The organism is Actinoallomurus sp. NPDC050550 (assembly GCF_040655075.1).
Taxonomy (GTDB): Bacteria; Actinomycetota; Actinomycetes; order Streptosporangiales; family Streptosporangiaceae; genus Actinoallomurus.
This window is the reverse complement of record NZ_JBFAJC010000055.1, coordinates 1-57,671: the sequence shown is the minus strand read 5'-3', so window position 1 is coordinate 57,671 and position 57,671 is coordinate 1. Positions and strand designations below refer to the sequence as shown.

Here is a 57,671-nt window from a genome sequence, read left to right as displayed (position 1 = left end):
CGTGCTTTGTAGACGATGAAGTCTGCGAGCTGGGCGAAGGCCCAGGAGTGCAGTGCGACCCGTTGGGGCTTGCGGAGCCGTACCCGTTCACGGATCCCCGTCAACTCTTCGAGGGAGATGCCGCGGCCGGTGCGTTCAGCCTCGGTCACGATCGTCTTGGAAACACAATGGTTGATGTCCTTGGCCCGCCGCGATTCCTTCCGGCGCTGTTTTCTCAACAGGCGTTTGGCGGACTTGGTGCCCTTCTTCTGCAGCTTGGCCCGCAGGGCGAGTTGCCGCTTGCGGTAGCGGTTGAGGTTGCGTCCGGCGGCCCGGTGGCCGGTGGAGGTGGTGGCGATGTTGACGATGCCCAGATCTACCCCGATGAAGGCGTCCGGCTCACCGGTCTCGGCCTCGGGCACCTCACACGTGGCGACCAGGTAGAACACGCCATCGCGTTCGACCAGATCACTCTCACCCTTGCGGTAGGCGATCAGCTGTTTCAGCGCGTTCGGTGAACAAGCGAACCGCACGCCCTTCAACCGGCCCGTCATCGTCCAGATCGAAACGGTCTGTGCGTCGTACTGCCAGCTGAGACAGCGATCATCGTACGGGTGTGCGGCCTGGGGCCGGAAGGCGATCGGCTTGGACTCGGCCTTGACCCGCCGTTTGGAACCCTTCTTGCCCAGGTTCCCGGCCCGCAGGTTGGCGTGCAGGCTGGTGTAGGCGTCCCGAACCTTCTTGATCACATGCTGCGCAACCTGCGCACCCAGACCACGCTCCCTCAGCTCGGCATAGGTGTGCCTGCGCAGTTCGTACTCACGCGGAACGCCACGCTCGAACGCCACATCAGAGACCCAGCACGCGGCTTCGTTGACCGTGCGCAGGGTGTGTTTCAGCGCCGCCGCCTGCACCGGCGTCGGCACGAGTTTCACCTGCGTCACGACCTTCACGGGTCGTGACCATATCATCGCTTTACGTAATCATGCTGGGAGTTGAAGGAGCCGAACCCCGACATCGCAGGGGAAGCAAGAACTGCCCGGCCACATTCGCACGTACCTGTGGCCGACCGCTACTGGTCGTCCTCCTACTTCGCCGACCCATCGGCGTGGCAGGCGGAGGCAGGTGCCGGTCATCGGTTCCATTCTTCCGGGGCGGAGGGCGGAGGGGTCAGGCCGCCGCGCGGACGGCAGCAGGCCGCCGTCGGGACGGCACCGGGGCGCGGAACTCCCCGCGCCGGAGGCGTCGGCGGACCCGCGCGATGCCGCGCAGGTCGTCCAGTGCCGTCTGGACGATGTCGACGCGGCTGTCGGGGTCGTCCGCCCAGTCGACCGGGACCTCGTGGACGCGCAGGTCGCTGCGCTCGGCGAGCACGAGCAGCTCGGTGTCGAAGAACCACGCCTGGTCCTCGACGAGCGGCAGCAGCGCCTGGACGATCTCGGTACGGCCCGCCTTGAACCCGCACTGCGCGTCGGAGAATTTCGCGCGCAGCGTCGTACGCAGCAGGAGGTTGTAGCAGCGCGAGATGATCTCGCGCTTCGGCCCACGCTCGACGCGGGCGCCACGGGCCAGGCGCGAGCCGATCGACAGGTCGCTGTGCCCCGACACCAGCGGCATGACCAGGGGCAGGAACCCGTCGAGGTCGGTGGACAGGTCGACGTCCATGTACGCGACGACGTCGGCGTCGCTCATGCCCCACACGTGCCGCAAGGCGCGGCCCCGGCCCTTCTGGTCCGGGTGGACGGCGCGGACGTGCGGCAGATCCTGAGTGAGCCGCATGGCGACGTCCCAGGTCCGGTCGGTGCTGGCGTTGTCGGCGATCGTGATGCGGAAGGCGTACGGGAACGTGCCGGTCAGGTAGGTGTGCAGCCGGCCGACGCTCCGGGCGAGGACGCGCTCCTCGTTGTAGACCGGGATGACGACCTCCACCAGGACGTGGGACGACCTGCGGAGGGGATGGACGGGCATGTCCTGCGCGGTGAGGTTGAGGTGGTCGCTCATGGCATCCACGGTCACGAATCGGACTGTGAACGGACTGACACGTCCATGAGGTCTGCGTGAGAGCTCGGCCGTGGTGATGCGGCCGAGCTCTCACACGGCCTTCATCAAGCCCCCGGAAAAATGAAGGCGCTACCGGGTGAAGGCCAGGGTGCCGAAGCCGAGCTGGTCGAAGCCGCCGCTGTTCGGGCCGTAGTTCCCGCCGCCGCCCTCGGGACGCGCCTTGGCGGCCATTGCCTTGGTCCACGGAGCGTGCAGGCCACGACGGCGGACGTAGTGGTTGTAGACCAGCTCCCAGACGGGGCGGATGTTACCCCGGCCGCCAGGTGATATCTGGGTCTGCTTCTGGATTGGCCCAGGCTTGTCCGGCGTGCCGGAATACCAGGTGTACGTCGTGAACGGCACGTCGTGTCCGAGGTTGTACTTGGCGACGTACTCGCAGCCCTTGAGGAACCGCTTGTCGTCGTACCCGTACAGGTCGTAGCCCTGGTTCCACGCCATCTCGCAGAACGTGCCCATGAGCCCGATGCCGAGCGTGGTGTGCCCCTGGTCGCGGCCCGACTCCTGCCACTGGCCGAGCCCGCCAGGGTGAAGGAAGGGGATCACGTGCCGGATGGAGCCGTTGCCCGCCCCGTGCTTGAAGTACGTGACGGCCTGCTCCACCTTGGCGGGGTCGTCGCAGAGGATGCCGATGGCGAGCACCGAGCACATCTGTGCCAGGTCCCAGTTGGCCCAGTAGTGCGTGACGTAGAGGCCGTTGTGGTTCTTCAGGAAGTCGTCGTTCGACGGGTAGAAGACCTCGCGCATCATCGTCTGGAACCGCGCGAGGTCGAATCCGGGGTAACCGCGCATCAGCTCGGCCGCGTTGGCGAACTCGTAGCCGTAGATCCCGACCGCAAGGAACCGGTCGGACGTGCCCGTCACCTTCTTCAGGGTCGCGGACCAGGCGTTCAGGATGTCGCGGGCCGTGTCTCCGTGCGCGCGGTCGCCGGTGATCCTCCAGCGCAGGGCGTTCTGGTACGCCGCGTGGATGTCGTTGTAGAGGATGCCGTAATTCTGGGGCGATCCGTTGCCGCGGTACACCGTCGTCAGGGGGCGCGGCTTCCAGCCGCTGCGGGAGTGGGAGTTCGCCTCGAGGACCTTCCAGCCCGCCTGCCACGGCGCGGCCCCCGCGCGGACCTTGGTCTGCATCCGCTTGAGATCGGCGCTCGTGTGCAGCAGCCCCGGGTGGGCGAACCGCTTCGCCGGCGCCTTGGCCAGCTTCGCGCCCACTTTGCCGACTGTCGTCTGTCCGCCGTCGAGCAGCCCGGCTCCCGTGGCACCGGCCATGCCGACGACTGCCAGCCCACCCGTCAGCCCCAGCACGCTCCGCCGACTCATCCGGCTCTGCCCCATGATGTCTCCTATCGTGTCGGTGCTCCCGCTTAGGAGACGATACGGGCGCCCGCCGATAACCGTTTTTGACGACCTGGCGCGTACGGCTCCGCCGGATCGCCCGGCGGACCAGAACGACGCCCCGGGCCCTGGCGAACAGTGCCTGGGGTGTGCGCCGCTGGTGCGGGCGGCATCCTCGTTATCCGAGCCGGCCGGGCTGGTAGTCGCCGACGGGTTGCTGGACCATGACGTTCCCGCGGTTGAAGGCGTTGATGAGGGCGATGACGCACACCAGGGCCGCGAGCTCGTCCTCGTCGTAGTACTTGGCGGCATTGGCCCAGGCCTCGTCGGTGACGCCGCCGGCGGCGTCGGCGAGGCGGGTGCCCTGTTCGGCCAGTTCCAGAGCGGCGCGCTCGGCGTCGGTGAACACCGTGGCCTCCCGCCAGGCCGCGACCAGGTTGAGGCGCGTCGAGGTCTCCCCGGCGTGCGCGGCGTCCTTGGTGTGCATGTCGACGCAGAAACCGCAGCCGTTGATCTGACTGGCGCGGAGCTTCACCAACTCTTGCGTCGCGGCCGGCAGCGTCGAGTCGGCGAGCACCCTGTCCGCCGCGACGAGGTGCCTACCGAACTTGGCTGCGATCCGGTTGTGGAAGACGTCCAAGCGAGCACTCATGGCGCACTCCTATGTCGTTGGTTGCCGGTTACACCTCTTTCGACGTAATAGCTCGGCGATCTGTGACGTGGGGTGAACGAGAGGACCATGCTCCGACGACCTCGACGGCCTTGGTGCCTATGGCTGGGGACTGTCCGCACTGATGCTGGCCAATGTCATCGGTACGGTGCTCTCCGGGCGGGCCGCCGACCGTCACGGCCCCTGGCGCCCGATGGCATGGGGCATGCTGACCCTGGCGGCCGGTTGCGTTCCCCTCCCTCGTCGGCCCGGCCATCACCGGCACGCTGGCCGACCTCGCCACATGGCGTACGGTGTTCCTGAGCATTTTGCCGATCACCGCCGCCGCGGCCGCGCTCACCCTGCCCCCGCTGCGGGCACTGCACCGGCCGAACGGCATCGTCGCCCCGTCACCGCGCTTCCGTGGTGGAAGCGTCCGCTGGGCGCCGCTGTCCTGCTCACCGTGGGTACCGGCCTCCTTCTCCAGGCATTGCTGCTGACGAACCCGGCCGTGTTGCTCGTCCTGGCCGTCATCGGCATCGCCATCACGGTGCCCGCGTTGCGCTGGGTGACGCCTGAGCGACCGATGGGCCGTCGGCCTGACCACCCGACCGCGGCACGTCGCCCGCCTCTTTGCGGTGACGACCACGCCGTACGGACTTGGCCGCCGAATACCGGTCCTGACCTAGGCGGAAGTCTGGATGACGCCCCCGTATGCCCATGTACTACAACGTGTAGTACTTTGGCGGTGCCAGCGGGCATCGTAGCTATTCAGCCTGAGTTGCTGACTGGTGTGGTTTGCCCCGGATCGACCGAGTTGATCTTGGTTGGGGGTGCCGGGATCATGGGTGTTGTGTCCGGGTCGCCGCAGTCCGCCGAGGTGCAGCGGTTGCGTGCGGCGAACGCGGCGTTGCGTGAGGTTGTGGAGGCCAAGGACGCGCAGCTTGAGGTGCTCGCAGCGCAGCTTGAGGTGGTGTCGGCCCGGCTGGATCAGCTGGAACGGCAGCGGGACAAGGACTCCTCCAACTCCTCCAAGCCGCCGTCGTCCGACAGCCCGTATAGCAAGCCGAAGACGCGCTCATCACGGGCCTCCTCGGGCCGCAAGCGCGGCAAGCAGCCCGGCGAGCAGGGTAAGACCCTGTCCCAGGCCCGGGTACCGGACGAGGCGATGTCGTGCATCCCGCCCTGGTGCGGGGGCTGCGGGGACCCGCTGGCCGGGTCGCCGATCTTCGGGGTCCAGCGGCGGCAGGTCGTTGAAGCCGAGCCGCCCCCACCGCCGAAAGTGATCGAGTACCAGGTCGTGTCGCGTGTCTGTACCTCGTGCGGCACGGTGACACCAGGGCAGGCGCCGGGGTTCGCCGGCGGCCGGATCTCCTACGGGCCGGGCGTGCATGCGCACGCCGCGAACCTGCTGTGCGGTCACTATCTGCCGGTCGGCCGGGCCACGCAGGTGATGCGTGAGCTGGTCGGGGTGGCGGTGTCGACCGGGTTCATGGCCGCGATCCGCGCCAAGGCCGCCGCCCGGATCGAGCACGAGTTCATGCCGCATGTGCGTGGTCTGCTGCGCTCGGCCGGTGTGCTGCACGCTGATGAGACCACCGGCCGCGCCGACGGTTCCCTGGCCTATGTGCATGTCGCCTGCACCCCGCACCTGACCCACCTGCATGTGGCCGGCCGCAGCAAGGACGACATCGACGCCGGCGGTGTCCTGGACGGCTTCGATGGCGTGCTGGTCCGTGATGGATACGCCGGTTACCAGCATCTCAAGGACGCCGATCACGCGTGGTGCGGGAGCTCATCTGTTGCGTGACCTTCGCGCGTTCTACGACGCCGCCCCCGATCTGCAACTGTGGGCGCAGGCGATGGCCACCACGCTCGCCGACGCCAACACCACCGCGACCCAGGCAAGAGCCGAAGGCCACACCGAACTGGACCCCGAGACCCTGCGGTCGATCCGGTGCGCCTACCGTGGTGCCGTCGCCCAGGGCCTGGCCGACAACACCGGCTGCACCACCAGCCTGGCCAAAGACGCGCTGACCCTGGTACGCCGGTTCCGCGACCACGAGGACATGATCCTGCGGTTCTGCACCAACCTGGCCGTTCCCTGGACCAACAACCAGGCAGAACGCGACCTGAGACCCGTCAAGATCCAGATGCGGACCTCCGGCGGAGCCTGGCGAACCCTCACCGGACTGGCCGACTTCGCCATCGTCCAGTCCTACCTGTCCACCGCATCCAAATGGGGCATCAGCAAACTCGACGCGCTCCGACAGCTCTTCACCACCGGCGCCTGGCTGCCCCCAGCCGCCGCACCCCTCGCAGCCTAACCGTCGCCGCCCGGGCAGGGCGGGGCCGTTCGGGTGGCGGGGTTCGTGTCCAGGACGCGTGGCTGCTCGTTGGCCGCCCGGGGGGGGGCGACGGTTAGGCGGCCGCCGATGGGGGTGTCAGCCTTCGCGGCTGGGGAGCATGGCCAGGGCCTGGGAGCGCTGTGCGACGAGGTCGCCGTAGGTGCCGTCGCGCTCGGCCCAGCGGTGCATGAGGACCCCCTTCACGAGGATTTCGTGAGGGGTGGGGTCCTCTGAGAGCAGTTGCATGACCTCGGTGGCGAAGTCGTCGAGCGGCAGCGCGTGCGGGTTCACCTTCTCCTGGCCTGCTGTGGCGACGGCCGGGGGGACGAGCTCGACGACGCCGACACCGGTGCCGTCGAGCTGCGCGCGCAGTGCCTCGGAGTAGGCGTGCACCGCAGCCTTCGAGGCGGCGTAGGTGGGCATGGGCGGGAACGGCAGGAAGGCGATGCCGGAGGTGACGGTGATGAACGTGCCGGCGCCCCGCCGGACCAGGTGCGGGGTGAAGGCGTCGATGACCCGGATGGTGCCGAGCAGGTTGGTGTCGATCGTCGTCTGCGCCGCCTCGTAGTGCGCGGGGTCGCGCAGATCCTCCAGGAGCATGACACCCGACATCGTCACCACCGTGTCCAGCTCGGGGTACCGGGCAAGTACGGCGTCACGGGCAGATGCGACGGAGGCACTGTCGGTGACGTCGATGCTGATTGCGCCGAAGCCTTCTCCGGCGAGTTCCGAGAGTGCCTCCGGGCTGCGGCCGCCAACGGCCACGGTGCTGCCCGCTGCGGCGAACCGGCGGGCCAGCTCTCGCCCGATACCCGAGGTCCCGCCGACGATGAGAACGGTGCGGTTGGAGAGATCCACGAGATCTTCCCTTCAGTCCAGGGCGCCGACGGCGTTCAGGCCCGCGGCGCATTCAGTGATGTCCTCTGTCCTTCGCAAAACAGTGCTATCGCAGTCTTGACGGCATCCGCTGGGTGCGGCAGGGCCCCCGTCTTCCCTGGTCCTGCCAGGGCCCCCTCTGAGACACACGCACCGCATTACGGTGTCGATATGAAGGATGAGGAATCCGGCAACCGCCTCGGCAGCTACCTCCGCGCCCGGCGTGAGCTGGTCTCCCCGGCTCAGGCAGGACTCCCGCCCGGCGGCAACCGCCGCGTGCCCGGCCTGCGCCGTGAGGAAGTCGCCCTGCTCGCCGGAATCAGCCCCGACTACTACCTGCGCCTGGAACGGGGCCGCGACAAGAACCCCTCACCCCAGGTCCTCGAATCACTCGCGCGCGTCCTGCAACTCGACGACATCGAGCGGACGTATCTGCTCGGCCTCGCGGCAGCCCGCCCCAGGGCGCCGCGCCGCAAGCGACCCGAGCACGTACCGGCGCGAGTGCACGAGCTCCTCGCCCACCTTCAGATCCCCGCGTTCGTCGAAGGTCGCGCCTTCGACGTCCTGGCCTCCAACCCCATGGCCGTCGCACTCTCCCCCCGCCTGCGGCCCGGCCAGAACCGGCTGCGATCCCTCTTCCTCGATCCCGAGGAACAAGCCTTCCACCAGGACTGGACGAAAGCCGCCGCCAGCTTCATCGCCACCCTTCGCACCACCATCGGCGACGACACCGACAACCCCCGGTTCGTCGAACTCGTCGGAGAACTCGCACTGTCCAGTCAGCGGTTCCGCACCCTGTGGGCCCGCCACGACGTCCGCAACCTCGACGGAGGCACCACCACCGTCCACCACCCCGTCGTCGGTGAACTACGCCTCCACCGCGACAAACTCCCCATCGACGACGTCATCCTCGTCGTCTACTACCCCGACAAGGACAGCGACAGCGACGAGAAACTGCGGCTCCTCGCCGCACTCTCACACACCGAGTCCGCCGGCACAGCACACGACAGGCCGGCGGACATCCAGCACCCGAAGACACCCTGACGAACACGCGCCGTCCCGGCGTCGCAAGCCGCGCCATGGGTTCCGTCACCTGCGAGATCCCCCGGGGGCCTTGATCACGAGCCGTTAACCAAGATCACTAACGCCCGGCCGACTCAGGCTGAATAGCTACCGGGCATCGTGTGGGCTTCGCCTCCATGAGGCGGGCGAATCGGCTTGGAGAGGTGAGGCCGGTGGCTGAGCGGCTGACGGCGATCGTGGTGGGCGGCGGAATCGCGGGGCTCGCCTCGGCCACCTCGCTCGCGCAGGCGGGCTGGGCGGTCACGGTGCTGGAGCGTGCGCCGACCTTCGGGGAGGTCGGTGCGGGTCTGGCCATCACCCACAACGGGATGAGCGCCCTGGAGGCCATCGGCGTCGGCGAGGCCGTAGGCGCCGCCGGGTATGAGACCGTCCCCGCGGGCTTTCAGGATCCGGGAGGCCGCTGGCTGCTGCGGATCCCCGACACACCGGACGTGCTTGCGACCACCACGATCTGGGGCATTCACCGGCAGCGTCTGCACTCCGCCCTGCGGCAGGCGGCCGAGGCCGCCGACGGCGTCGAGTTGGTCACCGGCGCCGAGGTCACCGCCGTCCGGCCGGGTCTCCCCGCCGGCGAGCCGGCCGCCGTCACCTGGCAGACCGCCACTGGGCGGCACACCAGCGAATCCGGCTTGGTCGTGGCCGCCGACGGTGTTCGCAGCACCGTCCGGCAGCAGCTGTTCGCGAACGCTCGCCCCCGCTACAGCGGCAGCACCAGCTGGCGGGCGGTCATCCCCGACACCACCGCCTCCGGCGGCCGCCTCTTTCAGGTGTGGGGACCGGGCACGGAGTTCGGCGCCGTCCGGATCAGTGACCGCGAGATCTACTGGTACGGGTACTTCCGGCACCCCGAGGGAGCCTCCTTCGACGACGAGCCGGCCGCCGCCCGCGACCATTTCTCCGGATGGTCCGCGCAGGTCCAAGCCATCGTGGCGGCCACCACCGCCGACCAGCTGATGCGCCACGACGTCTACCACCTGCCCGGCGGCCTCGGCGGCTACGTCCATGGGCGGATCGTCATGGTCGGCGACGCCGCCCACGCCATGCTGCCCACCGTGGGTCAGGGAGCGTCTTCGGCTCTAAAAGACGGCGTCTGTGTGGGTCGCCTCATCGCGGCACCGGTCGCCGACGGCGGCGACCTGGCCGCCGCCCTGGCCGCCTTCGACCAGGCTCGCCGGCCACGGTGCCGCCAGATCGCCCGCCTGTCGGCCATCACCGCCAGGTTCGGCGCCGACCTCGGTGGCGGCCTGCGACAATCCGTCCGCAACTCCCTGCTGAGACTCACCCCCGCCGGGTCCCTCGCCAAGGCCGCCACGCCGATCGTGAGCTGGACAGCCCCGTGACGCTCAAGGTCCGCAATGCTTCCCGCTCGGTGCCGAGTGTGAGCCGCTACGCGGTCGTCAGTAGACGAATCCGCCCTGTGCGGTGACGAATACCTCGAGGAAGTAGAGCGCCAGAGCGCCACCGGCGATCGCGATCGCGGGAGTGGTCCAGGCTGCCGTACGGGAGCGGCGGGTGAACAGACCGAACAGCACGATCAGCGTGCCGGTGGACCACCAGGTGATGTCGCTGCGCATTCGGGCGGCGTCGGCCTTGACCAAACAGGCGTGCTCCCCTGGATGTCCGACGTAGGCGCACAACTGCGTTGCGGTGGGATCGAACGGCAGGCTGCCGGGGGCGGTCTGGTACATCAGCCAGAGTGTCAGGCCCGCTACGACTCCGATCAGGTGTAGTCGACTCAGCGTGATGCCGAATCGGCGGCCGAGGCGCCACTCATATGCCGCGATCGCGCCGAACAGTAATACGGGAATGGCGAGTGCCGTCCCCATGACCCACGGACTGCTCCGATGCGTCACCACGGCGATGATGAGCACGGCGAAAAGCCCGCCCACCGAGACTGCGGCCGCCTGGCAGGATGCCGGCCACGACTGCGCCATGCGGGGAAGTTGCTTTCGAGTGTCCGGCGATGCAAAAGCCGCCAACGGCCCTGTCGATGACTGCATTGGGCTCCTCTCATGGATCCGGGAGCAATCAGATCATGAGAGCCGGGGCTGTCGATGGAATGCCCGATTCCGGCCAGAGAGCGGGCCGGCCCAGTTGGGGTCTATGCCCTCGCCCGTCGCAGATCGTGGCCGGTGCTGATCGCCACGGTGGCCAGGAGGCCCAGTGCCAGGGTCTGGGCGAGGGAGTCCGGGCGGGGTGCGGTCCGGACGATGGCGAGGAGGCTCTGGCTCGCTGCGAGGGCCAGTCCGGTCCCGATGTGGAGAAGGGCCGTGGACAGCCGGCGCGTGGTCGGCAGGGCGGCGGTCTGGGCGATGCGGGCGACGAGGGTGCACAGACGGAGCGCGGTGAATCCCAGGGTGAGCCAGTAGTAGGTGACCAGGGCGGCTTCGGTGAAGCCCGTGGCGTGTTCGGCCACGCCGCTCCACGCCGTCAGGACCATGGCCAGGACCGCGGTGCCCGGGGCGGCCAGGGTGCGGACCGTCACGGTGGTCAGGCGGCGGAGCGCTTCGCCGCGCAGCGGTGGAAGCGGCGCGGCGAGGATGATGCCGAGCAGGAGCGGTGCGAGCCACAGGCTCGTGGCGGGGTGGCGGACGTCGGCGGTCAGGGTGGTGGACGGTGTGACCGCGCGCAGCAGTAGCCCGCTGGTGGCGATGATCGCGAACAGTGTGACGGTCAGGACGCGGCGGGTCTGGCCGGTGAAGGTCTCGGGCCAGTCGCCCGGGTGGAGCCAGAGCCGTGCGGCCCCCGCGAGGGTGTCGGGCCAGGAGCGGATTCCCGACGCGGACACCTCGCGGCTGATGTCCGCGCCCCATCGCTCGCGGACGGCCGGCGGGTAGAGCCGAGCCAAGAGCGTGGCCGCCCTCATGCCGGGTTGATCCCGAGCGCGCGCAGGCCGGCGGCGGAGACGCGGGCCATCTGCTGGAGTTCGGCGCGCAGCAGCTCACGACCCGCGTCGGTGATCTGCATGGTGCGGTGGCGTTCCCCGGGCTCGGCCGGCTCGTCCGCGGGCCGGATCAGCTCGCGCGTCTCCAGGCGGGACAACGCTCCGTAGAGGCTGCCGGGGCCGAGCTTGCGGCCGGTGAGCTCTTCGATCGCGGTGTTGATGGCGTATCCGTGCAACGGACCCTCCGCGAGGACGGTGAGCACGAGCATCTGGGCGTCGTTGCTGTGCATCGGTCTCCTTGCCTCCCGTCTCAGCATAGTACGAAGGGCGATGCTACCTGCCTCGTAGTACGAAGTGCGTACTAGGATGCCATCCAGTGGCCACCCGTGCTCCAGCCCAGGAAACGGCGGGAGTTCGGGGCGCTGCCGTCGTCGAGGCCGCCGCCGACGAGGACGTGTCGCAGCCCGGCGAGGACGGGCGCGAGGCGCCGTACGACGTGCTCGGGATGTCGCCGGGCCTCCTCCTGGATCCAGGCCGTGACGGCGATCTGGTCCTCCAGGCCGCACAGCGACAGGAAGAACAGCGCCTGCCGCCAGGCGTACGCCGCGTCCTTGACCGTGCTCAGCGGGCGCGGGTTGCCGTGGATCCGGGCCACGAGCCGGCACACCGTCGTGAACGCCCGCCGGGCGAGCTCCGGCCAACCGCCGGCGGGGTCGACGCCGATCGGGTGGACGAGCGCGGCGAGATTGTGCGACGTGAGGATCTGCGACTGCTCGATCACCATGCCGTTCGCCGCGACCCACGAGCCGCCCGTACGGTCGCCGGCCCGGTCGCGGCACAGCGCGGCGAACGCGTCGGGGCCGCCGAGGTCGCGGATCGCCGCGAAGTCGATGCCGTAGTACCGCTCGTACAGCGTGCCCTCGAGCACGTCGGCGGCCAGCCGTGCGGCGCGCACCACCTTGGGGGTGAAGGTGTCCTCGAAGATGTCGGCGGCCAGCTCCTCCGTGAACGGCACGGTGAGGTTCGCCTGCCGGGCCAGCGCGACCAGCTCCTGGACCAGCGGGTTCGGCAGGACCGTCCCCGGGAACGCCTGCAGCGTCAGCTCCCCGAGGCGTACGAGCGCGGTCCGCGCCTGCTCGCCGCCGTTCGTCGTGGAGCGGTACCGCGTCACCGCGGCCACCCAGGGCAGCTCCTCGAGCCGGACCTGGTGCTCGAGGTTGAGCAGGAGCAGGGACCGCCGGTTACGGAACGCGCGGTACACCGCCGCCATCAGCGTGCGCAGCGCGGCGTCCTCGTACGCTCCGGCGGTGGTCACGGCGACGAGCTGCGGGACGAGCTCGGCGAGTACTTCGGCGGATGGGACCACGCCGCGTTCGACGAGGGTGGTGATCGGAGCGCTGAGTGCCCGCTCGACGACCCGCCGGAGCGCGTCGGGGACCTCGCTGCCCGCGGCCGCCCCCGTACGGGCCTCCTCCTCGGTCACGGGCGCGACCACCTGGTCGACGGACGGCAGGCCGATGTCCGGCGGCAGGTCCGTGAGGCGCGCGACGAGGACCTGGGCGAGTGTGTGGAGGGTCGGGCGGGCGGCCGTGACGGTCTGGGCCTCGCGCAGTGCGGTGTGCTCCGCAGCGCCGGGCACGCCGCGCCGCCGGACCATCGAATCCACGGCGTGCTGGAGCAGCCCGCGCAGCCGGGGCGTGAGGCCATGACCCGCGACCGTCTCCTCCAGCGCCGTACGGAGGATGGCGAGGTTCTCCTTGGGGCGGCGATGCTTCGTGCACAGGGTGTGGACGGCGGCCAGGTGCCGGTACCGCGCGAGCAGGTCGGCACCGCGCTCCCGCCAGCCGTCAGGCTCGACGGCTCCGACCCGGCCGGGCTCGCCGGCAGCGCCCCGCTCAGGCTCGACGGCTCCGACCCGGCCGGGCTCGCCGGCAGCGCCCCGCTCAGGCTCGACGGCCCCGACCCGGCCTGACTCGACGGCCCCGACTCGGCCAGGCTCGACGGTCGCGACGGAGCCGGGCTCGGCCGTCTCCAGCCAGTGCGCCAAGAGCTCGTCGGCGAAGGGGTTCCAGACGGTGAGCGCCTCGTTCATCGTCGCGACGGCGCGGTGCGGGCGGCGACGATCCAGGGCGGCGCGTACCTCGCCGACCGTCTCACGGTGCACGACCACGTCGCTGCGCGGCGGCACGGCGGTCGGCCGGGGCGCGAAGCGGAGCCGGTCGGCGAACGGGTGGATGTGCTCCAGCAGCGCCAGTGCCGCGACCCGGTCACCGGACCGCAGCAGCCACGCGACCGTGAGGAGCGCCGCCTCCTCCGGCAGGTCGACCTCGTACGCGCCACCGTCGAGCAGCGCGTTCAGCTCGGCCAGACCCGCGTCGCTCAGGTGGTGGCGGAACAGCGCGTACCGCTCCGCGGGCACGCCCGCCCGGCGGGCGGTCTCGATCTCATGCGGCAGGAGGGCACCGCCCGCGGCGGCCTCGCCGGTGGCGAACCCGCCGCGTACGACTTCCGGGGTGACCCACGCTGGGAGGCCGGCCACCGGCGTGCGCGACCCGATGGTGAGGGTGCCGTTCGTCATGCCGCGCATCACCTGCTCCCAGCGGCGGAGGCGCTCTTCCGCGCGCCTCCGCGCCGCAGGATCCTCGTGGCTCGACGCGGTCGTGAACGCCTTCGCCAGCTGCCAGGACGGATACCCCGTGCCGATGTACACCTCAGGACGGTTCATGCCGACGTGGCGGGTGCCGCCCCCGCGCCCTCCGGGATGAAAGCCCGGTGCTCTGCTGCTGAGCTACACGCCGATCGGTGCTTCAGCGTAAGAGGCGGTCGATCACCCCGGCAATGGATAAATGGGGGCGGGCCAAGGCCGGACCCGGCATAACGCCTGCATGCCGCCGACGGGAGAGGGTCCTTGTTCTGCGGTTTCCCCTCAGGCGGCAAAATTCCCGCGTGGCGGGAAGGCACAGAACGAGGACAGTCACCCTACCGGTCCAAGGTCATCGCGTGATCCCCGGTGTGTGCTGCCGATAGAACGCAGCAATCGCCGGCGATCGCTCGTGCCCACGTCACGATGCGGCGCCGACGCGCCCATGGCCGCAGCCACCCCTCGCTGCGGCGGCCTCGCCTTTGACGAGGCCGCCGCGGGCGGTCTGCGGGGTCACCCGCGCCGATCGCGCCGTTCAGCGGACGGTCGGCGGGAGCACTTCCTCGGGGAGGCCCTGGAAGGTGACCGGGACCTGGAAGCGCCGGATCGCGGCCGTGCCGACGGATGTGTGCAGCACCGAGGTCGTGGCGGGCCAGGGGCCGCCGTGCTGCATCGCGTGGTTGACCGCGACGCCGGTCGGCCAGCCGTTGTAGACGACGCGGCCGACGTGGTGGGCCAGCTCGGTGACGAGGTCGCGGGCCAGGTCGGCGTCGCCGGGCTCGGCGTGGACGGTCGCGGTGAGCGAGCCGGGCACGGCGGAGGCCGCGGCGTGCAGCTCCTCCTCCGAGGAGTACTCGATAATGATGGACGAGGGGCCGAAGCACTCCTCCGCCAGCTCCGGCCGGGCCGCGAACTCCTCCGCGCTCACCGCGAACAGGTGTGCGCCGGCGCTCTCGGCGACCGTGCGCGTCTCGCCCGCGATCCGCTCGACCCCGCTGCGGAACCCGTCCGCGATCTGCGGCGTGAGCAGTGCCGGTGCCGGTACGGCCTCGACCGCCTCGGCCAGGACGGACTCGAGCCCGTGCCCGGCCGGTAGGAACACCAGCCCGGGCTTCGTGCAGAACTGCCCCGACCCGAGCGTGAACGAGCCGACGTAGCCGCGCGCGATCTCCTCGCCCCGGGCGGCCACGGCCGCCTCGGTGATGAAGACCGGGTTGACGCTGCCCAGCTCGCCGTAGAACGGGATCGGGTCCGGGCGGCTGACGGCGGCGTCGAACAGCGCCCGGCCGCCGCGTACCGAGCCGGTGAACCCGGCCGCCTTGATGTTCGGGTCCTTGATGAGCGCCAGGCCCGCCTCGAACCCGTGCACGATCGCGAACGTTCCCGCCGGCGCGCCCGCCTTGGCGAGGGCCTCGGCGATGATCTCGGCCGTACGGACCGAGGTGCGCGGGTGGCCGGGGTGCGCCTTGACGATGACGGGGCAGCCCGCCGCCCATGCCGAGGCGGTGTCGCCGCCCGCGACGGAGAACGCGAAGGGGAAGTTGCTCGCGGCGTACACCGCGACCGGCCCGATCGGCAGCAGCGCCCGCACGAAGCCGGGCTCGGCGGTGTCCCGCTGGAAGCCCTCGCCGCGTGCCTCTTCGGCCAGCAGCCGCAGCTGCCCGGTGGTCCGGCCGACCTCGCCGGTCAGGCGGGTCGAGCCGAGCGCGGTCTCCGCGTCGGCCAGCGCCACGAGCTCGTCGGTGGCCGCGTCGAGCGCGTCGGCGACCGCCTCCAGCAGCGCGGCCCGCTCGGGCAGCGGCAGCGCGGCGAGCGGGCGGGCGGCGTTCGCCGCGGCCTCGGTCAGCTTGGCGACCGTCTCGGCGGAGGTCTCCTCCACACCGGGCTCGAGGCGTTCGCCGGTCCGGGGGTCGACTCCGTACAGCAGGGTCATCACAGGTCTCCGTCGGTGGGGAAGCGGTTCAGGTCACCGGGCAGGCGCGAGCCCAGCGGGGACATGCCGCCGTCGGCGCCGAGGCGCTCGAGGATGTCGAGGGTGAGGCGGCCGCGGTGCACGCGCTCGCGGATCGCGTTGACGGCCAGGTCGCGCAGGTGGCGGCCGACCGGGTAGATGCCAGGGGTGTTGCGCAGGCCGAACTTCAGGTAGATCGGTGCGCCGCAGCGGATCAGCTCGGCCGCGTCGTAGAGGCGGACGAACCCGCCGAGGTCGTCGGGGGCCTCGACGTAGAAGTCCATCGGCGCGGCGCTCTGCGCCCGCAGCTCGGCGATCTGCCCGATGGTCAGGTCGCTGGGCACGTTGATGGAGTCGCCGCCGAGCTTCTCCCAGATGGCGTACGCGGCCGGGTTGACCGGTCCGACGAGCGCCGACACCTTGAGGGTGACGTCGGCGGGGATGACGCCTGCGGTGCGCAGCCGGTGCAGGGTCCACAGCACGCCCTCGTCGGCGACGAGCAGGCACTTGACGCCGAGCGCCACGGCGCGCTCGGCCTCCTCGACGCACTGGGCGAGCTGGTCACGGCCCCGGGCGCGCGGGCCCGAGCCGCCGGAGGACGCCTTCACGCCCGCGCCGATGTCCCACGTGCCGCGCGGGCCGACGAACAGGCACAGCTCGATGTGCCGCTCCTCGCACGCCTTCACCATCTCGGTGATCTCGGCGTCGGTGAGCATCCAGACGCCGCTGCCCTGGCTGATGCGGTGGATCGGCACTTCGAAGCGGTCGATCTCCTCCAGCGCGGCGGCCAGGACCTCCGGTCCCTCACAGGACGGCAGCTCCGTCCGCCAGCTCCCGCCGTCGGGGAACCGGGCCTCCGAGCCGGCCGGGGCGGCACTGCGGGCGGGCATGCCCAACTGGTCGAGCAGGTGCTCGCCGGGGTACCGGGGAACGCTCATCACACAACTCCTTAAGGCTTCAGAATGATCTTGCCGACATCGTCGCCGCCCTGCCCGAGGAGTGCCACCGCGTCGGCGTACTCCTCGAGGGTGAACTCGTGGGTCACCAGCGGCCCGAGGTCGAGCAGGCCGGCGGTGAAGGCCCGTACGGCGTGCGCCCAGGCCGCCGACGGGGCGCCGAACACGCTCGTCAGGGTCAGCTGGCGTTCGACGATCGTCGAGGGGGAGAGCATCTCCGGGACCACGCCGGGGATGCCGGTCAGCACCAGCCGTCCGCCCCGGCGCAGCAGCCGGGCGGACGCCGCCGCCGAGTCGCGGGCGCCGGCGGTCTCCACGACCACGTCGAGATCGAGCTCGCCGAGCTCGTCCGGGTGGAAGTAAGCCGTGGCCCCGCCCGCCCGCGCGACGGGCTCCCGGCCGGCGCGTGGGTCGCTGACCACGAGCTCGGCGGGGGAGGACGCGGCCAGCAGCTGGATCGTGAGCAGCCCGAGCGTGCCCGCGCCGACGACGCCGACCCGCTCGCCGGGCAGGGAAGCGGCCCGCAGCACGGCGGCGGCCGCGACCGCCGCCGGCTCGAGGAGCACGGCCGCGCGCAGGTCGGTGCCCGCCGGCAGCGTGTGCAGCAGGCGGGCGGGCACGATCAGGTGGTCGGCGAACGCACCGGGCCGGGTGAACCCGATCTCGTCGTAACCCGCGAGGCACAGGTTGCCCTCGCCCGCGTGGCAGCGCTCGCAGACCTGGCAGCTCACGAAGCCCTCACCGACCGTCGGCCGGCCGACGAGGGCCGGGTCGACGCCGGGCCCGACCTCTTCGATCGTGCCCGACCACTCGTGCCCGGGGACGATCGGGAAGGTGCAGTACTCGTCGGGGCGGCCGCCCTCGTACATCTCGCGGTCGCTGCCGCAGATGCCCGCCGCCGCGACCCGGACGAGCACCTCGCCGGGCCCGGGCGTCGGAACCTCTCCCTTGACCAGCCGGTGGCGCCCCGGCTGCTCCAGGAGTACGGATCGGCTCACTTGGACCCGGCCCCGTCACGCTTGTGCCAGTCCTCGGCGAACAGGTTGAAGTTGGCCTGCTGGCGGGGGAACTCCGCGAGTGCGTCCAGATCCAGCTCGACGCCCAGACCGGGGGCCTCGGGGAGCGAGAAGTACCCGTCGACGACCTCGGGCAGGCCGGGCGCCACGCCCTTGATCGCCGAGTCGGCGAAGTCGTTGAAGTGTTCCTGGATCTTGAAGTTGGGGGTGCAGGCGCCCAGGTGCAGGTTGGCGGCGGTCAGCACGGGGCCGCCGACGTTGTGCGGGGCGACCATGACGTAGTGCGTCTCGGCGGTCGCGGCGAGCTTGCGAGTCTCGCTGATGCCGCCGATGTGGGAGATGTCCGGCTGGATGATGTCGACGGCCTGGTGCTCGAACAGCTCACGGAACTCGATCCGGTCGTGGATCCGCTCGCCGGTCGCGATCGGCAGGTCGGTGTGGGCGGAGACCTTGGCGAGGGCCTTGAGGTTCTCCGGCGGGCAGGGCTCCTCGATCCAGCTCGGGTTGAACGGCGCGAGCAGGCCGGCCAGGCGGATCGCGGTGGCAGGGGAGAACCGGCCGTGCATCTCGACGAGCAACTCGGCCTCCTCCCCGATGGCGTCGCGGACCGCTTCGACGAGGCTGACGGCGCGCATCGTCTCGGCGTGGTCCAGCTCCATGGTGCCCGACCCGAACGGGTCGAACTTCAGCGCCCGGTAGCCGCGCTCGACGACCTTCTTCGCCGCCCCGTGGAAGGCCTCGGGGGTGAGCTCGACGGTGTACCAGCCGTTGGCGTACGCCTTGATCTTGTCGCGGACCTTGCCGCCGAGCAGGCGCCACACCGGCTGGCCGAGGGCCTTGCCGACAATGTCCCAGCAGGCCATCTCCACGCACGCGATGCCGGACATGACGATCTCACCGGCACGGCCGTAGTCGCCGTACTTCATCCGGTGGACGAGGTCCTCGATGTCGAACGGGTCCGAGCCGACGATGTGGTTCACCTCGGCCTCGGCCAGGTAGCCGATGAGCGCGTCGGTGTGGTTCAGCATCCGCGCCTCGCCCACGCCGACGAGCCCCTCGTCGGTATGGACCTGCACGAACGTGAGATTGCGCCAGGGGGTGCCGGCGACATGTGTGGTCACACGGGTGATTCTCATAGAGGGTCTCCCTACTTGATACTGCCCAGCGTCAGGCCGGCTTTGTTAGCGCTATCATTCGGGGCCGTCCGGGAGGGCGGCCGAACTGGACGATGAATCGACGGTGGACGGAACCGTCAGCCTGGGCGGCCCGTGCTCTGGCGCACGATGAGCTCCGGTTCGACGGTGATCCGGCGGCCCTCCTCCACGGGAGCGCCGCCGATGCGTTCCAGCAGGAGCCGGAGCGCGTGCCGGCCGACCTGACCGAAGTCCTGGCCGACCGTCGTCAGGGGTGGGCTGAGGTACGCCGATTCCGGGACGTCGTCGAAGCCGACGATGCTGACGTCGTCGGGGATGCGGCGGCCCGCCTCGTGCAGGGCCCGGATCAGGCCCACCGCCATCTGGTCGTTGGCGGTGAAGACCGCGGTCACGGACGGGTCGTCGGCCAGCCGTTTGCCGAACTCATAGCCGCTGTGCGGGCTCCAGTCGCCGAAGACGACCGGGGGGACCTCCCGTCCCGCGGCGCGAAGGGTGTCCTCCCACGCCTTCCGGCGGGCGCCCGCCTCCAGCCAGTCGCTCGGGCCGGCGAGGTGCCGCACGGTCCGGTGGCCCAGGTCGAGGAGGTGCCGGGTCGCCGCCGCCGCGCCCGCGTACTGGTCGACGGCGGCGACGGGGATGACCCCGCCGTCCCCGCCGCCCACGGCGACGACCGGCAGGCCGGCGGACACGTCCGCGAGCCCTTCGACCGACGCGACGTGCGGGGCGATGATGATGACGCCGTCGACGGACTGACCGCGCAGCCGGTCCACGGCCTCGGCCACGTTGCGCTGCGTCAGCGCGGCCAGGCTGGTGATGGTCACGCCGTACTCCGCGTCCCGGGCGGCCTGCTCGATGCCGAACAGCATCGACGCCGGGCCGTACAGGGTGGTGTCGAAGCCGACCACCCCGAGGACGCGGGAACGGCCCGTGGCGAGGACCCGGGCGGCCGAGTTGGGCCGGTAGCCGAGCTCCCGCACGGCGTCGAGGACGCGCAGCCGCGTCTCGGGCGCGACCCGTCCCGGTGAGTTCAGCACCCGCGACACCGTCATGGGCGAGACGCCGGCCAGTCTCGCCACGTCCGCCATGACCACGGTGCCCGTGCCTCGGCCGGAACCGGGTCCGGCCGGCTTCACGAGATCGCCCACGGTCACCTCCCACGGTTCCGGACGAGGACGAGGCCGGGCTGACCTCGTCATGTTTCCAGCAGGTTGCGAGGAGTGTTAGCGATAACCGTCCAGAAGTCAACCGTTGACGTGAGCGGATGGTTAGCGTTAACACTGGCCCTCCTGAGCGTCACTGTCCGCGACCAAAGGAGACGAGTGTGCTGACGGCACGCATGACGCTGGACCCCGCCTTCCGCGTGGCGCCGGTCAACCGCCGGACCTTCGGGACGTTCGTCGAGCATCTCGGCCGGTGCGTCTACACCGGCATCTACGAACCCGACCACCCGAGCGCGGACGACGACGGATTCCGCACCGACGTCCTCGAGCTGTGGACCACTTCATCGCGTCGGTCGTGGCCACCGCCGACCACGTCGGGGCCCGGCTGCGCAGCCGCAAGAAGATCACCCTGTCCTTCGACGAGTGGAACGTCTGGTACCTGAGCCGGTTCGAGTCCGAGGGCCCGCCGAGCGACTGGCCGGTGGCGCCGCCGCTGCTCGAGGACCGGTACAACCTGGCCGACGCCGTCGCCCTCGGCGGCCTGCTGATCTCGCTGTTGCGGCACAGCGACCGGGTCACCGCGGCCTGCCTGGCCCAGCTCGTGAACGTCATCGCGCCGATCGTGACCGAGCCCGGCGGCCGGGCGTGGCGGCAGACGACGTTCCATCCGTTCGCGCAGGCGTCCCGGCACGCCGCCGGCGAGGTGCTGCGCGTCGAGCCGGTCTGCCCGGTGTACGAGACGGCCGCGTACGGCGAGGTGCCGGTGCTCGACGCCGTCGCGACCCATGACGAGGAGACCGGCGAGACCACGCTCTTCATGGTCAACCGGTCCGTGGACCAGAGCCTCACCGTCGACATCGACATCCGCGCGCTCGGCGCGCTCAGACTCGGGGCGGCGACCACCCTCGCCGGCCCCGATCCGTACGCCCGGAACACCGCGGACGACCCGTTCCGCGTCGTCCCGCGGGCCAACCCCGAGATCCGGGTGGAGGGAGGCAGCCTGACCGCGGTGCTGCCGCCCGTCTCGTGGAACGTAATCCGGCTTCTGGGCTGACCTCCGGAGAAGCGAGGAACCCTCGCGATGTTACCGGTCACACACTTGCTGTTCGGACTGTTTCGAGACAGGCGCGTTGCCGAACTGTGTCTTGACATCCGAATTGTGACCGTTAACACTCCGGCAAAGCAGTGGAAACCAACCCGTCGTACCCCCCCGTCCCACCCAAGGTGAGATATGAAGATCACGAAGTTGGCCACGATGGCCACGGGCCTGTGCATGGCCCTCGCCATGACCGCCTGCGGCTCGAGCACGAAGTCCGTCGACAAGAAGGGCGGCTCGGGCGGCTCGACCAAGGGTGCGCTCATCGGCGTCACGATGCCGACCAAGTCCTCCGAGCGGTGGATCCACGACGGGGACAACCTCAAGTCCTCGCTGGAGAAGCTGGGCTACAAGGTCGACCTGCAGTACGCCGAGAACGACATCCCCACCCAGGTCAACCAGGTTGAGAACCAGATCACCCGGGGCGCCAAGCTTCTGATCATCGCCTCGATCGACAACAAGTCCCTCAGCACGCAGCTGCAGGAGGCGCACGACAAGCACATCCCGGTCATCGCCTACGACCGGCTGCTCCTCAAGTCGCCGAACGTCGACTACTACGCGACCTTCGACAACTACAAGGTCGGTGTCCTGCAGGCGACGGCCCTCCTCACCGGCCTCGGCCTGAAGAAGGAGGACGGCTCCGACGGCACCGCCAAGGGCCCGTTCAACATCGAGCTCTTCGCCGGCTCGCCCGACGACAACAACTCGTCGTACTTCTTCAACGGCGCGATGGACACCCTGAAGCCCTACATCCAGAAGGGCACGCTGGTCGTCAAGAGCAAGGAGACGGACTTCAAGACCGTCGCGATCCTGCGCTGGGACCCGGCCACCGCGCAGAAGCGCATGGAGGACCTGATCACCAAGGCCTACGGCGGTGGCACGAAGGTCAACGGCGTGCTCTCCCCGTACGACGGTCTGTCGATCGGCATCCTCTCCGCCCTCAAGAGCGCCGGCTACGGCACCTCCGGCCAGCCGTACCCGGTCGTGACCGGCCAGGACGCCGAGCTCGCCTCGGTCAAGTCGATCCTCAAGGGTGAGCAGTACTCCACCGTCTACAAGGACACCCGCCAGCTCGCCGCGGTCACCGTCAAGATGGCCGACACCGCCCTCAAGGGCGGCACACCCCAGGTGAACAACACCAAGGACTACAACAACGGCGTCAAGGTCGTCCCGTCGATGCTGCTCCAGCCGGTTCTGATCTTCAAGGACAACGTCCAGAAGAACCTCGTCGACACCGGCTACTACACCCAGCAGCAGCTGCAGTAGCGGATCGAGGGCGGGCGGCGCCGACGGCGCCGCCCGCCCTTCCGGCGTGACACGAAGGGCACGACATGACCGACGACGCGATTCTGCGGATGAGCGGGATCACCAAGACGTTCCCCGGCGTCAAGGCGCTGCAGGACGTGAACCTGGTGGTGCGGCGCGGCGAGATCCACGCGATCTGTGGTGAGAACGGCGCAGGCAAGTCCACCTTGATGAAGGTGCTGTCGGGCGTCTACCCGCACGGCTCGTACGAGGGCGACATCCACTTCGACGGCGAGCTGTGCCGCTTCTCCGGCATCCGCGACAGCGAGAAGCACGGCATCGTCATCATCCACCAGGAGCTGGCGCTCAGCCCGTACCTGTCGATCGCCGAGAACATCTTCCTCGGCAACGAGAAGGCCCACCGCGGCCTCATCGACTGGAACAAGACCAACGCCGCCGCCGCCGAGCTGCTCGACCGCGTCGGCCTGGACGAGAACCCCACCATCGCGGCGATGGAGATCGGGGTCGGCAAGCAGCAGCTCGTCGAGATCGCCAAGGCGCTGTCCAAGGACGTGAAGCTGCTGATCCTGGACGAGCCGACGGCGGCGCTGAACGACTCCGACTCAGCGCACCTGCTCGACCTGCTGCGCGGCCTGCGCGAGCAGGGCATCACCTGCGTGATCATCTCCCACAAACTCAACGAGATCAAGGCCATCGCGGACTCGACCACGATCCTGCGCGACGGCCGAACGATCGAGACGCTCGACATGGAGAAGGACCTCGTCACCGAGGACCGCATCATCTCCGGGATGGTCGGCCGCGACCTCGAGCACCGCTACCCCGAGCACGAGTCGAACGTCGGCGAGGAGGTGCTGCGGATCGAGGACTGGACCGTGCGCAGTCCCACCCAGCACGATCGCCTGGTCGTGAACGGCGCCAACCTCACGCTGCGGCGCGGCGAGATCGTCGGCCTGGCCGGGCTCATGGGCGCCGGCCGTACGGAGCTGGCGATGAGCGTGTTCGGCCGCAGCTACGGCGTCGGGATCACCGGCCGCATCTTCAAGGACGGCAAGGAGATCCGCGTCAAGTCGGTCGGCGACGCCATCAAGCACGGCATCGCGTACGCCACCGAGGACCGCAAGCGGTACGGCCTGAACCTCATCGAGGACATCAAGCGCAACGTCTCCGTCGCGGGGCTGCTCAAGATCGCCAAACGGGGCTGGGTCAACGACAACGAGGAGATCCAGGTCGCCGAGCGCTACCGCAAGAGCATGAACATCAAGGCGCCGAACGTCGCCGCGATCGCCGGCAAGCTCTCCGGCGGGAACCAGCAGAAGGTCGTGCTGTCCAAGTGGCTGTTCACCGACCCGGACGTGCTGATCCTCGACGAGCCCACCCGCGGCATCGACGTCGGCGCGAAGTACGAGATCTACTCGATCATCAACGAGATGGCCGACCAGGGCAAGGCCGTGCTGGTCATCTCCTCGGAGCTGCCCGAGCTGCTCGGCATCTGCGACCGCATCTACGCGATGTCGGCCGGGCGCATCACCGGTGAGGTCCCCCGCGAGGAGGCCACTCCGGAGCGGCTGATGCAGTACATGACCCGTTACGACGAGGAGCAGGTAGTTTCATGAGCAGCGTCGCACCGGCCCGCCCGGACAAGGGCGAGGCTTCGCCGCCGTCCCGCGGCGTGGCCGACCGGATTTTCTCCGTCAACCTGCGGCAGAGCGGTATCTACGTCGCGTTCGCGCTGATCGTGGCGCTGTTCGCGGTCCTCACCCACGGGGACCTGCTCTCGCCTGAGAACATGTCCAACGTTCTCGTGCAGAACTCGTACGTCCTGATCCTCGCGATCGGGATGATCCTCATCATCATCTCGGGCCACATCGACCTGTCGGTCGGCTCGGTCGTGGCCGTCACCGGCGGGTTGTCCGCGGTGCTGATGGTCAACCACCACATGCCCTGGCCGCTCGCCGTCATCCTGACGCTCGTCGCGGGCGCGGTCATCGGCGCGTGGCAGGGGTACTGGATCGCCTACTTCGAGATCCCGGCCTTCATCGTGACGCTCGCCGGCATGCTCATCTTCCGCGCCCTCACCCTCACCGTGCTGGGCAACCAGGGCATCGGCCCGTTCCCGGACCAGGTCCGCACGTTCGCCAACGGCTTCCTGCCCGGCTACTTCGGCAACGTCGGCCTCGGCCCACTCGGCGGCGGCGACCTGTTCACTCTGATCGTCGGCGTGATCGCCGTGGTGGGCATCGTGCTCACCCAGTGGCGGGCCCGCCAGGGCCGCGCGGGATACGGGCAGAAGATCGACGCGCTGCCGCTGTTCATCGTGAAGATGGTCCTCGCAGCGTTCGTCGTGATGTTCATCGTCGTGCAGCTCTCGCGGTTCAAGAACCTGCCGGTCGTGCTCATCGTGCTGACCGTCCTGGTCCTCGGCTACACCCTCGTCACCACCCGCGCGATCTTCGGCCGGCACATCTACGCCATCGGCGGCAACCTGCAGGCCGCCCGGCTGTCCGGCATCAAGACCAAGTCCGTGGTGTTCTGGCTGTTCGTCAACATGGGTGTGCTGGCCGCGCTGGCCGGCGTCATCTTCGCCGGACGGCTCAACCAGGCCGGCCCGACCGCCGGAACCAACTTCGAGCTCGACTCGATCGCGGCGGCCTTCATCGGCGGCGCGGCGGTGCAGGGCGGCGTCGGCAAGGTCGTCGGCGCCATCACCGGTGGCCTCATCATGGCCGTGATCAACAACGGCATGTCCCTCCTCGGCGCGCCGAGCGAGCGGGTCATGCTGATCAAGGGCCTCGTGCTGCTGGCCGCAGTGGCGTTCGACGTCTGGGCCAAGCGCCGCGCCGGCACCTCCCGGTGAACCTGGACGCACCATCCGAGGACCGGGGCGACGCGCGGGTCACGGCGCGCCCCGGCCTTCGGGACGTGGCCAAACTCGCCGGGGTGTCGCACCAGACCGTGTCCCGGGTCTTCAAGGATCACCCACGGGTGAGCTCGGAGACCAGGGCCAAGGTCCTGGCCGCGGCCGCTCAACTGGACTTCCGGCCCAACGCCTTCGCCCGAGCCCTGGCCACCGGCCGCTCGCGCACACTCGGCGTGGTCAGCTTCGACGCCACCCTCTACGGGCCCGCGTCAATGATCAGCGAGATGGAGCGCTGCGCCCGCCAGGCCGACTACTTCACCAGCGTCATCGCGCTGCAGTCGGCCAGCCAGCGCTCGATCAGCGAGGCGGCCGAGCGGCTGCGCGGCCAGGGCGTGGACGGGCTCATCGTGATCCCCGGACACGTCCCGCTGACCCAGACCACCAAACACCTGCCCTCCGACATACCCCTCGTGGTGATGGAGAGCGAGACCATCGTCCCGGCCGTCGGAGTCGACCAGTACTCCGGGCCGAAGGCGGCGACGCGCTACCTCCTCGACCTCGGGCACCGGACGGTCCACCACCTGCCCGGCCCGCCGTCGTGGCTGGAGGCGCGCGAGCGCCACCGCGGCTGGCGGGACGCGCTGATCGAGGCCGGTGCGCCGATCCCACCGACCCTCCCGGGCGACTGGAGCGCCGGATCCGGGTACGACCGGGGCCTGGCCCTTGCCGCCGATCCGGAGGTCACGGCGGTGTTCGCCGCCAACGACCAGAACGCCCTGGGCCTGCTGCGGGCCCTGTACGAGGCGGGCCGTCGCGTGCCGGACGACGTCAGCGTCATCGGCTTCGACGACATCCCGGAGGCGGCATATTTCATCCCGCCGCTCACCACCATCCGCCAGGACTTCGCCGCCGTCGGCCGGTCGAGCGTTAACCTGCTGCTCGAACAGATCGAGAGCGGCCGGCGCAGCGACAAGAAGATCATCATCTCCACCGAGCTGGTCAGCCGCAGCAGCGCCGGCCGGGCCCCTGCCTGACCCTTGCTCCGCGAAAGGGAACCCCCGATGTCCTCCGCTCACGCCGTCACCGAGTCCTCCTGCCGCACGTCCGTGCGGCTCGCGGACGGAAGAGAGATCATCTACTTCGACGACGTGCCCGGGCTGGACCGCTCCACCCCCGACCGGCGGGACCTGCCCCCGTACGCGCCCGCCGCCGAACTGCGGTACGACGAGCTGCAGGGCGAGGAGGTCCTCGTTGCCGCGCACCGGCAGAACCGCACCTACCAGCCCGCGCCCGGCGAGTGCCCCCTCTGCCCGTCCCGCGACGGACACCTGAGCGAGATCCCCGCCCCCGACTACCACGTCGTGTCGTTCGAGAACCGCTTCCCGTCCCTCGGCGGCCCGGCCGGCGGTCGCTGCGAGGTGCTGTGCTTCACCAGCGACCACGACGGCTCCTTCGCGACCCTGCCGCCGGAGCGGCTCGCCACCGTCGGCCGCGCCTGGGCCGACCGTACGATCGAACTCGGGCACCGGCCCGACGTGCAGTACGTCTTCCTCTTCGAGAACCGCGGCGCGGCGATCGGCGCGACCCTGCCGCACCCGCACGGTCAGATCTACGGCTTCCCGTACATCCCACCGGTCCCGCGCCGGATGCTGGCCGCCGCCGAGCGGTTCCGCGAGGAGCACGGCCGGTGCCTCATGTGCGACGTCGTCGCCCGCGAGGCGGACGGTCCCCGCGTCGTCGCCGAGACCGACCGCTTCCTCGCGTACGTGCCGGAGGCCGCCCGCTGGCCGTACGAGGTGTACGTCGCCCCGCGCTTCTGCGTCCCCGACCTGCCCGCCCTCGACGCCGCCGCACGCGACGAGCTCATGGGCCTGTACGCCGACGTCCTGCGCCGGTTCGACGCTCTCTACGAGCAGACGACGCCGTACATGGCCTGCTGGTACCAGGCCCCGGCGCGCGCCTCGCGTGACCTGGCACACCTGGCCGCCCGCATCTACACGCCGCAGCGCACCGCCGACAAACTGAAGTTCCTCGCCACGAGCGAGACCGGCGGCGGCGCGTACATCAACGACGTGCTCCCCGAGACCGCCGCCGCCCGCCTCCGGGAGCTCTGAGCCAGAGGAAACCGCGACTCGGCCGGGCGCGTCCAACCGATGTCGGGGGGCTCGACACGACCCCGGGTGGAGGGCGCCCATGCCGGAGCACGACCTGTCCCCGTACGAGATCGCCTACCTGTTCGGCGGACCCGACTGCGCGGCGATGGTCGCACTGGTCGCTCTGCATGAGGACGGGCGCATCCGCGTCACGCCCGACCGGCACCGCGTGTACGCCGAACGGCGCACCGCGGAGGATCCGGTCGAGGCGACGGCGCTGGCCGTGATCCCGGATGTCGGCCGGGTCCTCGGCCTGACCCGGGCGTTGATCGCCGCGTCCCCGGCCGTGGCGCAGATCGGCCGGAGACTTCGTGCCGAGGGACTCCTGCCACAGTCCCGGGCCGGCGCGCTGTGGCGCCGGAACACGCGGGCCCGTTCGCTGCGGCGCGAACTGGCCGCGGCACCCGACGGCCTCGTACGGGTCGCGGTTCGGGGAACGGCCGGGATCGCCGACGACGAGCTCCGGGGCATCTTCGAGACGCATGTGTACACGCCGCCGGCGCACTCGCCGCTGACCAACCCGAAGCGCGACAGGCCGGTCGACCCCCTCCACGGCCACACGCCGATGAACCCGGCCGTCTACGGCTACTCGGACGGCTACGGGGATGCGGGCGGCTTCGACGTGGGCGGATACGGGACCTCGGGAGGCTCGGACGGGAGCGGCGGCTGGTGAGCCGTCATCCCTTGGTCAGGAGGGCGACGGCGCGGTCGAAGGCGGAGTCGCGGCCCTTGGCGAGTTCCTCGTCGGTGAAGACCGGCGTGCGGACGTCCGGCGGGATGCCGGCGCCGTCGAAGGTCGTGCCCGTGCGGGTGAGGAACTCCTCGTCGGGCAGCCCGAAGGCCCAGCCGTTCGGGAGGTGCCGGTCGAGGATGTCGGAGAAGACGCCCTGGGTGTTCTCGCCGATCCGGACCGGCCGGGGGAGGCGGTCCATGAGGGCCTGGGTGAAGGTCTCGCCGGCGCTGATGGTGGAGCCGCCGGTGAGCACCGCGACCGGTCCGCGGTAGAGCGGCGCGTGGGCGGGGCGCACCCGGATCGGCTGGGGGCGCGTGAACCCGGCCGGGTCCTTCGGGTCGTTGCGGACCCGCTTCGAGTACGCCGTGTAGGCGCGGCCGGTGAGGCGAGAGGCGATGCGTAGCCCGAGGACGTCCGACCCGCCGCCGTTGAGACGCAGGTCGATGATGAGCCCCCGGAGCCTGCCGGTTCCGGTCGTGCGGGCGGGGGTGAGGACGGCGTCGAGCGTGCGGTCCAGCTCGGCCGCGTTGGTGGCGTAGGTGTCGTCCTCGGTGTAGCCGCCGAAGCCGGAGATCCGCAGGTAGCCGAGGCGGCCGGGCAGGTCGGCGTAGGAGATCCGGCCTTGGGCGAAGTCCCGCAGCGGCGTGTCCCGCTTCGCGATGAAGGCCTTGATCTTGGCGTCGTAGTCCGGCATGGGCATGATGGTGCCGGGCCGCAGGTGGTAGTAGCGCTTGCCGTCGGCGATCAGGCCGATGTGGACGTCGTTCAGTGGCGCCACCATGGCGTCGAGGATCGACGCGAGGCGGTCGCCGGTCGTCCCGGCGGTCACCTGCGGGCGGTAGCGCCGCCGTACGGCGTTCCAGTCGATGCCCTTGGCGGCGAAGAACGGGTAGTTCTCGGCGAAGGTCTGCCAGAAGACGTCGAACGTCGCCCGCGGGTCCTTCGGCGCGGGCCTCGCGCAGCGGGCCGGCAGCGCGGCCGTCCGGCGCAGCCCCCGGACGCCGGCCGACCCGTCGATGGTGAGGTGACCGCCCCGGCCGTCGCGCCGGACCCGGATGACGTCGTCGTCCTTGTCGGTGAAGGCGACTTCGCCTCCGGGGCCCACCGGCCCGGTCTGCTGCGCGGTGAAGCCGGGCAGGCAGCTCACCGCGGTCGTCTCGTACGCGCGCATCCGCCCGTGATCGATGGACAGGACGGTGGCGTACCCGTCCGAGGTCCACACTCCGTCGACCGGGCCGGGTGTGGTCGCGGCCATGGCCGTCGTCGGCGTGAGGGAGGCGGCGACGGCCGCGGCCGTGATGCTCAGGACGGTCCTTCTGCGGTGTTTCCGCACGGTGTCGTTCCTTCGTCTCGGTGATCAACGCGCCGTCAGGCTAATGACGCGCTCTTCACCGTTTCGTCACCCCGCGGAGCCGGATCCGGCGTACCCCTGAAGGACGACGAGGGTCAGTCCGGGACCGAGCCGCACGTGATGTTGATCGCCGAGCCGGTGATCGTACGGGCCCGGTCGGAGGCGGCGAAGGCGGCGACGTTCCCGACGTCCTCGAGGGTCGCCGCGCGGCCGAGCATGGTCTTCCCGACGATGTCGCCGACGATCGCCTCCCGGCCCTCGAAGCCCTCCGGCAGCGTCTCGGGCACCCCGCCGGTCTGCAGGGTGACGACGCGCACGCCGTACGGGCCGAGCTCGCAGGCCAGGCTGAGCCGCAGGGACTCCAGCGCGCCGAACGCGACCAGCAGCCCGCCGAGGCGCGGCATCGGCGGGCCGTACCCGCCGAAGATCAGGATCGCTCCCGAGCGCTGCCGCGTCATGTGGCGTGCGGCGGCCCGCGCCGTCAGGAACGTCGTGCGGACCGCCGTGACGACCGGCCGCTCGAAGTCCGCCAGGGACATCTCGGCGAACGGCGTGCCCTGAACGTCGCCGTGCGCGATGACGTTCAACGAGACGTCCAGGCTGCCGAACTTCGCCGCGACCTCATCGGCGTGCTCGTCGACGGCCCGTTCGTCCAGCGCGTCGAGCACCGCCGTCTCGGCCCGGCCGCCCGCCGCGCGGATCGGCTCGGCGACCGCCTCCAGCCTCGCCGCCGTCCGCCCTGCCAGGTGGACGCACGCCCCCTCCCGGGCGAAGGCCCGCGCCACCGCACCGCCGATCACCCCGCCGCCTCCGTAGATGACGGCGTTCTTCCCCTCAAGCATCATGTCAGCGGCCCTGGAGCTCGGCGAGGAGCTCCTCCAGGCGTTCGTCGGAGTCGCGGATGCCGTGCTCTGCCCCGGAGGCGATCATGCCGTCGCGGTCCTCCACCGACTGGAAGCTCGACACCGACCGCACCAGCGTCCGGCCGTCGACCTCCTCGAATGTCGCCGTCTCCAGGGCGACGTGGCCGGGCACGCCCTCGTACTCGAAGGTCTGCACGATGCCGTCCGCCGACGGCTCGCCGTGGAAGACGCCGTGGAACCCGTACTCGTTGCCGGCCGGGTCGATGCTGACGTAGCGCCAGCGGCCGCCGTCGCGCGGCTCGTGGTAGTCGAAGCGCATGGTCAGCTCGCGCGGGCCGAGCCAGCGCACGATCAGCTCCGGGTCGGTGTACGTCTGGAACACCAGGTCGCACGGTGCCTCGAACTCTCGCGTAATGACGATCTGCGGGATGCCGGGCTCAGCGGTGATCTGCGTCTTGGCCATGGTCTTCTCCGTTCGTCGTGGTCGCGTCGGCGCGGCCGTTTCCTCCTTGGCCCTGCAGCGCCGCGAGCAGCTCGTCGAGCCGTTCGTGGCTCTCGTCCCAGAACCGCTGGTAGCGAGCCAGCCAGGTGGTCACCTCGCGGAGCGGCTCGGCCTCCAGATGGCTGAGCCGGGCCGTCGCGCGACGGGCCCGGGAGATGAGCCCGGCGTTCTCCAGCACCTTCAGGTGCCGGGAGATCGCCGGCTGGGACACGTCGAACGGCGCGGCCAGCTCGGCCACCGTCGCGTCCCCCTGGGTCAGCCGGGTCAGGATCGCGCGCCGCGTGGGATCCGCGAGCGCCGCGAACACGAGGCTGATCCGGTCGTCGGCCACTTCATAACCACCTTGTTTTAAAACGAGTAGGTTAATAATCGGTCCGCACTCCGGCCCTGTCAAGGGACCGAGGCGAGTCACTGCCGGGCAAGCACGCCGGACGCCGTGACCTTGCCGTTCTTGTCGTGGTAGACGACGTCGAGCTTGGCGCTCTTACGCCGACCGAGGCGCATGTCGCCGACGTCGCAGCCGGTCATCGACGACCCGAACACGGTCTTCACCGTCAACCGGTCGCGTTCGAAGGAGACCGGCACGGCCGTGCCGGCGCACTTCCCGTCGAGGTAGCGCACCTCGCCGTTCTTCTTCCCGGCGTGCAGCGTGACCTCGGCCTTCCAGCGCTGGTGCGTGCCGTTCTGCTTGGCGGCGTCCGTCACCGTCCCCTGCCACGTACCCGCGAACTTCGCCGGAACGGCCGCCGACGGCTGCGGCCCGCGATCGGGGAAGAACGCCGAGAGGATGAGGACCAACGCCCCGCCGAACCACACGACCCCCCAGGCCACCGAACACCCGATGCCGACCCTCGCCCGGATCGAGCGCCGCCGGCGCACCGGCCGGACGAAGCGCGGACGCGGCGGTGGCCGGCCGGTGCCGGTGTCCCATGGGGTCGCACGCGGAGGCGGTCCGTTCCACGGAGGCGGTCCGTGGTCGGCGGTGTCCCAGGGACTCGCGGGTGGGGGCGGTCCGTGGTCGGCGGTGTCCCACGGGTCCGCGGAAGGGGGCGGGCCGGCGTCGGCGTTCGCCCACGGGTCCCGGGGAGGCGGGGCACCCGGCGCGGCACCCGCCCACGGATCGTCGATGATCTCCTCGGGTTCCGGCTCCGGTTCCGGCGGCGCCGCGCGGAAGGCGTCGTAGGCGGCGCGGCGGTGCCGCAGGACGTCGCGCGCGGCGTTCAGCAGGCGGATGCGCTCCTCGGCGGCCTTCTTCGCCCGCGCGTCCGCGACCAGGTCGGGATGCCCGGTCTTCGCCAGGCTGCGGTACGCGCGCCGGATCTCGTCCTGGGTCGCGTCCGGGTCGACCCCGAGCACGTCGTACGCGTCGTGCCCCGAGAGTTCGGCGAAGTCCGCGGGCCTCACTTACCCATGCGGCGCGCCACCGAGGCCCGGTAGCACGTCAGTGACCAGTGCACGGTCGCGTCGGAATGGCCGGCGGGGATCACCTTGGTGCCGGACGCGACCGTGACGTCCCGCGCCCCGGCAAGGCAGACCATGAACATGTTCAGCTGGTGCTCGAACCCCTCGTACGCCCAGTTGCAGCGCAGCACGCGCTGACCCGAGGTGAACGGCGTCTGCAGCAGCTCCTGGGCACGCGGCGGGAGGTTGCCGAGCAGCCCCCGGTCGGCGGAGTCGAGCCCGGTGATCTGCGCGGCCGGCGGCCTCGGCCCGGACCCCAGGGCGGGACCGGACCCGGGCGCGTGCGGTGGCGGCCGGTGGTCCACGCGGACATGCCGCAGCGACCCGGGCTCGAACAGGAACCCCGAGATGGCGTAGACCGGGCGATGCTCGGTGTTGATCCGCGGCTCGGCGATGGTCAGGCCCCGGTCCCCGAACACCACGGCGTACGGCCGGCCGTCGAGGCTGGACGAGTCACGGCGGGCGAACCAGTCGATGACGCCGCCGGCGAGCTCCATGAGGCGCTCCCGGGTGCGCCCGCCGATCATCTCCCAGCACTCCTGGCGGAGCTTCTCCCCGGAGTCCAGGCCCATCTCTCCGGCCTGGTGCAGCGGAGCCGTGCCGGGCTGAGTGGGCTCCAGCCCTCCGCCGCGCCGCGTGAGCGGACGGTCGTCGCCGGTCGGGACGATGGGAAACGACGAGTCCACGTGCCAGAGCCTCCTGCCCCGCTCCTGCTGACGGCCGAACCCCATTATGTCGAGACCGACGCGCCTCTGTCCCGTCCTGTACAGGCCATACCGCGCTTCGGAAGACGATTCGCGCGTGCGACGGAGTACGGGTGATCGTTGACCGCTCCACCGGAGGGAAGCCGCATGAGAGAGACGAGAAGGTGACCGCCGACGTGGGGGAGCAGGCGTCCGACGCCGAGCTCGCCGCCCGCTTCACCCGGGACCCCGACTCCTTCACCGCCGTGTACGACCGCTACGTGCAGGACATCCACCGGTACGCGGCCGGGCGGCTGGACGCGCAGTCGGCCGAGGACGTGGCCGCCGAGACGTTCTGCGTGGCGTTCGACCGGCGCGACCGGTTCGACCCTGCGCGCGGCAATCTGCGGCCCTGGCTGTTCGGCATCGCCACGCACCTGGTGGCCCAACATCGGCGCAAGGAGGCCCGTCACTACCAGGCGCTGGGCCGCATGGGCCGCGAGCGCGCCGCCGAATCCCACGACGGCCGGGTCGCCGCGTCGGTGACCGCGCAGCGGATGCAGCCGCAGCTCGCCAAAGCCCTCGCCGGACTGTCCCGGGGCGAGCGCGACGTCCTGCTGCTGGTGGCGCTCGCCCAGCTCAGCTACGAGGAGGTGGCCGAGGCGCTCGGCATCTCCAAGGGCACGGTCGGCTCCCGGCTCAGCCGCGCCCGTATGAAGCTCCAGAAAGTGCTCAAGAAGGAGTCGTTCCATGGATGACCTGCAGATGCTCGCCACCACGCTGGCGGCGCCGGAGATGTCCCGCGAGGCGGTCGACCGGGGCCGGCACCGGTTGCTGAACCGGATGCGCGGCCCGGTATCCCGCAGGCGCCGGCCGCGTGTCCTGGCGGCCATGCTCGGGCTGACCGCCGCGGCCGCGGCGGCGGCCGTCGTCGTCACGACGTCGGGCACCACGGCGCCCACCGCGACCCCGAACAGCCCCCCGGCCGAGCTGTCCAGCCGGCAGATCCTGCTCGCCGCCGCCAGGACGGCGGAGGCCCGCCCGGCGGGATCCGGGGTGTACTGGCACGTCAAGACGATCGATGAGAACAAGAAGTCCACGTCGAAGCCCGTGCGCGGAGTCCTGGAGACCTGGACCCGGCGCGACGGGATGCGGTGGGATGGATGGAACGGCAGGGTCCTCACGGACGACGGCCCCGCTTCACCGGCCGCCTTCCAGGTCGCCTTCACCAAGCTGACGTCCGCACAGCTCCAGGGCCTGCCGACCACCGCCGACGGCCTGCGGGCGTGGATCGATGACTCCATCAAGCGGTCGAAGACCGGCCGGGTCCCCCTCGGCGCCGAGCGGACGTACGTCCCGAGGACGCTGATCGAGTTGCTGTACGAGTTTCCGGCGCCGCCGAGGGTCCGCGCCGCGGCCTACCGGGCGCTCGCCGCGCTGCCCGACGTCAAGAGCACTGGCGTGGTCAAGGGCGGACGCGGCCTGCTGATCAACGGTGGCACCGCGGACGAGCAGCGGCTCGTCTTCGACCCGGAGACGTCCCTGGTCCGCAGCGTGGACACCACCATGGGCGCCTCGTACCACCGCGTCACGGTCCTCGCCGCCGAGTGGACCAACACGCTCCCCAAGGTCACCCCGCACAAGACCCTGCCGCCGGGCCGCGGCTGAACCCGTGCGGCCGCCGGGCACGGGCTCAGCACCCGCGCCCGGCGGTGCCGGGTGCCCGGCGGCTCTTCCGAGACGCCCCGGGGCCGCAGCGTTTCGGCCGACGCACAGGCGATGGCCTCGGTAGCCTCGCCGAGTGAACTCTCCTCGTCCGGCGCCCCTGCCTGAACAGTTCGCGGCGTCTCTGCCGCGCAAGCGCATGGGCGCCGGCGCGTTGTTCCGCGACACGGCCGGGCGAGTGCTGCTGGTCGAACCGACGTACAAGCCCACGTGGGAGATTCCAGGCGGCATCGTCGAGAAGGAGGAATCCCCGCACGCGGCGTGCCGCCGAGAAGTGGCCGAAGAACTCGGGCTGGACTGGCCTATCCAGCGGATCCTGGCCATCGATTGGGTGCCGTCTCGGCCTGAACTGTCCGAGGGGCTGATGCTCGTCTACGACGGCGGGGTGATGTCCGACCGCGAAGTCGCGGCGATCCGGCTGCCCGCCGAGGAGCTGGCCTCGTACGCGTTCGTCCAGCCTGAGCGCGTGGGCGAGCTCGCCAATGCGCGCCTGGCACGCCGGATCGCCGCCTGCCTGGAAGCGGTGGCCGCGGGCACACCCGTCCTGCTGGAGAACGGCACCCCGATCGCCTGAGCTGGTTCTTCCAGCGGGGCTCAGCGTTTGCGGCCGGTGGCGCCGAGCATCCAGATGGACTCGGCGTCGCGTACGGCGTCCGGGTCGTCGGGCCGCCACTTCGGGAGGTTGACCAGGCCGGGCTCGACCAGGTCGTATCCGTCGAAGAGCGTTTCGATCTCCTTGGGCGAGCGGAGAATGGCCGGGGAGGTGGCGCGCTTCTTGTAGACGTCCGCGGCCGACTCCGCGCCGTCGGCGTTGCGGTCCGGCGGCGTGATGTGGGACAGCGCCAGGTAGCTGCCCGGCACGGACACGTCCCGGAACGCCGCGACGAGGCCGTACGGGTCGTCCGCGTCGGCGATGAAGTGCAGCACCGACATGAACAGGACGGCGACCGGCTCGTCGAACCGGATCAGTCGGCGTGTGTCCGGGTGGTCGAGGATCGGGCCGGGGTCGCGCATGTCGGCCTCGACCACGGCGGTGGTGCCGTCGTCGGGCAGCAGCGCCTTCGCGTGGGCGCGCACGATCGGGTCGTTGTCGATGTAGACGACGCGGGAGCCGGGCGCGACGGTCTGCGCGACCTCGTGCACGTTGCCCTGGGTCGGCAGCCCGGTGCCGACGTCGATGAACTGCCGGATGCCCGCCTCACCCGCGAGGAAGCGCACGGCCCGGCCGAGGAACGCGCGGTTCTCCCGCGCCAGCACACGCACCTCGGGGGCGGCGGCCAGGACCTGCTCGGCCGCGTCCCGGTCGACGGAGAAATTGTCCTTGCCGCCGAGGTAGTAGTCATACATCCGGGCCGGGGTCGGCCGGTCCGTACGCAGGTCGTGGACCGGGACCTCCTCGTCGTCCATCACGGACTCCCTCGATTCCATACACGTGCCGCCGCGGACAATGACCGCTAGTCAAGGTGCAACGAATGTGAAGATCGTTCTGTTCCCGTGTCCGGCCAGGCGGGGGCGGGAGCGGGCCGGCCCGGCCGCTGCTCGTCCAGCAAGCCGTCCAGGCGCTTGGCCACGAACCGGCGCCGCCACTTGCCCACCCGCTGGCATCGACCCGCAGATCGGCCGCCACCTTCAACGTCCGAGCGGCCCTCCGCACACGCCGGGCGGATCACTTCAGGGGCGGCCGCAGTTCTCGGTGACCGATGGGTCTGCAGGCCTAATGGAGTTGGGCTTGCGGACCTGGATCGGGTTTTAATAGTTGGTTCCATGCGCCCAAACTCTGCCCATGTAGGCCATTGATATTGACCTAGGGTGGCGATCTGGGAACACTATGCATTCCAGGGTCTCGTCAATTGCGCCCTGGTTCTCCCGACGTGGCATCTCTACCCGCTGGTATTTCAGGAAGGAACCCATGCGTAGCATCAAATTCGCCGCGGTCACCGCGGCGGCCGGATTCGCCCTGTCGATGCTGGCCGCGCCGAGCGCGCAGGCTGCCACGGACGGACGGGGCAGCGTCAAGTGCGGTAAGGGTTTCGGCGGTAATGCCAGGGTGAACTTCAGCTGGATGTACCACGGTGATAACACCGTCGTCTACTTCAACAACCATTGCGCGAAGGGAAAGAAGATCACCGCGCAGACCGTCTGGTACAAGCAGTCGTGTTCAAGAGGTATTTGCGAAGATGATTATCGCCGGGTGAATATGGATACCCACGGCAAGACTCATGGAAAGAAAAAGTTCTCCGACAAAGGATACACCCTGGTCTGCGTTGATCGCGGCCACCCGGCAGACCACTGCTAATTGCGCGCTAGTGTCCTGCGCCAGAAATTCGCCTGGTAAGTAGCGTCCGGCGGTCGCGGCCTTCAGGGACGGGAACGGGCGCGGCGCCTTGCGGCACCGCGCCCGTCACGCCAACGAGGAGCCGGCTTCAGCGGGTGGCGAAGCGGGACTTGACCCAGGCGAGGATGTCGGGCATCGCGCCGTCGTCGATGCCGGTCGCAGCTCCGTAAGTGTCGTGCTCCAGGCCGTCGTAGACGCGGTAGGTGATCTGGGAGCCCGCGCGGCGGAGTCCGGCGGCGACCTTGGCGTTGACCGACGCGGGGGTGACGGTGTCCGCGCCTCCTTGCAGGAACAGCACCGGGCCGGCGACTCGTTCGTGGCCGAGGCTGTTGTCGCGCAGGTATCGGGTGAAGCGCGGGTCGCCGGCGTAACCCGGCTGGACCAGCGCCGACCCGGTCAGATCCGCGTACACCGCAGTGGTCACGCCCAGGCACCCGCTCCGGGCGGTGTTCAGGCGGGTCAGGGCGGCTGGGGTCAGCAGCCGTCCGACATCGATCTTCGGGTTGCTGTAGGCGGCGCCCTGGGCCAGCAGCGGAGCGAATCCGCCGTACGGGACGGTCGTGGCGACGTGGGCGGCGAGCGTGGGCAGATCGGCGGCGGGCGAGGTGACGACAGCCCCACGGTAGCCCGGCTCCGGGCGCTCCAGCTGGCGTTCGGCGAAGCCCAGTGCCGCGCCACCGCCCTGGGAGTGCCCCCATAGCACCCAGCCGCGCGCCAGGCCGGGCACGGCCTGGCGCGCGGACCGCACCGCCCCGGCGACGTCCTCGGCCTCGGCGGTCTTGTTCACCAGTTCCGGGCGACCGGTCGTCCCCAGACCCGCGTAGTCCGGGGCGACGACGACGTAACCCTGCTCCAGGAAGCGGACCATCTGGTTGCCGTGGTAGAGGTCGCGCATCAGCGACGGCGCACAGTCGACACCAATGCCGCTGGCCCCGTGTGCGTCGACCACGACACGCCAGCCGCCCACCGGGCGCGGGCGGTCCAGCGGCACCAGCACGACGCCGGAGACCGCCACATCGCGGCCCCGGGAGGTACGGGAGTGGTACAGCACCCGGACGGCCTTGACCGGCTTGTTCTCCACCACGTAGTCGGAGGTGGTCTCCGCGCGGATCAGGGTTCCGCTCGGCGCCCACGGCAGTGGGTGGGGCGCATCGTAGAAGGCGGTGCGCGGCAGGGTGTTCTGCCGCTGGGCCGCCCAGGCCCAGTCGATCTGGCAGGCCTGGTCGCAGCCGTCGGCATACCCGCCTGCGGCGGGCGCGGTGGCCAGGACGGCACCGACTGCGGCGGTTGCGGAGAGTAGGCGGCCCCTGGTCAGGAAGGCACGACGAACAGACCTCACAGGAGGCTCCTTCCGTCGACCTGCTTTCCGCTGGGCCCGTAGACGAAGTCGGTGGTGTCCGCGATGAACTCCACGGGGAAGCCCAGTTCGATCGCGCCGGCCTCATCCAACCGGGTCACCGCCTCTTCGGGCAGTTCCAGATCGACCGCGGCGAGGTTGTCGGTCAGCTGCTCCAGGTTGCGGGCGCCGAGGATCGGGTGGACCCAGGGCCGGTGCGCTCGCGTCCACGCGATGGCGACCTGCGATGAGGACACCCCGAGTTCGTCGGCCACGGCGTCCACCGTCCGCGCGATGGCCAGGTCGCGTTCGGAGACGGTGGCCCGGTCGACCCGGGAGGGACCGTCGGCGCCGGCCCGGGTGAACTTACCCGCAAGGACGCCGGCGGCCAGCGGCGACCACGCGGCCACCGACAGTTCCAGAGCCGCGGCCATCGGCAGCAGTTCCCGCTCGATGTCGCGCTTGAGGAGGCTGTAGGGCAGCTGGAGACCGGCGAACGGCGTCCACCCGCGGAACTCCGCGATGGTGTTCGCACGGGCGACGACCCAGGCAGGCGCGTCGGAGATCCCGATGTACAGCACCTTGCCCGCCCGTACGAGATCGTCCAGAGCCCGCATCGTCTCCTCGATCGGCGTGTTGGGGTCCCAGATGTGCGCCCACAGCAGGTCGATGTAGTCGGTGCCGAGCCGTTGCAGGCTGGCCTCGACCGAGCGGACCAGGTTCTTGCGGTGGTTGCCGCCGGCGTTCGGGTCGGTGCCGTCCATGGTCACGGTGTACTTCGTGGACAGGACGAAGCGATCGCGGTCGGAGCCGAGAAGCTCCCCGACGATCTGTTCGCTGCTGCCCTCGGTGTACCGGTTGGCGGTGTCGATCACGTTTCCGCCCGCTTCGGCGTAGGCAGTGAACATCTTGCGGCACTCCTCGACTGAGGCGCCCCATCCCCAGTCCTGTCCGAAGGTCATCGTGCCCAGGAACGCTTCGGAGACCCGTAGCCCGGTGCGGCCGAGCAGTCGGTAACGCATCACATGCTCTTTTCGAAGAAGGACACGGCCCGGTCGATGGCCGGCAGTACGTAACGGTCGTCGTCGTACAACTCGATGTGGTTGCCGGTGTCGAGTAGCAGCAGTTCCTTGGGTTCGGGCGCCGCCGTGAAGGCGGCCTCGGCGTCGGCCACGGGAATGGCCTGGTCGCCGCGGCCGTGCACGATCAACAGGGGAGCAGTGACCAGCGGAAGGTAGGAGTCGACGTCCAGCGTCAGCTCCTGCAGGACCGACAGCGCGGTGCAGCGGTTCTTCCACCCGGGCCAGGTCCCGCGTTCGGTCCCGTAGTACTCGAACGGCTCCGGGCCGGGGTTCCCGGCGGGCATGCCTTCGGGGTTGACCGCGGGCCAGTACTCGATCTCACCGGTGTCGGACTGCCGCTGCGCTATCTGCGCGAACTGGGCCATCAGCGCCGCGAAGTTCTCCGCGCCGAAGCGGTCATGGATCAGCTTGGGGTTGTTGTAGGCGGCCGCGATCAGCGCGACGGCCTTGACCCGGGGGTCGAATGCGGCGAGCTGGATCGCGTAGATCCCGCCCAGGCACACCCCGCACAGCGCGATCTTCTCCGAGTCGACCTCCGGCCGGACTGCCAGGAAGCCGATCGCGTTCCGCAGGTCGGACACCTTCGCGGAGGCGTCTTCGTGCTGGCGCGGTTCACCCTCGCTGTCACCCCAGTTGCGGTGGTCGAAGGCCAGGGCGACGTATCCGCGCCGCGCGAACCAATCCGCGTAGTAGCCGGTGACTTGTTCCTTCACCCCGGAGAACGGCCCGGTCAGCACCACCGCTCCCCGCTCGGCCCCAGGCTCGGGCAGGTAGAGGTCACCGGCCAGCCGGTACCCGTCGCTGCTGAACTCGACCTTCTCTATCGGCATCACGAATCCCCTTACGCTCGGGCGTGCACAAATGGTGCTTCCATGTGCCGCGCGGCTTACTGCGGAGAAGATTCACAGATCCGGCAGGTGGCTCGATAGCGTGTGTGTCATCTGTCGAGGTGTGAATTTTTCATAGGGACCCCGGACAGGCGGCCTCCCAACCACCTCCTGCCGGCGGTGGCCTCCGGCCTCAGATCCAGCCCGCCTCGGTAGCGATCCTGATGGCGTCGACGCGGTTCCGGGCGTCCAGTTTCGCTATCCCCGACGTGAGGTAGTTGCGGACGGTCCCCGGGGTGAGGAAGAGCTGTTCGGCGATCTCTACGGGGGAGGCGCCCGTGGCCGACATGCGCAGGACCATCGTCTCCCGTTGCGACAGGGGGCTTGCCGGCGCTTCCAGGGCGGCGGCCGTGAGCGCCGGGTCCAGCACCCGGCCGCCTGAGGCGACGGTCCTGATCGCACCCGCCAGCTCGGCGGGCCGTACGTCCTTGGGCAAGAACCCCGCGACCTGAGCGGCGAGTGCCCGCCGGAGCTGGCCCGGCCGGTTGAGACCGGTGAGGATCAGCACCTGGCAGCCGGGCAGCCGTTCGCGGAGCCGTTCGGCGGCGGCCAGGCCGTCCACCTCGGGCAGGTCGATGTCGAGCACGGCCACGTCAGGCCGGACTTCCAACGCGGTGGGCACGATGAGCGCGCCAGAGGCAAGCTCCGCGACCACCTGGAGGTCGTCTTCCATGGACAGCAGTTCCACCAGCGCCGAACGCAGCAGCGCCACGTCCTCGGCAAGCAGAATCCTGATCACGCCGAACAGTATCTCGGCGGCAGGAGCCCGACGACGCCTGGGGGAGGTGGCGAAGAGCAGGTGGTACGGGGAGGTCGCGCGCCATTAATGTGAACTTTGCCGACATTCTGTGATGTCAGGGGTCATAGGGGACGCGGGTGCTGGGGATCTCGGTTGCTGCGGCGGTGGAGAACGATCCGGTAGTCGACGGTTCGGGCGGCACCGGGGATTCGCAGTTGCGGTTGGTGCGGCTGATGATGTGGACCGCGCTCGGCCTGATCATGGCCATCCGGCTGCTGTCGGCGTTGGAGGAAGGGCTGTCGTGGTCGGTCGCGTTCGTCACGATGGCTCCCTATCCACCGCTGGTGGCGCTGCTGGCCGGGCCGCATCGCCGCCGGGTTCGGGGCAGCCTGCTGGCGGCCCTGGTGATGCTGTACGCGGTGCCGTTCGCCGTCGTGGGCACGCACTGGGACTGGATGCCCTGGCCGCTGGCGGTCGCGGCGCTGTGCTTCTTCCGGGGAAGGGTGGCCTGGCCGCTGTTCGCGCTCATCCTGGTCGCCACGAACGTGGCCGGACTGCGGGCCGGCGACGACGCGCTGTCGGCGAGCATGAGGATGCTGAAGACCGCCGATGACGGTCTGATCATCTTCGGGCTGTACGCCCTGGTGGTGATGGTGGCCAGGCTCGACGCGGCCCGTGGGGATCTGGCGCGCCTGGAACTGCTGCGCGAACGGCTACGAGTCGACGGCGAACTGCGCACGGTCGTCGGCGCTCACCTGCGGGCCGTCCTGGCGCAGCTGACACAAGCCGTCGACGCCGAGCCGAAGATCGCGCGGGACCGGCTCGGCGCGGCCGTTGAGACCGTCCGGCAGGCACTGACTCACATCCGTGCGACGGCCGCCGACTACCGCGTCTCGCCCACTCTGCCGGCGCCGATCGAGTCGCCGAGGGTGGCGCGCCTCACACTGGCCGCGGTGTTCGTCTGTGATGTGTCGCTCCAATGGGTCAGCGCGGCCATGATCCGGCCATGGACACTGCTGCTGCTGGTGCCGTTGATGTGCGCGGCCGGGGTGGTTCTGCTGCTGATGAAGCCGTCACGCAAGCAGATGATCCTCCTCGGTGTGCTGGTAGGTGTCCCCGCCATGCCGTTCAGCTACCTGGTCATGGAACTCAGCGGCATCTCCAACCTGTGGTCCTTCTTCCTGGGCCTGGTGCTCATCCGCATGCGGCCACCACGCTCTCTGGTGATCACCGGTGTGGCGGTGGCGCTGTACATCGTGCTCCTCTTCTCCCTGCCGCAGGGGCCCAACCTGGCGGGGGTGGCGGGGTTCCTGGTGAACCTGGCCGTCCTCACCTGGGTCTCCTACGGCCTGATCCGGCTGTCGAACCTGGTGGTCCTGCTGCGCCAGGCCGAGCGGGACCTGACCCGCGAAGCCCTCATCCGCGAGCGCACCCGCATCGCCCGCGACCTGCACGACCTGCTGTCCTTCAGCCTGTCGGCGGTGGTGCTCAGGGGAGAGCTGTGCGAGCGGCTGATGGAGACCGACCCGACCCGCGCCCGCACCGAGCTGGCCGCCCTGCCCGACCTGGTCGAGCGCGCACTGACCGAACTCGAATCAGTGGCCCACGCGGTCGTCGGGCTGCGCCTTGACCAGGAGCTGACCGCAGCGCACGCGGTCCTGGAGGCCGCCGGGATACAGGCCGCCGCCACCGTCGAGACCGGCACGCTGCCGCCCGAGGTGGAGGCCGCGGTCGCCGCGGTGTTGCGCGAGGCGGTCACCAACGTCGTACGACACAGCGCCGCCCGCACCTGCCTCATCACCGTCACCCCGGCGGGCGACACGGTCCGGCTGCGCGTCGTCAACGACGGAGCCGCCGAACCCACAACCGCGACTCCGAGCCCGGGCCCCGGCGGATCGGGGCTGACCGGCCTGGCCGAACGCACCGGGGGGCGGCTCACCGCCGGAGCACGGGCAGGAGGTCGTTTCGAGCTCGTCGCCGAGTTCGACTCCTAGACCGGCGTCCTGGCGGCTTTGAGCCGTCCCGGCCTTCGTGAAGCGTCTCTGATGTGCCCCGCGGTCGTCGGTGGCCGTGTACGGGAACGGGCGCGGCACCTCGCGGTACCGCGCCCGTTCCTCCCGGCCGCGCACGACGCGCGTGCCGACGGGTGATGCTCAGCCGGCCGAGCCGTTCCATCCGGTCGTCAGCTGCTGCCGGGCGGCGTACCCGGTCGCACGGCCCGGGTAGACGAACATGATTCCGGTGCTCGCCTCGACGCCCACCAGGTCGGAGGCACCGTCGCCGGTGATGTCCCCGGTCAGCGTCAGCGAGCGGATGCCGCCCCAGCCGGAGCCCAGCTGCTTGGCCGTCCCGAGGGAACGGGTTCCGCCCGGGTAGACCCAGAGGGTGCCGTCGGACTTGCGCACCGCGATGAGGTCGGGCTTGCCGTCTCCGGTGATGTCGGTGACGCCGGTCAGCTTCTCCATGCCGGTCCAGCCGCTCGCCCGCAGCTGCACGCGGCCGCCCAGGCCCTTCACCTTGCCGGGGTAGAGCCATAGGGCGCCGTCGCTCTTGCTCACGGCGATGAGGTCGGCCCTACCGTCTCCGGTGAGGTCTCCCATGCCGGTGAGCTGGGTCATGCCGTTCCAGCCGCTGTTGCCGATCTTGACCGGCGTGCCGACGGCGTTCGTCGCGCCGGGGTAGACCCACAGGGTGCCGTCGCTCTTGCGGACGGCGACGAGGTCGGCCCTACCGTCTCCGGTCAGGTCGCCGATGCCGGTGAGCTGGGTCATGCCGTTCCAGCCGCTGCTGCCGATCAGCTTCCGCCCGGACGCGGCGAACTTCGGACCGGGGTACAGCCACAGCTTCCCGGTCGCCTGGTCGACCGCCACGGCGTCGGCCGTGCTGTCGCCGGTCTGGTTGCCCAGCGTCGACAGGCCCACGTCGGTACGGGCCGTGATCAGGAACAACCCGTACGACTGCATGTCCGCGGCGAGGCTCTTGGCCGAGAGGGTGTGCGTCCCGCCGGTGGACTTCCACGGGTCGAAGACGGTGATCGTCCCGGCGGTGCGGTTGTAGCCGTACGCGACGATGGCGTGACCGACCTTGCTGCCGCTCATCTTGGAGTTCCACGGCAGCTTCTCCATCCACACCCCGAGGACGGGGGCCCGCTTGAGCACGCCGACGTCGTAGGACACCTTCGCCATCAGGCTGGAGGCGGTGGAGGCGTCCGCGAAGCCGTACGAGTAGCCGAGCGGGTCGGCGTAGGAGTTGAGCACCGGCCGCGCCTGAGCGCCCGTCGTGCCCTTGGTGGGGCTGGTGCCCATCTTCTTGGCCAGGGTCTCCTGGCTCACGCTGACGCCGAACGTCGACAGGCTCATCGACGACGACGTCGGCACGCAGTTCATGTTGGTCTTCTGATACTGCCCCTTCAGGGACAGCTTCGCCGACGCTGGAGCGGCGGCCGCCGCCGTCGTGGTGACCTGCGGGGCCATCGCCCGCGCGCCCGGCTTGGCGACGAGGTTCGCGCCCGGCGGAGGCGCTGGCGCGGCGTTCGCCGTGCTCGTCAGACCTCCGCCCGCCAGGATGAGTGCCGCCACAGATCCCACCGGCAGCACCCGCCGACCGAACGACCTCATGCAATCTCCTCACGTTCCCGTGCCGGTGCCGTGTCCAATTCGGATACCGGCCAGGATCTTCGACGGCGTCAGACCAATAACGGATCCCCGGAAATAGGGGAAAGTGGCGCGCCGTGGATCGGCCGGACATCAAAGGGAGGTCAGTCCGAAAAGGGGCGGCTCCGCAGAATCACTCTGCGGCCCGGCAAACGGGATCGTATCGGACGTCGATCTTGTGTGGTGGGAGAAGGTAGGGGAGGGTGGGCCGCTCGGTCGACCGGGCGTGTCATGCCGGACGCTCAGGGGCGGACGGCGCTGACCAGCCAGACGGCGCCGGGGATGCGGATGCCCTCTGCGGTCTCGTACGCCGAGAGTCCGGCTCGCAGTTCTTCGCGCGTCCTTTCGATGACGGCCGGCTCGACCTCTTCCAGGTTGAAGCGGACCGGTCCCTGGCCGAGGATGAACTCCGCCGCGTCGGTGGCGTCGCGGCCGTAGTCCATCAGCGCCTCGACCCCGGTGACGCTCACGTCCGCGAATCCGGCCGCACCGAGCACCTCGTGGATGCGGGCCGGGTCCACCAGGGAGCCCATCCCCCGCGCGGCGGGCGACGGCCCGCGCATCAGCGGCCTCAGCGCTGCGGTGGCACGGGCGTACGCACTGTCGGGGGTGCTGCCCTGCGGACCCACGAACGCGAGCCGCCCGTCCGGCCGCAGCCCTCGCCGGATGTTGGCGAACGCGGCGACCAGGTCGTCGAAGAACATCACCCCGCCGCGGCTGATCGCGGCGTCGAAGCCGCCGTCGGGGAAGTGATGGACCTGGGCGTCCCCCAGCTCGAACCTGACATTGGCGATGCCCTGCTCCGCCGCGTCGGCCCGGGCACGTTCCAGCATCGGCGCCGAGATGTCGACGCCGACGACGTGCCCGCGGGACGCGCGGCGCGCCGCCACGAGCGTGATCTGGCCTGTACCGCAGCCGATGTCGAGGACGCGGTCGTCCTCATCGATCGCGGCGGCTCGGAACAGCGCGTCGTTGAAGGCCGCGACCATCGCGTCGTAACGGGCGGCGTTCCGTGCCCAGTTGGCGCCTTCCCAGCCGTTCCACGCTTCCGCTTGCCGGACGTTGGTCATGGCCTGCATGGGGGTTCCTCCTGTGCCGTCGGTGACGCGCCCGGTCGACGCCGTCACTAGAGTTGAACTCTAGAGTTGATATCTAGAGATAAGCTATAGCGATGAGTCAGGTCAAGGGCGAGGACAAGCGGGCACGGAAGGCCAAGGAGACGCGGGGGCGCATGCTGGAGGCCGCACGCGAGCTGTTCGTCCAGAGTGGGTACGGCGCGACGTCGCTCCAGGAGATCGCCGACCGGGCCGGCGTCGCCGTGCAGACGATCTACTTCACGTTCGGCAACAAGCGCGTGCTGCTCAAAGAGCTGGTCGACGTGTCGATCGCGGGTGACCACGAGCCGGTCGCGACGATGGACCGTCCGTGGTTCCAGGAGGCCCTCGCCTCCGAGACCGCCGACGCCCAGCTACGGCTTCATGTCCACGCCACGCGCGGGATCCTGGAGCGAGTGGCTCCGATCATCGAGATGCTGCGTGCCGCCACCTTGGCCGATCCGGGGATCGCCGAGCTATGGGACCAGGACGTCGACCCGAGATCGACCGTCCACACGGCGGCCGCCCGGGCACTGGTGACGAAACCGGGGATCCGGGACGAGGTCACGGCGGAGTACGCCGCCGACCTGCTGTTCGGCCTGCTCAGCCCGGAGCTTTATCTGCTCTTCGTTCGCGACCGCGGCTGGTCGCCGGAGCAGTGGGAGCGCTGGTCGCACGAGACCCTGAGCGGCCGGCTCTGCACCGGGTGAGACGGTCCTCGGCTCGTCGTTTTCCGCGACCCCTCCGGTGACGCGGGAGATGTTCATCCGCTCGACCACGACCGGTCAAAATCGGTGTTAGTGATCATTCGCCCGGCACGCTAGCCTCCTGCGGCACCCCCACGGAGGACTCGATGCGCGTTCGATCCCTGCTGGCCGCGGGCGCCCTTGCCCTGGGCGTTCTCGGCGCACCCGCTTGGAGCGTTCCGGCGCGGGCGGAGCAGCCGCCGCCCGTCCCGGCACCCTCCTACCAGACCGCCGTGCCCGGCGAGTCGATCGAGGCCGACCGGGTCGACCAGCCGGTGGCCCCGGGGATCGTCCGTACCACCTTCGACACCTTCGGCCGTACGGGCTGGACGCGCGTCCACGTGCTCAGCGCCGACCTGCGGAACCACTCGGTCGGCGTCGACCTGGTCGGCCGCAAGGTCAGCGAGGCCCGGCCGCTCGGGCAGGCCGCCGACGAGCAGCGCGCGGTCGCCGCCGTCAACGGCGACTACTTCGACATCACCGAGACCAACGCAGCCATCGGCCCCGAGATCCAGGGCGGCGCCCTCCGCAAGGGCACGAACCAGCCGTCGACCGTCGCGGCCATCGGCACCGACGGCCTCGCCCGCCTCGCCGACCTGGCCATCCAGGGCACGGCCACCGTCGCCGGCGTCGAACGTCCCCTCGCCGCGCTCAACTCCGCGAGCGCGCCCGCCGACGGCATCGACGCCTTCACCCCGCAGTGGGGGCCGGGCCTGCGCACCCTCATCCGCGACCCCGGCCCGTACACCGAGCTCATCGTCGCGGGCGGCAAGGTGACCGCGGTCAACGACCACCTCACCACAACCCCCGTCCCCGACGACGGCCTCGTCCTCCTCGGCCGCGGCGCCGCCGCCGCACAACTCGCCACCGCCAAGCCGGGCGACGCGGCGGCGATCTCGTTCGCCCCGAACACGAAGCTGAAGATGGCGCTCGGCAGCGGCGCCGTGCTCGTCCGCGACGGCAAGGCGATCGACTTCCCGCCGAGCACCGGCAACGACGCGCTCAAGCCCCGCACCGCCATCGGCTGGAGCGACGGCGGCCGCCGCCTCCTTCTCGTCGCCGTCGACGGGTCGTCGAGCTTCTCCACCGGACTGAGCTTCGACGACACGGCCCGGCTGATGGCCCGCCTCGGCGCCGGCGACGCGTACATGCTCGACGGCGGAGGCTCCACCGAGGCCGTCGCCCGCCGCCCCGGCGACGCGGGCGTCAGCGTCGTCAACACCCCCTCCGACGGCAGCGAGCGGCCCGTGCCGAACGGCGTCGGCCTGTTCAGCCGCAAGGGCTCCGGCACGCTGCAAGGGCTGGACGTACGGCCGCGCGCCGACCGCGTCTTCCCCGGCCTGACCCGCGACGTCACGGCCGCCGGGTACGACGAGACGTACGCGGCGGTGCCCATCGGCGGGCGCCACGTCTCCTGGAGTGCCGGGCCGCTCGGCCGGGTGAGCGGCGGCGTCTTCCACGCCCTCGCCCCGGGCTCCGGCCGGCTGCGGGCCTTCGCCGGGTCCGCGCGCGGCGACCACGACCTGCGCGTCCTCGGCCCGCTGCACCGGCTCGCCTTCACCCGGCGCGCCGCCACCCTGACGCCCGGCACGCCGATGGACGTCGGGCTCACCGGGTACGACGCCGACGGCTTCAGCGCGCCCATCGCCCCGCGCGACGTGACCCTCGGCTATGACCGGGGCGCCATCGACGTCACCGTCGAACCGGACGGAAACCTGAAGGTCACCGGTAGGCCCGGCGCGAACGGCACCGGCACGACCCTGACCGCGACCGTCCGCGGCGTCACCGCGAAACTCCCCGTGTCGGTCGGCCTCATCGACAAGTCCCTCGCCGAGTTCGAGCCGGACGAGACGTGGAGCGCGTCGGCCGCCCGCGGCACCGCCAAGGTCGCCACCGTGGAGGCCGCCGACCGCCCCGGCGCGCCCTCCGGCAACCACGCGCTGCGCCTCACGTACGACTTCACCGGCCAGCCCAGCACCTCCGCGGGCTACGCCGTCGTCCAGCCGACCCCGCTAACCCTGCCGAGCGGCGCGAGCGGCCTCGCCCTGTGGGTGAAGGGAGACGGCAAGGAGCACTGGCTGCGCGCGACCCTCCGCTCCCAGGGCACCACCAACGTGCCGTTCACGTTCGCGCTCAGCGTCGACTGGACCGGCTGGCGGCGCGTCAGCGGCACCCTGCCCGCCGGGTTCGCCACGCCGATCACGCTGCTGAACATCTACGTCGTCGAGACCGCGCAGGACAAGAAGGACGCCGGGGAACTGGAGTTCGACGCCCTCGCCGCCCAGGTCGGCCAGCAGCCCGACGACCGCGAGGCACCCGCCTCTGATCCGTACGTCCTGCAGCAGCGCGGCGTCGGCGCCGACCGCTGGACGTACGCCATCATGTCCGACCTGCACGTCAGCGCCGCCGCGGGCGCCGGCTCCTTCCCCGCCAAGCAGGCGGCCGCCGCCCTCGACCAGGCCGTCGCCGCCAAGCCCGACTTCATCCTCGTCAACGGCGACTTCGTCGACAGCGACAGCCCGGCGGACTTCGCGTTCGCCAACCAGTTGCTGAAGGACCACGTCCCGGCGACGCTGCCGGTGTACTGGGTGCCGGGCAACCACGAGGCCGGCCTGGGATCGGGCGGATTGGACAACTTCGTCAGCGCGACCGGCCGCAAGACCCGGCAGGTGTTCGACCACAAGGGCACGCGGTTCATCCTGCTCGACTCCCACACCGGCAGCCTGCGTACGTCCGACTGGGACCAGATCCCCGCGCTCCAGGACGAGCTCAACAAGGCCGCCACCGACCGCTCCGTCACGGGCGTCGCCGTGCTCTTCCACCACCCGCCGCACGACCCGTCCGGCGCCGGTGACTCCCAGCTCACCGACCAGCTCGAGGCAGGTCTCGTCGAACGCTGGCTGGCGACGTTCAGGGAGGAGTCCGGCAAGCCGGTCGCGCTGTTCAACGGCCACGCCCACACGGCCGCCGTCACCCGCGCGGACGGCGTGCTCGAGGTGAACACCCCGGCCGTCGGCAAGACCCCGTACAGCTCACCGGACCAGGGCGGCTTCTTCGGCTGGATGCGCGTCGGCGTCGACCCGCACCCTGCGCGTGTACGGGCCGGTCTGCCGAATCCCGGCGCACGCGGCTGGCTGGAGGCCGAGAGCCGCCCGCTCATCGACGGCATCGAGCTGTCCGCGCCCGAGCAGGTGCCCGCCGGCGGGTCGGGGCAGGTCGCCGCGACCGGCGTGACGAGCGGCTTCGGGCTGAAGTTCCCGCTCCGCTACCCGGCCAGCGTGACGTGGAGCGGCGGCCCGGGCCTGATGGTGACCTCGTCCCCGAAGGAGGCCAAGGCCGCCCGCCACCGCCGCGACGTCCTGGCGATCCTCGACCCGGCCACCGGCACCCTGACCGCCGTACGCCCCGGCACGGTGACGGTCACGGTCACCTCCGGACCCCAGACCAAGTCCGCCACCGTGACCCTCACGCCGGCCGCCTGACCCGAGCTGGGAAGCGTCCGCGTTTCTGGGGGCCGGGAGTCGAGTGGCGTCACCGCGAGGTGGGCTGGAATCCGCGTGGGCTGTCGGGATTCTGGACTGCCGTCCGGAAACCGGGAGCGTCGTTCGGCGAGGGGATCTCCATGCGCTCCCCGACGCTGGAGACGTTGTCCGCCAGCGTGTTCGTCAGCGAGGCCAGAGTGCGCTCCTGATCGGCTATCGCCTGCTTGACCTTGCCGATCGCAGTCCGCATGTTGGCGAGAATCGCCAACGGGGTCGCGCCCGAAACCTTCGCCTTGTCTTCGCGTGACCCCGCTATCGAGGCATTGGTTATTGCATTGGCGAACGAGAAGGCGGCCATCGCCGCCGCGAGCGCACCACCGGCGGTCAGCACCGACGCGGCGGCCGTGCCGACGGTGATGGTCGCCGTGACGGTGGACGGGGAGCAGTTGCACATCGCCAGCTCCGCGTGAAGCGCCTGGATGGTCTTCTGGCCGATCTCCCAGACGTCGGCGTTCGCGCGGGCCCGGACCTCCTGATGGGCCTGCAGGATGAGCGCGAGCGACCTGGCCAGCGCGGCCTGCAGCGGGACCGCGGTGTCGATGTGGTTCACGAAGAACGTGTCGAACTGAGTCCGCGCCTCACCGTGCCACTCCTGGAGATGGGCGCCGATGTCCCTCGTACGCTCCGCGATCGCTAGGCGGTCGGTCCATCCTCCGGTGTGCTTGGGCAGCGGGCTCATGAGCTGTTTGCCGGGGTCCCCGCTCCGCGGATCCACTCTTACCGCGTTCGTGGGGTCGAGATTGTCGGCGACGCTGAACAGGTCATCGACCGCCGACTGGCAGCTTGCCGGGTCGGTCATGCCGTATGAGGCGAACAGCTGAGGGACGTCCGCGTACTCGGTGTTGACCTCGTTCATCTCGGCCTGCCCCTTGTACGAGTCGAGGGTGGCGCTGTAGTTGTGCCGGATCGCCTTGAGCGCGGCCGCCAGCACCTGCCGGCCGCACGCGCTCATCTCGTCAGCATGGTGATATGACACGCCGTAGCCTCCGTCACTTCTGGGTCATGATCACGCGGGGCGGCGGCGCGGGCAGTACCCTGTCGTCAGGAATGCTGATGACGGCGTCGGGTGCTCCACCGCGCCACGCCTCCCGGACCTTCGCCGCGGTGTCGGCTTCCGCGGCCTCGTAATTGGCGGCGATGTGGAGGATGGCGGTGCCCGCCTCCTCGAAGCTCTTGGCCGACCGGCCGAGGACATCCTGGAGTCGGTTGCGCAGCGCGGTCCACGGCGCGCGAAGCTCGTCCTGCCCCCCTCCGGTCGCGGGGCAGGGAGTGAACGCCGCGTTGTCGAAGCCGGATGTGTCGGCCACGCGATTGTTCAACGTGGCGTACGTCCAGGCCAGGTGCGGCAGGGTGACCCTGCCGGCGGCCAGCAACTGGTTCAGGTCTACGACGAAGGAGTCTGTCATTGCGCCCTCGGTTCCTGTCGGTGCGCTGGATCGGGTGATGGGATCGCCGGATGCCGCCCGTCACGAACTCGGCAGGCAGGACGACGACGGGCTGTAGAACGGCTGGCCGGGCGTCACCGGTTCGGGATCCAGGAGGACGTCGGTCCGCGACGGGTCGGCGTTCTCCGGAACCCATGCGTCGAAGCGCACCCGCTGAGCGGGCTTCAGGTGAGCGCCGATGCTCTGGCCGTTCGCATTGAGCAGCCGCCCGGACGAGTCCCGGAAGACCACGGAGGCGCCGCGTTTTCCAGGCGAAGACGCGGCGGGACTCCACGTCACCTTGAAGGACAGGCCGGCCAGGCCGTTCGCCGATGTTCGACTGGTATCGCGCTTCCCGACCGTGACGTCGGTGGCACGGGCGGCCGTCTGGTAGCCCGAGGTAGAGGGGTCGATCCAGCAGACTTCGCCCCCGAGCGGCGCGGTGTCCAGTTGAACCTTCAAACTCGCGACCCCATCGGGCGCCTCCTGGCGGTTGAAGTAGGTCCAGCCGGCGGCCCGCTGACCCGGCATGATGAGCGAAATGGTGAAGTGGGCCTGGACCGGTCGGCCCGCGGACATCAGCTCGTGTCCCTGGTCGTCCAACGCCGACACGACGAACCTGACATTGGTCGCGGTTCGCCGGCACGGATTCTCGAGGATCGCACTGGCGAGGAACAGGTCGTTTTGCTGGTCCCGCGCGCCGGCCGAGTAGTGGTCCTTGCGCGTGACCGCCGACTCGGCGACCTGCACCTCACACGACGATCCGTGCGTCGACGGCTGCGCGCGCGGCGTACGGTGATCTCCGGGATGGTGCGAGGACATGCAGGCGGTCGCCATCATGATCAGTGTGCCGACCGCGACGATGCGACGTGCCGACCGAGCGCTTCGGCCGCCCATCGCACGGTCGGGCACAGCAGTGCGAACCGGATCCCTGTGGTCGGCCACGATCGCCGCCTTCCCATCGTGTCTACCGTGGTGTGCGCCGCTCCGGAGAAGCGGTCCGGCGGCGTGCGGTGTCGTCGATGCCTGAGCCGTAGTGCTCGTCCTTGAGCCTCCGCACCTCGGCTTGATGACGGGCCAGGACCTCACGGAACGCGGTGAACAGGCCGGCCGTGAACGCGTCCTCGGGCACTCCTCGGATCGTGCCGTCCGAGATGCGCACGCGCCAGCGTGCGAGCGCTTGACTGGCCACCGCGATCCGCCCGTCCGGCGACCTGGCGGCCGTCCTGATCCCGGCGAGGCTCCGGCGGAACTCCCGGTCCTCGAGTCCGTATTCGATGGCGTCGTCGTGCAGGACATCCGGGATCGCCGCGTCGATGAGCCTCGTCTGGGCCCGCACATATCCGGCCGTGACACGCATCGCCAGCCGAGAGAGCTCTTGCGCCAACGAGGCCTCGGAGTAGTGCCGGTACTCACCCGGACGAAATGCGAGTTCCATCTTCTCGCCTTGAACGCCGAAAGTGGCGCTTATCCGTCCATCAGGAGACGTGGCGGTGACCGTCAGCGATAGGAGTCTGCTCGCAAGGTCATCATTCATTTGCGTAGCCTCCTCGGGCCTGGCGACCGCATGCCCGGCCCTCGGCTCGCGCTCCCCGTCGCCGACACTTGTAACCCCGTAGTTGACCGACGGTAAGCATAGGCTAACGGCAAGATGCGGATCAAGTTCTCGCCAGATCCAGGCGCGCCCGGTCCAGCTTGGCGAGCACGTCGGTGATGGTCGTCGGGTGCGGGGGCCCGGTAGTGGCTCGCCCGATGGTCGAACCGCACCTGGCAATCGGGCTGTCCTAACTCGGATGCTCGTCCTCGGGCCGTTCGTCGCATTCAGAGGCACTCTGAGATGTGCTCGATGCAGAGCGCATCCCCATTTGCGACGATTTGACGGCCTAAGAGCGGGTCAGCTGCCAGAGCGCCCCTGAGAACCAGAGGATCGCGACAAGGGAGAAGAGGGTGCCGCCGGCGAGCGGCAGTGCCCAGGCGGTCAGGTACCGGCTGCGGACGAGAAGCACCTTGGTGGCGAACGCGCCGTAGAAGAAACATCCGGCGATGGAGTGCAGGGCGACGCGGGCGCTGTAAGTCTGTACCCCGTACGCGGTGATGCAGTGGTAGGCGATGGGCAGGGAGAGCACGAACAGAACGGCTCCACCGAGGCGATGGGCGAGCGGTACCCAGCGTGGAGCGGCTCCGGCCCCGGGCAGCCGCCGGTACATCCACAGCGCCAATATCAGCTGGAAGAACGCCAGACATAGCAGCGCGGTGCCGAGTTCGGCCTTGAGGGCGTTCGCGTCGTTGCCGCGGCGTCCGAACAGAGTGCTGTCGTAATTCGGCGTGTGTGTCCGGCCGAACGCGTACAGAGCCGCCGCCACGACGAGCGCGAGCCCGGCGGCTGCCGTCAGTCGCCGTCTGCCGGGCCGGTTCGACGTCCTTGTTCTGCTCCCGGTCATCTGATCCCGACGTCTCCTCGGCCATCGGTGATGATCTTGCCGAGTTCGGCGTCGTGGGCCGTGGCGCTGAGGCCCTTGGCCGGGCCGCCGTACGGGGTCTTCCCGGGTGGGGGAGCCGGCGTGGTCGTGGTGGGTTTGAGACGACCCAGGGCGTATCGGCCGATGGCTGTGCCGAGTCCTTTGCCGGCCTGGTGATCCAGCGGTGTGTGCACGCCGCCCCAGATGCGGCTGAGTCCGGCTTCGGTCGCGGTCGCGCTGAAGCCGGTGTAGCGATTGGTGTAGGGCGGTGCGCCGCCGGGCGCAGCGGGTGACGTGAGGGTGAAGGCGTTGCGGTCGCCGTAGAAGGCGGTCAGTACCGTCGCCGCCGCCGTGCTGATCGCGCTGTGCATGCCCGGGTAGGACGGGTCGGGCGGGGTCGGGACGAGCGGGGTCCAGGCGGGGTCGCGCTTGATCTGCGGGTTGCCCTCGGCAAGGCGGACGGCGGTGATCGGCCGCCAGAACCGGTAGGTGTACTTGGCGTCGTAGACGCCGATGGTGGCGTCGGCGATGGTGAGGTTCAGCAGCGCGAACATGTCAGCCGACTGGTCCAGGTCACTGTGGCGAGCGAGGGCGACCTGTTGGGCGATGTCGTACCAGTAGTTCTGGATCGGAGCGGTCCAGAGCTTGGCGAGCGTGGTCTGTTCCGCCGTGCGCGTCGTGCTGTGGGCGGCGCCGACGCTTTTGACCTCATTGATGGCGGCCGCATAGGCGGAGCTGCTCAGTGCCGGGGGTGCGGCTGGGCGGAACTGGTGGCCGGTGCTGAGCAGGAATGGAGTCACCTTGCCCCAGCCGGTGAACTCCGGTGGCTTGAGACCCGGCGGGGTCGGCCGGTAGTCGCCCGGTTTGCCGGTGGTGGTGTAGGGAGGCGGTGGGGCGTCGGCGCCGTCGTGTGTACGTAGGGCGAGGATGCCGTGCGCAGCTTGGGAACCGACCCGGACGCCCTCCTGCTTCGCACGGCCGGCGGGAATGGCGGCGAGATCAGCGGTCAGCCGGCGGTCGAACTCGGCCTTCCGTTCCGGGTACAAGGCGACGAGGGTGTCGTGCGCGGCCACCGCCGCTGCGGCGGGGCGTGAAGCATCCTGTGGTGCGGTGAGGGTGATGCCGTAGGTGGGGTGAGCCCGGCTGATCGCGCTGACCGAGTCATAGACGGCCGCGCTCATGATCGCGAAGTTGCGGGTCGGATGGACGTGAGTCTGCTTCGTCTGCGGAGACCGCACGATGGCGAGGAGTGTCCGGTTCCACTCGATCACCACGTTGCCTTGTGGGGCTCTCTCAATGACGTCGCTCTCAGGCGGGAAGGCATGGACGGTGGGCGTCGCGGCACCTTGGGGGCCGAGGGTGAAAGCGGCCACCGCGAGCGCGAGCACGGGACGGCGTTGGATTCTCCGTGGTATTGAGAAAGCGATTATTCCCACGATGTCCTCTTGTTGGCGGAATTAACCACGACCCCGGATATATCGAGCTACCAGACGCAATACCCTTCCGCGTTATCCCGAAAACCATCGGATCCCACCGCATGCCTCGCTGGGATGGTGCTGGTCTGTACGGCGAATCATCATGCCTCGGCAAATATTTTCCGTCGCGCGAAAAGAGAGGCGGAGGGGCCGATCAAATAGCTTCATTGCGCGCCTCGGCTGGTCGGTGTGCCCCTACTCGCGCGCGACGATGTCGGTCGCCCGGCCATCCGGACGTGGACGGCGTCGTGCAGGAAACGTTGGGATTGACCATTGACGTGACCACAGGTGCGGATCAATAGTCGGTCATGTCGATCCCCCGCCCCGCTCCAGGCCCACGGAGCCCCGCCCGACCATCGAACCGCCGCTTCGTCCGCCTGCTGGCGACCGCTTCACTCGTCGCTATCAGCATCCCCGCACTGGCCGGGACGAGCGCGGCCGCCGCGTCCATCTGCGACAAGTACTGCGACGGCCGCGACCCCGGCCTGTCCGCCGGCGACCGGGCTCCCGTCCAGGCCACCATCTACTCGCGGCAGATCGTCCTGCACCTCGACGACGCCGACGACATGGCCTGGGGCAGCATCGACAACGGCAACCCGGCCGACGAGGTGTGGCTGGACCGTTCGTTCGACGGCGGCCGGAGCTGGAGCCAGGGCAGCAAACTCGGCGACACCACGGTCCCCAGCGGCCAGCGCGGCTGGCGCACGCTCATGTACAACGTCGACGACTGGAACAACCGGGGCGTCGGCGCGGTACGCGCCTGCGGCAAGGCCGGCGACCGCGCCGAGATCGCCTGCACCCCGTGGGCGCGTACGACCTGGAACGCCGGAAGCCGGTCGACCGCCGCGGCCACCGCGCTGATGATGTACTACGACAACGGCACCGGGCTGTGGACCACGACCAACTGGTGGAACTCGGCGAACGCACTGACCGCGATCATCGATAACGTCCGGATCGCCGGAATGGGCAGCTACCAGTACGCGATCGCCGCAACGTACGACGCCAACCGCTCCGCGCAGGGCGGGAACTTCCGCAACGACTACCTCGACGACACCGGCTGGTGGGGCCTGGCCTGGGTGGACGCCTACGACCTGACCGGTGACACCCGCTACCTGGACACCGCCCGCGCCGACGCGGACTGGATGACCTCCTACACCGACGGCACGTGCGGGGGCGGCGTCTGGTGGCGCACCCAGAAGGACTACAAGAACGCCATCGCCAACGAGCTGTATCTGCAGCTGACCGCCGCCCTGCACAACCGGATCCCCGGCGACACCGCGTACCTGAACCACGCGAAGCAGGAATGGTCCTGGTTCAAGGCCTCCGGGATGATCAACTCCGCGAACCTGATCAACGACGGTCTTACCCTGTCCACCTGCAAGAACAACGGGCAGCCCGTCTACTCCTACAACCAGGGCGTCATCCTGAACGGCCTGGCCGAGCTGTACCGCGCCACCAGCGACTCCGGCCTGCTCACCGACGCGCGGCGGCTCGCCGACGCCTCCACGACCAACCCGGCCCTCAACCCGAACGGAATCCTCGCCGACCCGGGCGAGCCCCAGTCGAACGGTGGCGGCGACGGCCCGTCGTTCAAGGGCGTGTACGCGCGCGGGCTCGCCGTGCTCAACAAGGCCCTCGGCGACCACCCCTACACCGCGTACCTGAACCGGCAGGCCGACTCGGCCTACGCCCACGACCGGAACGCCCTCGACCAGTACGGCTACCACTGGGCGGGCCCGCTGGACTCGACGGACGCGGCCCGGCAGCAGAGCGCCCTGGACCTGATGAACGCCGCCGCTGCGGGCGGCGCGTGACCAGAATTTATTTTCACACCGGAAAATCACCTGAAGGAGGCGGGGAAACCTCGATATAGCAATTAACGACCATATCTGGCCGGTCGATGCGGCGGCGATAAACGTGCGTGTCCTTTCTGGACGCGACGTCTATTCAATGATTCCTTTGAGGCCGCTCGCTCATTACGAACGGTTGACGTCCGGTGTCGTGATGCGAGCAGTCGAATGGGTGCTAGTGCCGCGTCCAAGATCGTTGTTCGCGTAATTGATCTTTAGGCGGGTGCGGGCCAGGCTGCTTTCGAGTGCGATCTCGGAGGTGGTTGATG

49 protein-coding genes, 1 tRNA gene and 3 pseudogenes (1 of these 53 running past the window's edge) are annotated in these 57,671 nt (G+C 70.1%); 19 read left to right on the top strand and 34 right to left on the bottom strand.

What is annotated here, in order from left to right; genetic code table 11:
- The 4 genes from AB0I04_RS44490 to AB0I04_RS44475 form a co-directional block, all read right to left on the bottom strand.
- A protein-coding gene (locus tag AB0I04_RS44490) for a transposase (protein ID WP_360899052.1) crosses the window boundary here: on the bottom strand, window positions 1-950 show its 5' portion. 280 nt of this gene lie to the left of the window's left edge; 950 of the gene's 1,230 nt are visible here — the first part of the coding sequence; the start codon lies at window positions 948-950; its stop codon lies off the left edge, out of view.
- 199 nt (window positions 951-1,149) lie between these two features.
- Window positions 1,150-1,995: a dolichyl-phosphate beta-glucosyltransferase gene (locus tag AB0I04_RS44485; protein WP_360899049.1), complete on the bottom strand. Its 846-nt coding sequence runs from the start codon at window positions 1,993-1,995 to the stop codon at window positions 1,150-1,152.
- A gap of 114 nt (window positions 1,996-2,109) precedes the next feature.
- Window positions 2,110-3,372 (bottom strand): alginate lyase family protein, encoded by a 1,263-nt coding sequence (locus AB0I04_RS44480; RefSeq protein WP_360899046.1) that lies wholly within the window; start codon window positions 3,370-3,372, stop codon window positions 2,110-2,112.
- 178 nt (window positions 3,373-3,550) lie between these two features.
- Window positions 3,551-4,024, bottom strand: coding sequence for a carboxymuconolactone decarboxylase family protein (locus tag AB0I04_RS44475; RefSeq protein ID WP_360899043.1), 474 nt, complete (start codon window positions 4,022-4,024; stop codon window positions 3,551-3,553).
- A 311-nt stretch (window positions 4,025-4,335) separates the two neighbouring features.
- Here AB0I04_RS44475 and AB0I04_RS44470 point away from each other — a divergent pair, with 311 nt between their 5' ends.
- Window positions 4,336-4,521, top strand: coding sequence for a hypothetical protein (locus tag AB0I04_RS44470; protein ID WP_360899040.1), 186 nt, complete (start codon window positions 4,336-4,338; stop codon window positions 4,519-4,521).
- Window positions 4,522-4,901: 380 nt separating this feature from the next.
- Window positions 4,902-6,348: pseudogene (locus AB0I04_RS44465) on the top strand (IS66 family transposase).
- Window positions 6,349-6,465: 117 nt separating this feature from the next.
- Here the strand turns inward: AB0I04_RS44465 and AB0I04_RS44460 are convergent.
- Complete coding sequence (locus AB0I04_RS44460; protein ID WP_360899037.1) at window positions 6,466-7,227, bottom strand: SDR family NAD(P)-dependent oxidoreductase; 762 nt, start codon at window positions 7,225-7,227, stop codon at window positions 6,466-6,468.
- A 189-nt stretch (window positions 7,228-7,416) separates the two neighbouring features.
- On the opposite strand from AB0I04_RS44460, the gene AB0I04_RS44455 reads away from it, so the two are divergent.
- Together AB0I04_RS44455 and AB0I04_RS44450 are read left to right on the top strand one after the other, a co-directional pair.
- Entirely contained in the window at window positions 7,417-8,289 is an 873-nt protein-coding gene (locus tag AB0I04_RS44455; RefSeq protein WP_360899034.1) for a helix-turn-helix transcriptional regulator, read from the top strand.
- 191 nt (window positions 8,290-8,480) lie between these two features.
- Window positions 8,481-9,668 (top strand): FAD-dependent oxidoreductase, encoded by a 1,188-nt coding sequence (locus AB0I04_RS44450; RefSeq protein ID WP_360899031.1) that lies wholly within the window; start codon window positions 8,481-8,483, stop codon window positions 9,666-9,668.
- 57 nt (window positions 9,669-9,725) lie between these two features.
- On the opposite strand, the gene AB0I04_RS44445 is transcribed toward AB0I04_RS44450, so the two are convergent.
- From AB0I04_RS44445 to AB0I04_RS44400, 10 genes are all read right to left on the bottom strand, one after another.
- Window positions 9,726-10,262 carry a hypothetical protein gene (locus AB0I04_RS44445; protein WP_360899028.1) on the bottom strand — a complete coding sequence of 179 codons (537 nt, stop codon included), beginning with the start codon at window positions 10,260-10,262 and terminating at the stop codon, window positions 9,726-9,728.
- 167 nt (window positions 10,263-10,429) lie between these two features.
- Window positions 10,430-11,194, bottom strand: coding sequence for a hypothetical protein (locus AB0I04_RS44440; protein ID WP_360899025.1), 765 nt, complete (start codon window positions 11,192-11,194; stop codon window positions 10,430-10,432).
- Window positions 11,191-11,502: a helix-turn-helix transcriptional regulator gene (locus AB0I04_RS44435; protein WP_360899023.1), complete on the bottom strand. Its 312-nt coding sequence runs from the start codon at window positions 11,500-11,502 to the stop codon at window positions 11,191-11,193. Before AB0I04_RS44435 ends, AB0I04_RS44440 begins: the two co-directional genes overlap by 4 nt.
- 71 nt (window positions 11,503-11,573) lie before the next feature.
- The gene (locus AB0I04_RS44430) at window positions 11,574-13,922 is read right to left on the bottom strand and encodes a transcriptional regulator (protein ID WP_360899020.1); all 2,349 of its coding nucleotides are present in this window, start codon (window positions 13,920-13,922) and stop codon (window positions 11,574-11,576) included.
- A gap of 16 nt (window positions 13,923-13,938) precedes the next feature.
- A tRNA-Glu gene (locus AB0I04_RS44425) sits at window positions 13,939-14,010 on the bottom strand.
- 378 nt (window positions 14,011-14,388) lie between these two features.
- Window positions 14,389-15,786, bottom strand: a complete 1,398-nt coding sequence (locus AB0I04_RS44420; protein ID WP_360899017.1) for an aldehyde dehydrogenase (NADP(+)) — start codon at window positions 15,784-15,786, stop codon at window positions 14,389-14,391.
- On the bottom strand, window positions 15,786-16,742 hold the full coding sequence (locus AB0I04_RS44415) for a hypothetical protein (RefSeq protein ID WP_360899014.1): 957 nt from the start codon (window positions 16,740-16,742) through the stop codon (window positions 15,786-15,788). Before AB0I04_RS44415 ends, AB0I04_RS44420 begins: the two co-directional genes overlap by 1 nt.
- Before the next feature lie 11 nt (window positions 16,743-16,753).
- Window positions 16,754-17,758: an alcohol dehydrogenase catalytic domain-containing protein gene (locus AB0I04_RS44410; protein WP_360899012.1), complete on the bottom strand. Its 1,005-nt coding sequence runs from the start codon at window positions 17,756-17,758 to the stop codon at window positions 16,754-16,756.
- The gene (locus tag AB0I04_RS44405) at window positions 17,755-18,912 is read right to left on the bottom strand and encodes a mandelate racemase/muconate lactonizing enzyme family protein (RefSeq protein WP_360899009.1); all 1,158 of its coding nucleotides are present in this window, start codon (window positions 18,910-18,912) and stop codon (window positions 17,755-17,757) included. The genes AB0I04_RS44410 and AB0I04_RS44405 overlap by 4 nt, the downstream gene beginning before the upstream one ends.
- A gap of 116 nt (window positions 18,913-19,028) precedes the next feature.
- Complete coding sequence (locus AB0I04_RS44400) at window positions 19,029-20,075, bottom strand: LacI family DNA-binding transcriptional regulator (RefSeq protein ID WP_360899006.1); 1,047 nt, start codon at window positions 20,073-20,075, stop codon at window positions 19,029-19,031.
- Between the two features lie 176 nt (window positions 20,076-20,251).
- Here AB0I04_RS44400 and AB0I04_RS44395 point away from each other — a divergent pair.
- The 7 genes and pseudogenes from AB0I04_RS44395 to AB0I04_RS44365 all read left to right on the top strand — a co-directional run.
- Window positions 20,252-21,144 (top strand): annotated as a pseudogene (locus AB0I04_RS44395) (alpha-L-arabinofuranosidase C-terminal domain-containing protein).
- Window positions 21,145-21,321: 177 nt separating this feature from the next.
- Entirely contained in the window at window positions 21,322-22,452 is a 1,131-nt protein-coding gene (chvE, locus tag AB0I04_RS44390) for a multiple monosaccharide ABC transporter substrate-binding protein (RefSeq protein ID WP_360899003.1), read from the top strand.
- Between the two features lie 65 nt (window positions 22,453-22,517).
- The gene (gene mmsA, locus AB0I04_RS44385) at window positions 22,518-24,065 is read left to right on the top strand and encodes a multiple monosaccharide ABC transporter ATP-binding protein (protein WP_360899000.1); all 1,548 of its coding nucleotides are present in this window, start codon (window positions 22,518-22,520) and stop codon (window positions 24,063-24,065) included.
- The gene (mmsB, locus tag AB0I04_RS44380) at window positions 24,062-25,306 is read left to right on the top strand and encodes a multiple monosaccharide ABC transporter permease (protein WP_360898997.1); all 1,245 of its coding nucleotides are present in this window, start codon (window positions 24,062-24,064) and stop codon (window positions 25,304-25,306) included. Before mmsA ends, mmsB begins: the two co-directional genes overlap by 4 nt.
- Complete coding sequence (locus AB0I04_RS44375) at window positions 25,303-26,343, top strand: LacI family DNA-binding transcriptional regulator (RefSeq protein WP_360898994.1); 1,041 nt, start codon at window positions 25,303-25,305, stop codon at window positions 26,341-26,343. Before mmsB ends, AB0I04_RS44375 begins: the two co-directional genes overlap by 4 nt.
- A 27-nt stretch (window positions 26,344-26,370) precedes the next feature.
- Window positions 26,371-27,423, top strand: coding sequence for a galactose-1-phosphate uridylyltransferase (galT, locus tag AB0I04_RS44370; protein WP_360898991.1), 1,053 nt, complete (start codon window positions 26,371-26,373; stop codon window positions 27,421-27,423).
- Between the two features lie 55 nt (window positions 27,424-27,478).
- Window positions 27,479-28,135 (top strand): annotated as a pseudogene (locus AB0I04_RS44365) (TIGR04222 domain-containing membrane protein); the annotation flags it as partial.
- A gap of 4 nt (window positions 28,136-28,139) precedes the next feature.
- On the opposite strand, the gene AB0I04_RS44360 reads toward AB0I04_RS44365, so the two are convergent.
- From AB0I04_RS44360 to AB0I04_RS44335, 6 genes are all read right to left on the bottom strand, one after another.
- A complete protein-coding gene (locus AB0I04_RS44360; RefSeq protein WP_360898988.1) occupies window positions 28,140-29,528 on the bottom strand; it encodes a S41 family peptidase in 1,389 nt (462 codons plus the stop codon).
- Between the two features lie 113 nt (window positions 29,529-29,641).
- Window positions 29,642-30,391 carry an SDR family oxidoreductase gene (locus tag AB0I04_RS44355; protein WP_360898985.1) on the bottom strand — a complete coding sequence of 250 codons (750 nt, stop codon included), beginning with the start codon at window positions 30,389-30,391 and terminating at the stop codon, window positions 29,642-29,644.
- Window position 30,392: 1 nt separating this feature from the next.
- On the bottom strand, window positions 30,393-30,872 hold the full coding sequence (locus tag AB0I04_RS44350; RefSeq protein ID WP_360898982.1) for an SRPBCC family protein: 480 nt from the start codon (window positions 30,870-30,872) through the stop codon (window positions 30,393-30,395).
- Window positions 30,847-31,242: a metalloregulator ArsR/SmtB family transcription factor gene (locus AB0I04_RS44345; protein ID WP_360898979.1), complete on the bottom strand. Its 396-nt coding sequence runs from the start codon at window positions 31,240-31,242 to the stop codon at window positions 30,847-30,849. Before AB0I04_RS44345 ends, AB0I04_RS44350 begins: the two co-directional genes overlap by 26 nt.
- Before the next feature lie 77 nt (window positions 31,243-31,319).
- A complete protein-coding gene (locus AB0I04_RS44340; protein WP_360898976.1) occupies window positions 31,320-32,315 on the bottom strand; it encodes a J domain-containing protein in 996 nt (331 codons plus the stop codon).
- Window positions 32,312-33,058 (bottom strand): hypothetical protein, encoded by a 747-nt coding sequence (locus AB0I04_RS44335; protein ID WP_360898973.1) that lies wholly within the window; start codon window positions 33,056-33,058, stop codon window positions 32,312-32,314. Before AB0I04_RS44335 ends, AB0I04_RS44340 begins: the two co-directional genes overlap by 4 nt.
- Before the next feature lie 131 nt (window positions 33,059-33,189).
- On the opposite strand from AB0I04_RS44335, the gene AB0I04_RS44330 reads away from it, so the two are divergent.
- The 3 genes from AB0I04_RS44330 (at window position 33,190) to AB0I04_RS44320 (ending at window position 35,354) form a co-directional block, all read left to right on the top strand.
- Entirely contained in the window at window positions 33,190-33,813 is a 624-nt protein-coding gene (locus tag AB0I04_RS44330; RefSeq protein WP_360898970.1) for an RNA polymerase sigma factor, read from the top strand.
- Window positions 33,806-34,723, top strand: coding sequence for a CU044_5270 family protein (locus AB0I04_RS44325; protein ID WP_360898967.1), 918 nt, complete (start codon window positions 33,806-33,808; stop codon window positions 34,721-34,723). Before AB0I04_RS44330 ends, AB0I04_RS44325 begins: the two co-directional genes overlap by 8 nt.
- 133 nt (window positions 34,724-34,856) lie before the next feature.
- Complete coding sequence (locus tag AB0I04_RS44320) at window positions 34,857-35,354, top strand: NUDIX hydrolase (protein ID WP_360898964.1); 498 nt, start codon at window positions 34,857-34,859, stop codon at window positions 35,352-35,354.
- Window positions 35,355-35,374: 20 nt separating this feature from the next.
- On the opposite strand, the gene AB0I04_RS44315 is transcribed toward AB0I04_RS44320, so the two are convergent.
- Window positions 35,375-36,187 carry an SAM-dependent methyltransferase gene (locus AB0I04_RS44315; RefSeq protein ID WP_360898961.1) on the bottom strand — a complete coding sequence of 271 codons (813 nt, stop codon included), beginning with the start codon at window positions 36,185-36,187 and terminating at the stop codon, window positions 35,375-35,377.
- Between the two features lie 502 nt (window positions 36,188-36,689).
- Between AB0I04_RS44315 and AB0I04_RS44310 the strand changes: the two genes are divergently transcribed.
- Window positions 36,690-37,076: a hypothetical protein gene (locus AB0I04_RS44310; RefSeq protein WP_360898958.1), complete on the top strand. Its 387-nt coding sequence runs from the start codon at window positions 36,690-36,692 to the stop codon at window positions 37,074-37,076.
- Between the two features lie 127 nt (window positions 37,077-37,203).
- Here AB0I04_RS44310 and AB0I04_RS44305 read toward each other — a convergent pair whose 3' ends face one another.
- From AB0I04_RS44305 to AB0I04_RS44290, 4 genes are all read right to left on the bottom strand, one after another.
- Window positions 37,204-38,454, bottom strand: coding sequence for a lipase family protein (locus AB0I04_RS44305; protein ID WP_360898955.1), 1,251 nt, complete (start codon window positions 38,452-38,454; stop codon window positions 37,204-37,206).
- Window positions 38,451-39,473, bottom strand: coding sequence for an aldo/keto reductase (locus AB0I04_RS44300; protein WP_360898952.1), 1,023 nt, complete (start codon window positions 39,471-39,473; stop codon window positions 38,451-38,453). The genes AB0I04_RS44305 and AB0I04_RS44300 overlap by 4 nt, the downstream gene beginning before the upstream one ends.
- A complete protein-coding gene (locus AB0I04_RS44295) occupies window positions 39,473-40,363 on the bottom strand; it encodes an alpha/beta hydrolase (protein ID WP_360898949.1) in 891 nt (296 codons plus the stop codon). Before AB0I04_RS44295 ends, AB0I04_RS44300 begins: the two co-directional genes overlap by 1 nt.
- 190 nt (window positions 40,364-40,553) lie before the next feature.
- Window positions 40,554-41,159: a response regulator transcription factor gene (locus AB0I04_RS44290; protein ID WP_360898946.1), complete on the bottom strand. Its 606-nt coding sequence runs from the start codon at window positions 41,157-41,159 to the stop codon at window positions 40,554-40,556.
- A 137-nt stretch (window positions 41,160-41,296) separates the two neighbouring features.
- Between AB0I04_RS44290 and AB0I04_RS44285 the strand changes: the two genes are divergently transcribed.
- On the top strand, window positions 41,297-43,153 hold the full coding sequence (locus AB0I04_RS44285; RefSeq protein WP_360898943.1) for a histidine kinase: 1,857 nt from the start codon (window positions 41,297-41,299) through the stop codon (window positions 43,151-43,153).
- Window positions 43,154-43,312: 159 nt separating this feature from the next.
- Here AB0I04_RS44285 and AB0I04_RS44280 read toward each other — a convergent pair whose 3' ends face one another.
- The gene (locus AB0I04_RS44280) at window positions 43,313-44,776 is read right to left on the bottom strand and encodes an FG-GAP-like repeat-containing protein (protein ID WP_360898940.1); all 1,464 of its coding nucleotides are present in this window, start codon (window positions 44,774-44,776) and stop codon (window positions 43,313-43,315) included.
- A gap of 278 nt (window positions 44,777-45,054) precedes the next feature.
- On the bottom strand, window positions 45,055-45,891 hold the full coding sequence (locus AB0I04_RS44275) for a class I SAM-dependent methyltransferase (RefSeq protein ID WP_360898937.1): 837 nt from the start codon (window positions 45,889-45,891) through the stop codon (window positions 45,055-45,057).
- 92 nt (window positions 45,892-45,983) lie between these two features.
- On the opposite strand from AB0I04_RS44275, the gene AB0I04_RS44270 reads away from it, so the two are divergent.
- Together AB0I04_RS44270 and AB0I04_RS44265 are read left to right on the top strand one after the other, a co-directional pair.
- Window positions 45,984-46,616 carry a helix-turn-helix domain-containing protein gene (locus AB0I04_RS44270; protein WP_360898934.1) on the top strand — a complete coding sequence of 211 codons (633 nt, stop codon included), beginning with the start codon at window positions 45,984-45,986 and terminating at the stop codon, window positions 46,614-46,616.
- 143 nt (window positions 46,617-46,759) lie between these two features.
- The gene (locus tag AB0I04_RS44265) at window positions 46,760-50,134 is read left to right on the top strand and encodes a phosphodiester glycosidase family protein (protein WP_360898931.1); all 3,375 of its coding nucleotides are present in this window, start codon (window positions 46,760-46,762) and stop codon (window positions 50,132-50,134) included.
- A 49-nt stretch (window positions 50,135-50,183) separates the two neighbouring features.
- Here AB0I04_RS44265 and AB0I04_RS44260 read toward each other — a convergent pair whose 3' ends face one another.
- The 6 genes from AB0I04_RS44260 to AB0I04_RS44235 form a co-directional block, all read right to left on the bottom strand.
- Window positions 50,184-51,146 (bottom strand): hypothetical protein, encoded by a 963-nt coding sequence (locus AB0I04_RS44260; protein ID WP_360898928.1) that lies wholly within the window; start codon window positions 51,144-51,146, stop codon window positions 50,184-50,186.
- Window positions 51,147-51,183: 37 nt separating this feature from the next.
- The gene (locus AB0I04_RS44255) at window positions 51,184-51,600 is read right to left on the bottom strand and encodes a hypothetical protein (RefSeq protein WP_360898925.1); all 417 of its coding nucleotides are present in this window, start codon (window positions 51,598-51,600) and stop codon (window positions 51,184-51,186) included.
- A 60-nt stretch (window positions 51,601-51,660) separates the two neighbouring features.
- Complete coding sequence (locus tag AB0I04_RS44250) at window positions 51,661-52,563, bottom strand: hypothetical protein (protein WP_360898922.1); 903 nt, start codon at window positions 52,561-52,563, stop codon at window positions 51,661-51,663.
- Between the two features lie 22 nt (window positions 52,564-52,585).
- The gene (locus AB0I04_RS44245) at window positions 52,586-53,056 is read right to left on the bottom strand and encodes a hypothetical protein (RefSeq protein ID WP_360898919.1); all 471 of its coding nucleotides are present in this window, start codon (window positions 53,054-53,056) and stop codon (window positions 52,586-52,588) included.
- Between the two features lie 445 nt (window positions 53,057-53,501).
- A complete protein-coding gene (locus AB0I04_RS44240) occupies window positions 53,502-54,059 on the bottom strand; it encodes a DUF6529 family protein (RefSeq protein WP_360898916.1) in 558 nt (185 codons plus the stop codon).
- The gene (locus tag AB0I04_RS44235; protein WP_360898914.1) at window positions 54,056-55,348 is read right to left on the bottom strand and encodes a vanadium-dependent haloperoxidase; all 1,293 of its coding nucleotides are present in this window, start codon (window positions 55,346-55,348) and stop codon (window positions 54,056-54,058) included. The genes AB0I04_RS44240 and AB0I04_RS44235 overlap by 4 nt, the downstream gene beginning before the upstream one ends.
- 512 nt (window positions 55,349-55,860) lie before the next feature.
- Here AB0I04_RS44235 and AB0I04_RS44230 point away from each other — a divergent pair.
- Window positions 55,861-57,366, top strand: a complete 1,506-nt coding sequence (locus AB0I04_RS44230; RefSeq protein WP_360898911.1) for a glycoside hydrolase family 76 protein — start codon at window positions 55,861-55,863, stop codon at window positions 57,364-57,366.
- Window positions 57,367-57,671 lie beyond the last annotated feature (305 nt).

Coding starts and splice junctions, on each gene's coding strand:
- AB0I04_RS44475 (WP_360899043.1), bottom strand. CDS start 4,024: ATGAGTGCTCGCTTGGACGTCTTCCACAACCGGATCGCAGCCAAGTTC.
- AB0I04_RS44415 (WP_360899014.1), bottom strand. CDS start 16,742: ATGAGCGTTCCCCGGTACCCCGGCGAGCACCTGCTCGACCAGTTGGGC.
- AB0I04_RS44440 (WP_360899025.1), bottom strand. CDS start 11,194: ATGAGGGCGGCCACGCTCTTGGCTCGGCTCTACCCGCCGGCCGTCCGC.
- AB0I04_RS44255 (WP_360898925.1), bottom strand. CDS start 51,600: ATGACAGACTCCTTCGTCGTAGACCTGAACCAGTTGCTGGCCGCCGGC.
- AB0I04_RS44295 (WP_360898949.1), bottom strand. CDS start 40,363: ATGCCGATAGAGAAGGTCGAGTTCAGCAGCGACGGGTACCGGCTGGCC.
- AB0I04_RS44455 (WP_360899034.1), top strand. CDS start 7,417: ATGAAGGATGAGGAATCCGGCAACCGCCTCGGCAGCTACCTCCGCGCC.
- AB0I04_RS44420 (WP_360899017.1), bottom strand. CDS start 15,786: ATGACCCTGCTGTACGGAGTCGACCCCCGGACCGGCGAACGCCTCGAG.
- galT (WP_360898991.1), top strand. CDS start 26,371: ATGTCCTCCGCTCACGCCGTCACCGAGTCCTCCTGCCGCACGTCCGTG.
- AB0I04_RS44260 (WP_360898928.1), bottom strand. CDS start 51,146: ATGAGCGCGTGCGGCCGGCAGGTGCTGGCGGCCGCGCTCAAGGCGATC.
- mmsA (WP_360899000.1), top strand. CDS start 22,518: ATGACCGACGACGCGATTCTGCGGATGAGCGGGATCACCAAGACGTTC.
- AB0I04_RS44315 (WP_360898961.1), bottom strand. CDS start 36,187: ATGGACGACGAGGAGGTCCCGGTCCACGACCTGCGTACGGACCGGCCG.
- AB0I04_RS44270 (WP_360898934.1), top strand. CDS start 45,984: ATGAGTCAGGTCAAGGGCGAGGACAAGCGGGCACGGAAGGCCAAGGAG.
- AB0I04_RS44245 (WP_360898919.1), bottom strand. CDS start 53,056: ATGGAACTCGCATTTCGTCCGGGTGAGTACCGGCACTACTCCGAGGCC.
- AB0I04_RS44480 (WP_360899046.1), bottom strand. CDS start 3,372: ATGGGGCAGAGCCGGATGAGTCGGCGGAGCGTGCTGGGGCTGACGGGT.
- AB0I04_RS44310 (WP_360898958.1), top strand. CDS start 36,690: ATGCGTAGCATCAAATTCGCCGCGGTCACCGCGGCGGCCGGATTCGCC.
- AB0I04_RS44280 (WP_360898940.1), bottom strand. CDS start 44,776: ATGAGGTCGTTCGGTCGGCGGGTGCTGCCGGTGGGATCTGTGGCGGCA.
- mmsB (WP_360898997.1), top strand. CDS start 24,062: ATGAGCAGCGTCGCACCGGCCCGCCCGGACAAGGGCGAGGCTTCGCCG.
- AB0I04_RS44275 (WP_360898937.1), bottom strand. CDS start 45,891: ATGCAGGCCATGACCAACGTCCGGCAAGCGGAAGCGTGGAACGGCTGG.
- AB0I04_RS44265 (WP_360898931.1), top strand. CDS start 46,760: ATGCGCGTTCGATCCCTGCTGGCCGCGGGCGCCCTTGCCCTGGGCGTT.
- AB0I04_RS44350 (WP_360898982.1), bottom strand. CDS start 30,872: ATGGCCAAGACGCAGATCACCGCTGAGCCCGGCATCCCGCAGATCGTC.
- AB0I04_RS44240 (WP_360898916.1), bottom strand. CDS start 54,059: ATGACCGGGAGCAGAACAAGGACGTCGAACCGGCCCGGCAGACGGCGA.
- AB0I04_RS44445 (WP_360899028.1), bottom strand. CDS start 10,262: ATGGCGCAGTCGTGGCCGGCATCCTGCCAGGCGGCCGCAGTCTCGGTG.
- AB0I04_RS44325 (WP_360898967.1), top strand. CDS start 33,806: ATGGATGACCTGCAGATGCTCGCCACCACGCTGGCGGCGCCGGAGATG.
- AB0I04_RS44435 (WP_360899023.1), bottom strand. CDS start 11,502: ATGCACAGCAACGACGCCCAGATGCTCGTGCTCACCGTCCTCGCGGAG.
- AB0I04_RS44300 (WP_360898952.1), bottom strand. CDS start 39,473: ATGCGTTACCGACTGCTCGGCCGCACCGGGCTACGGGTCTCCGAAGCG.
- AB0I04_RS44355 (WP_360898985.1), bottom strand. CDS start 30,391: ATGATGCTTGAGGGGAAGAACGCCGTCATCTACGGAGGCGGCGGGGTG.
- chvE (WP_360899003.1), top strand. CDS start 21,322: ATGAAGATCACGAAGTTGGCCACGATGGCCACGGGCCTGTGCATGGCC.
- AB0I04_RS44230 (WP_360898911.1), top strand. CDS start 55,861: ATGTCGATCCCCCGCCCCGCTCCAGGCCCACGGAGCCCCGCCCGACCA.
- AB0I04_RS44405 (WP_360899009.1), bottom strand. CDS start 18,912: ATGAGAATCACCCGTGTGACCACACATGTCGCCGGCACCCCCTGGCGC.